Origin of the sequence: Siphonobacter aquaeclarae (assembly GCF_900103285.1) — a bacterium.
GTDB classification, from domain to species: domain Bacteria; phylum Bacteroidota; class Bacteroidia; order Cytophagales; family Spirosomataceae; genus Siphonobacter; species Siphonobacter aquaeclarae.
Genome location: NZ_FNGS01000005.1, coordinates 1 through 57,671, shown reverse-complemented (window position 1 = coordinate 57,671; position 57,671 = coordinate 1). Strand labels below are relative to the sequence as shown.

The 57,671-nt window shown below is 54.7% G+C and carries 44 protein-coding genes (1 of these 44 running past the window's edge); 19 read left to right on the top strand and 25 right to left on the bottom strand.

Annotation, left to right across the window (positions count from 1 at the left end):
• The 8 genes from BLR09_RS13535 to BLR09_RS13500 all read right to left on the bottom strand — a co-directional run.
• On the bottom strand, positions 1-928 hold the 5' portion of the coding sequence (locus BLR09_RS13535) for a glycoside hydrolase family 43 protein (protein ID WP_218126654.1). Its footprint begins 98 nt before the window's first position; 928 of the gene's 1,026 nt are visible here — the first part of the coding sequence; its start codon is at positions 926-928; its stop codon lies beyond the left edge, outside the window.
• A 132-nt stretch (positions 929-1,060) separates the two neighbouring features.
• Positions 1,061-3,475, bottom strand: a complete 2,415-nt coding sequence (locus BLR09_RS13530; RefSeq protein WP_093203057.1) for a glutaminase family protein — start codon at positions 3,473-3,475, stop codon at positions 1,061-1,063.
• A 489-nt stretch (positions 3,476-3,964) separates the two neighbouring features.
• Entirely contained in the window at positions 3,965-4,933 is a 969-nt protein-coding gene (locus BLR09_RS13525; protein WP_093203054.1) for a glycoside hydrolase family 43 protein, read from the bottom strand.
• A 215-nt stretch (positions 4,934-5,148) separates the two neighbouring features.
• Positions 5,149-5,850: a DUF3823 domain-containing protein gene (locus BLR09_RS13520; RefSeq protein ID WP_093204214.1), complete on the bottom strand. Its 702-nt coding sequence runs from the start codon at positions 5,848-5,850 to the stop codon at positions 5,149-5,151.
• Positions 5,850-7,712 carry a RagB/SusD family nutrient uptake outer membrane protein gene (locus BLR09_RS13515; RefSeq protein ID WP_093203051.1) on the bottom strand — a complete coding sequence of 621 codons (1,863 nt, stop codon included), beginning with the start codon at positions 7,710-7,712 and terminating at the stop codon, positions 5,850-5,852. The genes BLR09_RS13520 and BLR09_RS13515 overlap by 1 nt, the downstream gene beginning before the upstream one ends.
• Before the next feature lie 5 nt (positions 7,713-7,717).
• Positions 7,718-11,218 carry a SusC/RagA family TonB-linked outer membrane protein gene (locus BLR09_RS13510; RefSeq protein WP_093203049.1) on the bottom strand — a complete coding sequence of 1,167 codons (3,501 nt, stop codon included), beginning with the start codon at positions 11,216-11,218 and terminating at the stop codon, positions 7,718-7,720.
• A gap of 21 nt (positions 11,219-11,239) precedes the next feature.
• Positions 11,240-12,226, bottom strand: a complete 987-nt coding sequence (locus BLR09_RS13505; protein ID WP_093203045.1) for a FecR family protein — start codon at positions 12,224-12,226, stop codon at positions 11,240-11,242.
• A 30-nt stretch (positions 12,227-12,256) separates the two neighbouring features.
• Positions 12,257-12,907 carry an RNA polymerase sigma-70 factor gene (locus tag BLR09_RS13500; RefSeq protein ID WP_093203042.1) on the bottom strand — a complete coding sequence of 217 codons (651 nt, stop codon included), beginning with the start codon at positions 12,905-12,907 and terminating at the stop codon, positions 12,257-12,259.
• A 271-nt stretch (positions 12,908-13,178) separates the two neighbouring features.
• Here BLR09_RS13500 and BLR09_RS13495 point away from each other — a divergent pair, with 271 nt between their 5' ends.
• Positions 13,179-15,164 carry a beta-L-arabinofuranosidase domain-containing protein gene (locus tag BLR09_RS13495; RefSeq protein ID WP_093203038.1) on the top strand — a complete coding sequence of 662 codons (1,986 nt, stop codon included), beginning with the start codon at positions 13,179-13,181 and terminating at the stop codon, positions 15,162-15,164.
• A 26-nt stretch (positions 15,165-15,190) separates the two neighbouring features.
• Entirely contained in the window at positions 15,191-16,267 is a 1,077-nt protein-coding gene (locus BLR09_RS13490; protein WP_093203034.1) for a cellulase family glycosylhydrolase, read from the top strand.
• A gap of 72 nt (positions 16,268-16,339) precedes the next feature.
• Here BLR09_RS13490 and BLR09_RS13485 read toward each other — a convergent pair whose 3' ends face one another.
• The 5 genes from BLR09_RS13485 to BLR09_RS13465 all read right to left on the bottom strand — a co-directional run bounded on the left by BLR09_RS13485 (position 16,340) and on the right by BLR09_RS13465 (position 20,933).
• The gene (locus BLR09_RS13485) at positions 16,340-16,810 is read right to left on the bottom strand and encodes a GNAT family N-acetyltransferase (protein WP_093203031.1); all 471 of its coding nucleotides are present in this window, start codon (positions 16,808-16,810) and stop codon (positions 16,340-16,342) included.
• 1 nt (position 16,811) lies between these two features.
• Positions 16,812-17,927, bottom strand: coding sequence for a lactonase family protein (locus BLR09_RS13480; protein WP_093203029.1), 1,116 nt, complete (start codon positions 17,925-17,927; stop codon positions 16,812-16,814).
• A gap of 63 nt (positions 17,928-17,990) precedes the next feature.
• Positions 17,991-19,037 carry a DUF4421 domain-containing protein gene (locus BLR09_RS13475; RefSeq protein ID WP_093203026.1) on the bottom strand — a complete coding sequence of 349 codons (1,047 nt, stop codon included), beginning with the start codon at positions 19,035-19,037 and terminating at the stop codon, positions 17,991-17,993.
• Positions 19,038-19,164: 127 nt separating this feature from the next.
• Entirely contained in the window at positions 19,165-19,992 is an 828-nt protein-coding gene (locus tag BLR09_RS13470) for an SDR family NAD(P)-dependent oxidoreductase (RefSeq protein WP_093203023.1), read from the bottom strand.
• Positions 19,993-20,063: 71 nt separating this feature from the next.
• Complete coding sequence (locus tag BLR09_RS13465) at positions 20,064-20,933, bottom strand: phytanoyl-CoA dioxygenase family protein (RefSeq protein ID WP_093203021.1); 870 nt, start codon at positions 20,931-20,933, stop codon at positions 20,064-20,066.
• Positions 20,934-21,254: 321 nt separating this feature from the next.
• Between BLR09_RS13465 and BLR09_RS13460 the strand changes: the two genes are divergently transcribed.
• Positions 21,255-22,553, top strand: coding sequence for a hypothetical protein (locus tag BLR09_RS13460; protein WP_245689928.1), 1,299 nt, complete (start codon positions 21,255-21,257; stop codon positions 22,551-22,553).
• Positions 22,554-22,567: 14 nt separating this feature from the next.
• Positions 22,568-24,148, top strand: coding sequence for a hypothetical protein (locus BLR09_RS13455; protein WP_093203018.1), 1,581 nt, complete (start codon positions 22,568-22,570; stop codon positions 24,146-24,148).
• A gap of 153 nt (positions 24,149-24,301) precedes the next feature.
• On the opposite strand, the gene BLR09_RS13450 is transcribed toward BLR09_RS13455, so the two are convergent.
• From BLR09_RS13450 to hemN, 3 genes are all read right to left on the bottom strand, one after another.
• Positions 24,302-25,534, bottom strand: coding sequence for a hypothetical protein (locus BLR09_RS13450; RefSeq protein ID WP_093203016.1), 1,233 nt, complete (start codon positions 25,532-25,534; stop codon positions 24,302-24,304).
• Positions 25,535-25,553: 19 nt separating this feature from the next.
• Complete coding sequence (locus BLR09_RS13445) at positions 25,554-26,723, bottom strand: hypothetical protein (RefSeq protein WP_093203013.1); 1,170 nt, start codon at positions 26,721-26,723, stop codon at positions 25,554-25,556.
• A gap of 198 nt (positions 26,724-26,921) precedes the next feature.
• Positions 26,922-28,238: an oxygen-independent coproporphyrinogen III oxidase gene (gene hemN / locus BLR09_RS13440; RefSeq protein ID WP_093203011.1), complete on the bottom strand. Its 1,317-nt coding sequence runs from the start codon at positions 28,236-28,238 to the stop codon at positions 26,922-26,924.
• Between the two features lie 119 nt (positions 28,239-28,357).
• Here hemN and BLR09_RS13435 point away from each other — a divergent pair, with 119 nt between their 5' ends.
• The 4 genes from BLR09_RS13435 to BLR09_RS13425 all read left to right on the top strand — a co-directional run bounded on the left by BLR09_RS13435 (position 28,358) and on the right by BLR09_RS13425 (position 33,994).
• Complete coding sequence (locus BLR09_RS13435; protein WP_093203008.1) at positions 28,358-28,915, top strand: CopD family protein; 558 nt, start codon at positions 28,358-28,360, stop codon at positions 28,913-28,915.
• A 65-nt stretch (positions 28,916-28,980) separates the two neighbouring features.
• Complete coding sequence (locus BLR09_RS25525) at positions 28,981-29,148, top strand: hypothetical protein (RefSeq protein WP_176785542.1); 168 nt, start codon at positions 28,981-28,983, stop codon at positions 29,146-29,148.
• Between the two features lie 481 nt (positions 29,149-29,629).
• Positions 29,630-30,091 carry a DUF3592 domain-containing protein gene (locus BLR09_RS13430; RefSeq protein WP_143011086.1) on the top strand — a complete coding sequence of 154 codons (462 nt, stop codon included), beginning with the start codon at positions 29,630-29,632 and terminating at the stop codon, positions 30,089-30,091.
• A gap of 423 nt (positions 30,092-30,514) precedes the next feature.
• Positions 30,515-33,994 (top strand): pyruvate carboxylase, encoded by a 3,480-nt coding sequence (locus BLR09_RS13425; RefSeq protein WP_093203003.1) that lies wholly within the window; start codon positions 30,515-30,517, stop codon positions 33,992-33,994.
• Positions 33,995-34,114: 120 nt separating this feature from the next.
• Here BLR09_RS13425 and BLR09_RS13420 read toward each other — a convergent pair whose 3' ends face one another.
• Entirely contained in the window at positions 34,115-34,846 is a 732-nt protein-coding gene (locus BLR09_RS13420; RefSeq protein WP_093203001.1) for an NUDIX hydrolase, read from the bottom strand.
• A gap of 132 nt (positions 34,847-34,978) precedes the next feature.
• Between BLR09_RS13420 and BLR09_RS13415 the strand changes: the two genes are divergently transcribed.
• The 6 genes from BLR09_RS13415 (at position 34,979) to BLR09_RS13390 (ending at position 44,457) form a co-directional block, all read left to right on the top strand.
• A complete protein-coding gene (locus BLR09_RS13415; RefSeq protein ID WP_093204209.1) occupies positions 34,979-35,587 on the top strand; it encodes a 3-keto-disaccharide hydrolase in 609 nt (202 codons plus the stop codon).
• A 230-nt stretch (positions 35,588-35,817) separates the two neighbouring features.
• A complete protein-coding gene (locus BLR09_RS13410) occupies positions 35,818-39,027 on the top strand; it encodes a S41 family peptidase (RefSeq protein ID WP_093202998.1) in 3,210 nt (1,069 codons plus the stop codon).
• A 239-nt stretch (positions 39,028-39,266) separates the two neighbouring features.
• A complete protein-coding gene (locus BLR09_RS13405) occupies positions 39,267-40,106 on the top strand; it encodes a 3-keto-disaccharide hydrolase (protein ID WP_093202996.1) in 840 nt (279 codons plus the stop codon).
• Positions 40,107-40,187: 81 nt separating this feature from the next.
• The gene (locus BLR09_RS13400; protein ID WP_093202993.1) at positions 40,188-41,951 is read left to right on the top strand and encodes an SGNH/GDSL hydrolase family protein; all 1,764 of its coding nucleotides are present in this window, start codon (positions 40,188-40,190) and stop codon (positions 41,949-41,951) included.
• Between the two features lie 697 nt (positions 41,952-42,648).
• On the top strand, positions 42,649-44,211 hold the full coding sequence (locus BLR09_RS13395; RefSeq protein ID WP_093202991.1) for a collagen-binding domain-containing protein: 1,563 nt from the start codon (positions 42,649-42,651) through the stop codon (positions 44,209-44,211).
• 57 nt (positions 44,212-44,268) lie between these two features.
• The gene (locus BLR09_RS13390; protein WP_093202988.1) at positions 44,269-44,457 is read left to right on the top strand and encodes a hypothetical protein; all 189 of its coding nucleotides are present in this window, start codon (positions 44,269-44,271) and stop codon (positions 44,455-44,457) included.
• Positions 44,458-44,568: 111 nt separating this feature from the next.
• On the opposite strand, the gene BLR09_RS13385 is transcribed toward BLR09_RS13390, so the two are convergent.
• Positions 44,569-45,606 carry an L-dopachrome tautomerase-related protein gene (locus tag BLR09_RS13385; protein WP_093202986.1) on the bottom strand — a complete coding sequence of 346 codons (1,038 nt, stop codon included), beginning with the start codon at positions 45,604-45,606 and terminating at the stop codon, positions 44,569-44,571.
• Between the two features lie 17 nt (positions 45,607-45,623).
• On the opposite strand from BLR09_RS13385, the gene BLR09_RS13380 reads away from it, so the two are divergent.
• From BLR09_RS13380 to BLR09_RS13370, 3 genes are read left to right on the top strand one after another with little or no spacing between them, the layout of a single operon-like run.
• On the top strand, positions 45,624-46,115 hold the full coding sequence (locus BLR09_RS13380) for a YdeI/OmpD-associated family protein (RefSeq protein WP_093202983.1): 492 nt from the start codon (positions 45,624-45,626) through the stop codon (positions 46,113-46,115).
• Between the two features lie 24 nt (positions 46,116-46,139).
• The gene (locus BLR09_RS13375) at positions 46,140-46,646 is read left to right on the top strand and encodes a DinB family protein (protein ID WP_093202981.1); all 507 of its coding nucleotides are present in this window, start codon (positions 46,140-46,142) and stop codon (positions 46,644-46,646) included.
• Between the two features lie 2 nt (positions 46,647-46,648).
• On the top strand, positions 46,649-47,608 hold the full coding sequence (locus tag BLR09_RS13370) for an NAD(P)H-quinone oxidoreductase (protein WP_093202978.1): 960 nt from the start codon (positions 46,649-46,651) through the stop codon (positions 47,606-47,608).
• Here the strand turns inward: BLR09_RS13370 and BLR09_RS13365 are convergent, their stop codons facing one another.
• From BLR09_RS13365 to BLR09_RS13355, 3 genes are all read right to left on the bottom strand, one after another.
• Positions 47,609-47,992: a DoxX family protein gene (locus tag BLR09_RS13365; RefSeq protein ID WP_093202976.1), complete on the bottom strand. Its 384-nt coding sequence runs from the start codon at positions 47,990-47,992 to the stop codon at positions 47,609-47,611. It lies immediately after the preceding gene.
• Between the two features lie 42 nt (positions 47,993-48,034).
• Positions 48,035-48,781, bottom strand: coding sequence for an SDR family oxidoreductase (locus tag BLR09_RS13360; RefSeq protein ID WP_093202974.1), 747 nt, complete (start codon positions 48,779-48,781; stop codon positions 48,035-48,037).
• A gap of 97 nt (positions 48,782-48,878) precedes the next feature.
• Positions 48,879-49,919, bottom strand: a complete 1,041-nt coding sequence (locus tag BLR09_RS13355) for a hypothetical protein (protein ID WP_093202972.1) — start codon at positions 49,917-49,919, stop codon at positions 48,879-48,881.
• 491 nt (positions 49,920-50,410) lie between these two features.
• On the opposite strand from BLR09_RS13355, the gene BLR09_RS13350 reads away from it, so the two are divergent.
• Complete coding sequence (locus BLR09_RS13350) at positions 50,411-51,928, top strand: carbohydrate-binding domain-containing protein (RefSeq protein ID WP_093202969.1); 1,518 nt, start codon at positions 50,411-50,413, stop codon at positions 51,926-51,928.
• A 124-nt stretch (positions 51,929-52,052) separates the two neighbouring features.
• The gene (locus BLR09_RS13345) at positions 52,053-52,835 is read left to right on the top strand and encodes an NIPSNAP family protein (RefSeq protein ID WP_093202966.1); all 783 of its coding nucleotides are present in this window, start codon (positions 52,053-52,055) and stop codon (positions 52,833-52,835) included.
• Positions 52,836-53,042: 207 nt separating this feature from the next.
• On the opposite strand, the gene BLR09_RS13340 is transcribed toward BLR09_RS13345, so the two are convergent.
• From BLR09_RS13340 to BLR09_RS13325, 4 genes are all read right to left on the bottom strand, one after another.
• On the bottom strand, positions 53,043-54,146 hold the full coding sequence (locus BLR09_RS13340) for a T9SS type A sorting domain-containing protein (RefSeq protein WP_093202964.1): 1,104 nt from the start codon (positions 54,144-54,146) through the stop codon (positions 53,043-53,045).
• A 787-nt stretch (positions 54,147-54,933) separates the two neighbouring features.
• The gene (locus BLR09_RS13335; protein WP_093202961.1) at positions 54,934-55,635 is read right to left on the bottom strand and encodes a hypothetical protein; all 702 of its coding nucleotides are present in this window, start codon (positions 55,633-55,635) and stop codon (positions 54,934-54,936) included.
• Positions 55,636-55,789: 154 nt separating this feature from the next.
• Positions 55,790-57,316 (bottom strand): glycosyl hydrolase family 28-related protein, encoded by a 1,527-nt coding sequence (locus BLR09_RS13330; RefSeq protein ID WP_093202959.1) that lies wholly within the window; start codon positions 57,314-57,316, stop codon positions 55,790-55,792.
• Between the two features lie 13 nt (positions 57,317-57,329).
• Positions 57,330-57,671 (bottom strand): T9SS type A sorting domain-containing protein (locus BLR09_RS13325; protein WP_143011085.1); only part of this gene is annotated, 342 nt, incomplete at its 5' end.

Below are 57,671 nucleotides of genomic sequence, written 5' to 3'. Positions count from 1 at the left end.
GTGGTGAGCGGGTACCTCCGCAACCCTGATCCGACGCGGAATTGGCGTGGTACAAAATCCAGTCTTCTTTTCCGTCGGGAGATTTGAAAAAGGAGTTGTGGCCAGTACCGAATACCTGGTTCTCAGCGGATTGCTGAAAAACGGGTTCCTGGCTTTTTGTCCAGGAAGACGCTTTTAAAAGATCCGCGTCGTCTTTGGCCGATAACATACCCAGGGCATAGGTGTTCGTCCAGCACGCGCTGGCGGAATAGACGATGAAGAGCTTCTTTCCATGCGCGAGAAACTGTGGTCCTTCGTTGACGAGGACGGGAATTTTGGGTTTCCATCCGGCGGTATTGCTCCAGTTTCGTTCCCAGGGTAGTTCAGGTCGTGACAGCAGTGTACGTTCCGTTTCGACAGTCCACGGATTCTTCAATCGCGCGATGTAGATATTTTGTGTTTCATCGGTCGAAACTTTCTTCTCCCATCCCGACCAGATCAGGTAGTATTTTCCGCGGTGCTCGAAAACGGACCCGTCGATTGCCCACTGATTGGAGGCGTCGGTCAACTGCCCTTTCATTTCCCAGGAACCCTGAAGCGGATCAGCGGAAGCATTTTCGAGGACCCACAGGCGACGGTTGTCACCTGATTTGCCGTCACCCGCCGTGAAGTATACATACCATTTTCCGTCGATCCGGTGAATCTCCGGCGCCCAGATGTCTTTGGAATGCGGACCGCCGGCCGGCGGCGTCCAGATGACTTTGGTTTCCGCTTTAGGCAGCTCCGTCAGCGACCGGGTTTTCCAGAGCTTGAGGGAATTCCCGGTCGTATGCATGTAATAGTAGTAGCCATCCACATACGTACTCCAGGGATCCGGTCCCGACGGCAGCAGCGGATTGGTAAACGTCTGCGCGAAACTGACACTGCTCAATAGCAGTAGCGACAACATTCGGAACAGCATATTTCAAGGTTTAGAAGTGTATGTTTCTATTTCGAGGGCAGGGGGCATGGAGCAAAGGGCATGGGGTAGGCGACCCTGTGCCCTTAGCTCCATGCCCCATGCCCTCTGCCCCCTGCACACTCAGTTCGTCTTACTATCCAGCACCTTCATAAAGTACCCGCCCACGACGCTGCGCGCCTGGAAACCGACCATCTTGCCGTTGGTGGTTTCGTACCAGTCGCTCATGGGCACGCGCGAAGAAGTTTCGTTTGCATACTTTAGCACGGGCAATATAAGCGCCTTGAAATCAGCAGGCTGGCTGGCCAGCGTTGCCGTCCAGATAATCCAGTCTGACTTGGTATAGGTCTTCCGGCTGTCGAGCGGCAGGCCAAACGGCTGCTGGCGGGTCAGGTAATAGCGGATTTCCTTGTCATACACCGACTGCGGAAAGAGCTTCAGACCCAGGACCTTATCCCACACCAGGTTGTACTTCTGGCTCCAGGAACCCTTCCTGTCAAACGTAAGGGCGTAGTGGTCGCCGTCGTCTGCGAGTTGCATCCACTTTTGCACCATTTCTTCGGTACTCTTGCGGAAACGAACGGCTACGTCCTTCTGACCGAGTTGCTCAGCCATTTGCGCATAGCAGCCCAGCCCGACGATTGCCTTGACGGAAAGGTTCGCATTGCGCGCCAGGTGACCGGCAAAATCGTCCGTACACAACTGGTTAGCCGGGTCGAAACCGTCTTTCAACAGGTATTCCGCCCAGGTAGTCAGGGTTTTCCAATGGGTACGGGCGTAATCCGGCTTTCCTTCGGCCTTGACGATGGCGGCGGTCAGAATCAGCATGTTACCGGATTCTTCCACCGGCATATCTTCTCCGTATACCTGGCCCGTCGCCAGCGGATACGTACCAAGGTCGTGCGCGGCAAAAGGTTTCGTCCATTTACCACTTTCACTGTAATAAAAGATGCCATTCAACATCCCCTTGAGCAGGTCCGGGTTGTAGAGCAGGTACTGAGGCGCCGACGGATAGGTGACATCCACCGTATTGATACAGCCATTGCTGAAGTTTTCTTTCGACAGAAACAGGATATCTCCCTGCGGACTTTTGACCAATTTGTGCGCGGCGATGCTCTGACGGTATGCGAGCTCACACAGGCGGGCATACTCTTCGCCGCCGGCCTTGAGGGCGTCTTCCCGTACCTGGCGGTCGGTCGCGGCGCATTTTTCCAGCACCGACGCATAGTCGGCAGCGGCAGCCGTCAGTGCCTGCTGAATCGTGGTACCATCCAGTTTCCACCAGGCTTTCAGGTGCTGGCCGAAGTAATCGATCGCCTCGATATCGTCGTATGCGAGCATCAGGAACTGCTTTTTCGGCTCGGAACCTACCTTGCCCAGCGGCACCAGCGTATTCAGGGTCAGGTGCTTGCCTTGCTGCAGCATCGACCGAACCGGCTTGAACGCCGGTGCGGCGGTGGTATACTGCATAGCGTTGTCCTTTTTCGGCGCGGCGACGTAGAAATAACCCCAGTCAATACGCAGGTCGTCTCCCTTCTTTTTCAGAATCGGCTGCGCAACGGAACCGGCTTTCAGGACAGTCAGACCGTCGATGGACTCCGGCGTGACCGATACCTCCTGTGCGGCTGTATTCACGGCCACGTCGGTCGACGCCCCCAAATAGAACTGTACATTGTGCGAGCCGCCGTCGTTCGCCGCCACTTCATACGAAACGTAGGATACCGGCCGCGACAGCAACTTCAAATCGCTCATAATCAAGGGAGAAGCAAACGTCAGCGTCAGATCCACTTTCCCGCAGGTAAACGCATACCGCGTTTGGGTAGCAGAAATGCTGACGCTTTTCTGTGTCGCCACCTGGAGCGCCTGGTCCTTCGCCGGCGCTTTTTCGATGGATAGTCCGGCGTCAAGCCCCGCTCCGCCTGCCGTATTGGCGATGTGGATGGCCAGGACGTTCTTCCCGGCTTTCAGGCCGGATTTGACGGGTACGTAGATGAATTTGTGCAACCAACCGATGTGGCTGTAAATCTTCTCCCCGTTGAGGTATACCTCGATGTTATCGTCGTGATTGATTTTGAGGAAGACCGGCTCAGTCGGTATACTGGCCAGGTCAAACGTCCGTCGGGTCCAGAGATCGTGACTCTTCCAGAGGGTGCCGCCGGCAGAGGCGTTGTCGGTAAACGGCGCCTTTCCTGACTTCCAGGAAGCATCGCTGAAGCCAGCAGTATTCCAGCCTGCGGCCGGTTCGGTCTCGGTGTAGCGAACCTGGTGGTCGGTCTCGTCAGACGTCGGCAGGATAGCCTGGTAGCTCTTGCTTTCGTGTCCGAGGAAGCGGTAGCGGGTACCGTCGACCGAAAGCACGCCCAGCAGCGACTGTTCGGCGCCGGTCCAGTGACGGGTGGTGGATTGGTTCAGCTCGTTGGAAGCCGACCAGATACTGAAGTAGGGGTCGTGAGTAACGAGCGGATAGGACGGCGCCCGGAAATCCTGGGCCTGAGCCATCCCGCTGACGGCAGCCAGCAGAAGGAAGCATTTTTTCATAGGTTCTTCGGAATAAGCGATACTTACCTGATATAGTAGGGATAGAGGGGTTTTAACTCAATGTTGGGGGTTTAGAAGTTTTCGGTTTACAGTTTTCGGTCTTCAGTTTTCTGTTTTCTGTTTTCTGTTTACTGTTTTCAGTTGGGCTGCTACCCAACCAGGTTGCCCGCCTTGAGTAGCTTCAACTGAGAAACGAATGTACTATGACCGAACCCGGTAGCCCGCCGTACGTAGCATCCGCTACGTACCTTTTAATTGGTAGGCTGTGCCTGCCGGTTTTCAAACACCCCTCCCGGGCACTATTATCTCAATAACGACCGTCAAAGGTTAATGAATCAGGAGACGAAACAAGCAGGCGCAGCCTACTGATTAAAAAGTGCGTAGCGCATGCTACCGTAGTGGAGCTACGCACGGCGGGCGAAGGGGTTTGGCAACAGCAAACTGAAAACAGAAAACTGAAAACCGTAAACTCTAAACTCCCCCCGCCCCTCACTTCAACGGCCTCGCCTCCACCCCTTCAAACGTAATCTGAACGGGCTTGATCTTGCCATTTTCGTCGAAATACATGCGGTCGATGCAGGTAACGCGGTGGTTCGCGTCGGTTTCGCCAAGCGGGCGGCGGTGATAAATGATGTACCATTCATCTTTCCCCGGGACCTGGATCACCGAATGGTGCCCGGCGCCGGTTGCTACCTTCGCATCCTGCTGGAGAATTTTGCCCACGCGTTCAAACGGCCCAAAAGGCGAATCCGCCACGGCATAAGCCACGGAGTAGTTCGGCCCCGTCCAGCCGCCTTCCGACCACATGAAGTAATATTTTCCGTTCCGGATAAACATAATCGGTCCTTCGACGTAGTTCTGAGGAGTAATCTCTTTGAATGTCGATCCGTCCTCAAACGGGATGAGCGTCGTGAAGTCGTCGCTCAGCCGGGCGATGTTGCAGTGCCGCCAGCCGCCGTAAATCAGGTAGTATTTTCCGTCTTTGTCCTGAAAAACATACTGATCGATGGGCTGCGCGCCGTTCCGGATTTTGTCAACCAGAGGCTTGCCGATAAGGTCTTTGTATGGTCCTTCCGGTTTACCCGCTACCGCCACGCCGATACCGCCCGCCTCGTTGTCATTCTGAATGTCATTCGCCCCGAAAAAGAGGTAATATTTTCCTTTTTTCTCAACGACAGCCGGCGCCCACATCGCCCGTTTCGCCCATTTCACGGCAGAGGTATCAATGATGCGTTCGTGCTTCGTCCAGTTGACCAGGTCAGGCGACGAAAACGCATCCATCCGTATCTGCTGATTATACGGCGCCGAGTACGTCGGAAAAATCCAGTATTTCTTTTGGAAGATAACACCCTCCGGATCGGCATACCAACCGGGGAAAACAGGGTTCCCTGATTTTTTCTGAGCAAGGGAAGTACCGGCCAGTCCGCCACAAAGCAACAGCAACAAAACTTTTTTCATGTGAGTGAAGAGGGATAAAGTGTGCCGTGCAAAGCTACTCCATCCCGATTATATTCGACGCAAACCTGGCGGGTACGCTCCCGGACGACGTCGCCGCGCCCCTGCCGGCTTTCCTTTTTTCCGACGACGGGCTTGCAAATTCATGTATCCGATTAATGAGAAGAAAAACGGCGGAACAGCCGGTCGCCGCTCCGCCGGGCGCAGCATGGATTGGATCAGTAGGTTATTTTCTCAATCGGCGATAAGAGCAGGTCTTCCACACCGGCGACTTTCACGCCGATCCGGGCGAAGACGTAATTCTGCGAAGGCGTCAGAGCCGGTATTGTCACCTGCAACTGCACTGCCGACGGGTCCTTCAGATCTTTTCCCTCGATCGTTTGCGAGGCGACACTCGTTCGGGTATCGACAAAAGCCGTCTTGCTGACGTACAACGATACCCGTTCGATGGCCTTACCCGACGCGTCGGTGATGATCTTTTCCAGGGCGCACGTCGCTCCTACCTTCCCCTCTCCTCCTGAAAATTTCGCATTACGGATCATGTAATAAGGTAGCACTTCCAGATCGAGGGTACGGCTGCCGCGCATGGCCAGTGGAATGGTATCCGATTGGGTTTCTGTATTTTTCAGGGATTTGAACGGTCCCTGATACGGGGGAATAACAAGCTTATAGGTTCCGTCAAATAAAACAGACGAAAAGCTGCCGTCCTGATTCACCGCTACGTTGATGGCGCCGCTCTTCCCCCAACCCGGTTCCCATAGCTCGAAATTCACGTTGTTGTATTCTACCCCGATCGGCTCTCCCTTGTAGACGATGCGACCGCGGAATTCGGACGACGGAGCCGCGTAATTATCGAATTTACAGCCGGATACCAGGGCCGCTAGCCCCAGGAAACAGGCAGATAGATAGGTCTGTTTCATCATTGGTTCGGGTTTTTGACGATTTTGGGGTTATTGTTCCGGATCTCTTCGCTGATGAGGGAGTAGTAATTGCCGAGGCGGAAACGGTGCGGATTGGTGACGTTGGCCGGGATAATCTGCCGGAATACCCATCTGCCATTGGTCGCCGCGCCGGGCGCATACACCTTGTACGGCCACAGGCCAAACATGCGGGTACTTGTTTCGGTGGCTTTTCCCGGCTGCGTAGTCAGCGGAGTCGACGCGCCATTCCAGACCACATGCGCCAGCCGCCAGCGTTTCATATCCCACAACAGATGGCCTTCAAAGGCCAACTCTACCTTCCGCTCATGCACGAGGCGGTCGAACGTGATATCCGCTGCCACCAGGTCCGTCTGAAAACCTGCCCGGCGGCGTACCGGGTTGAGATACCCCGCCGCTTTTGCTTTATCTCCCAGCTCAAAAGCAGCCTCAGCCGCATTCAGCAGTACTTCTGCATACCGATACCGCACCCACCAGACATCACTCTGGGTACCGATCTGACCCGAACCTACTGCCGGGTCCATGAATTTCCGGACATAAAAACCGGTTTGGGCGCTGTATTCGAGGCCGTCGATCGGTCCGTCAAAGCCTACTACCTGATCATCGGTCGTTTTTCCGGGAAGTACTTTCCGGGCGCCGAAATTGTCGCCGGTGATGATACTGCCATCGGCCAGCATATACCCGGCCCAGATGTCAAGCGTTTTGGCTTTAAACTGGCTGCCGGGGAGAATCACGGTACCGCCAAGACGGGCATCGCGGTTGGCAAAGAGGTCAAGGGGATTGTTGAAATAGAGGTAGTTCCCGCCGGCATCTTTCGTAGCGAAAGGTTCGAAGGTATTGTCGAGCTTTTCGAACGACTGCACCAGGTTGAGCGAGGGATTGATACGTCCCCCCTGCTGCTCTTCGGCGCTGCTGCGGGGCTGGTTGTTAAGGGTCCAGCCCTGGATTTTCCCACTTTTCAGCTTGAAATCCTTCACGAAAATAACTTCCGGATTATTCGATTTGTCGGTAAACAGGCTGGCGAAGTTGTCCTGCAAATCCGTCGGTTTCTTCAGGTACAACGCATACTGGCCGCCGGCGATCAGCTCTTCCGCCGCTTTCAGCGCTTTCTGGTAATAACCGGCAGCCAGCGCTGCCGGAATACCAATTTCTCCACCCGGCAGGGATACTTCCGGTGTATTGACGCCATACTTTGCGATAGAGGCCGCGTACAGTGCCGCCCGGGCCTCCGTAGCAAGGGCGAGGCCCTTCGTCGCCCTTGATTTGGTGGAGGCCGCCGCCGGTAAATCCGCCTTGATTGCTTCCATCTCCGCAATCACGAAATCATAGATCTCGGACTCTTTCGCCCGGGCATGCTGCAGGTAGGTCGGGTCGCCGCTGAAGTTATACTCCATCGGCTCCAGAATAAGGGGTACCCCTCCCATTCGCTTCACCAGCTCGAAGTACACCGATGCCCGGAGGTAGCGGGCTTCCGCCAGAAACAGGCTTTTTTCGGTCAGCTTGGAAGCCTCGCACTTCTGAATGAAGAGGTTGAGTTCCCGGAGAAGACCATAATCCCAGTAGTTCCACCAGTCGTACGGATACTCGGAATTACGGCTCCGCCAGTACTCACTGGCCGCAGAGGCGAAGGCTTCGTCGAAATTGGCATACTCGGCCCATTTCTCAACGGATTGCAGGTCGGGGTACCGGTCGTACAGGTCAGCCAGTACCGTCAGTACGAGCGTCGGGCTTTGCCATACCTGTGCGTCATTCAGAATATTGGTTGGCTCCTTGTCGAGGAACTTTTCATCGTTGCACCCCGCCAATACCAGCAGGAAAGAACCCAGTAGGAATATCTTTTTCATTTCGGTTAGAGCGACAGGTTGACACCGACATTGACAAACTTGTTCTGCGGATACGCGAGGCCGTTTCCTTCGGAGATTTCCGGGTCGATGCCCACCTTCCGGAGGTTGTCAATCGAAAACAGGTTATAGGTATTGAAGTAGATCCGTGCGCGTTTCACCTTCACCCGTTCCAGCAGCGCCTTCGGCAGCGAATAGCCGATTTCGAGGGTACGGAGGCGGAGGTACCGCACGTTTGTCAGCCAGAAATCAGAGTCCTTGTTATTGTTGCTGTGGCCGCCGTCGTTGAAGCGCAGCGCCGGGTATTTTCCTGCAATCCAGGGGCTGTTGAGGTTGAAGGGATCTTCGCGGTGCCAGCGGTCGTCGTAAAAATCCCGCAACAGTGCGCCACCGTTCTGGTAGGCCCAGCGCATTTCCCAGTTCCGCATGTAGGAATAGCCCGCGCCACCCGAGAAATCGGCTGTGAAGTCGATCCCTTTCCAGGCCAGCTGGAAATTAAGGCCATAGTTGAGCGTCGGGTTGTTGCCGACGGCGTTTCCGATGGGGCGGACATCCCGGTCGTCGATTACACCGTCCTTGTTTGTGTCCTCGTAGATGAGGTCTCCGGGAAGGAGGGTTTTATTTCCCTGACCGTCGACATTGACGCCATACTCGTTGATTTGCTGCTGGGACTGAAACTGCCCGGTTACGTGGTAGCCCCAGAAGACGTCGTTCCAGCGCTGTTCGCCGGAGTTCCGGTAATGGTCCAGGGAATTGTTCCAGCGCGGTTTGTAGGATGACAGGAACTTCCGCCTGGAAAAAGACAGGTTTCCGCCAATACTATAGGTCACGTCATGGGCTTTTCCGGTGTAGGAAAGCGACCCTTCTCCTCCTATCTGAGAATCGCTGTTGACGTTTTCATCGGGAAGGGAGTACCCGAGCTCGGACGGTACCAGCACATCGTACTTGCGTCCGCGCAGGCCCGACCGCCTGCGGTTGAAGTAGTCGACCGACCCGTTCACCTTTCCATTCAGCAGCGAGAAATCTGCCCCTATATCCAGGATTTTGGAGGTAAACCAGGTAATGTTCGTGATCGGAACGCCGCGATCCCGCGAGCCTTTAATCACCTGGCCATCCATCACAACGGTAGACGAACCATAGCTATACCCCGAAACATAGTCGAAGTCCCCGATACCCACGTCGTCATCGCCCAGCGCGCCGTATGATCCGCGCAGTTTCAGGTTGGTGAGGACGGTACCCGCGCCGAGGATTTCACGCGCAAACGGCTCTTCCGTAATCCGCCAGCCAGCGGATACAGAGGGAAAGAAACCCCAGCGTTTGGAAGGCGCGAATTTGTAGGAAGCGTCCCGGCGACCGGCCAGTTCGAGGAAATACTTGTTGTCATAGTTGTAGTTAAACCGCCCGATATACCCTGCCCGCGCCGTTTGCACGTCAGTGTCGTTGTAGGTATCCATGTCGGCAAACTGCAGCAGCGGCAGTTCGTTGGTTTGCGGAACGCTGTGTACCCAGACGTCGATTTCGCGGCGGGAAATCCGCTCGGCCACGAATGTCGCGCCGATGCCATGCTTGCCGAAGGTATTGTTGTAGTTCAGCTGCCCTTGCAGGACGTTTTCGAGTACCTTCCGCGTGCCGCGCTCCCGCCAGGGGTTGGTACTGCCTCCGGTGCGCTTATATTCCTGAGTATCCGGGTAGTAGGTGAAGGCGTCGTAGGTATACTCGTGGCCGTTCATGAGCCGGTCGGCGATGTAGTAGGAATATACGCCCCGGGCCGTCAGCCCTTTGACCGGGAAGGTATACTCGCCGGTGAAGTTGGCCTGAAGTACGCGCCAGTCTTCCGTCCAGTACCCCGATTTCTTCTTGTTGAGCAATCCCCAGTTGGTATCGTTGTGGCCGATGTCATTGAGGTAATTCGGGTTGTCGTTGGCGAAGGGGCGCTCGGTAGGCCGGTTCCGGAACAGGGCGAAGCGCGGCGCCCAGTAATCGTCTACGCCGGGTACTCCCGGATTGTCGCGGGTTTCGATGCGTCCGTTGATCTGCACGCCGACCTTCAAACTATTGGTAATCTGTGCGTCAACATTACTCTGGATATTCGTCCGCTTGAAGATAAACTCGCGGCCGAGCACCGAATTCTGAAACAAATGCGTGGCGGAAATGTAGTAGTTGATTTTGTCCGAGCCGCCGGTGGCACTCAGGTTGACGTTGTACTGCGGCGAGTTTTTCTTGACGATGAAATCATACCAGTCGAAGCTCCGGTAGCCATATTCGGTCCCCTGCTTCCACTTGGCGAGCTCGGCAGGAGTAATATCCGTCCGTCCATACTGATTCATTTCTGCGTCGGCCTTGCCGAGCATCCATTCATAGGCGTTCGTGGTCCGCGGAAAGCGCGTCCAGTTCTGGAAGCCCGTATAGGCGTCCACGTTGATGGTATTCTGACTGCCGGTACGTCCGCGTTTGGTCTTGACAACGATTACGCCGTTGGCCGCACGCACGCCGTAAATTGCCGCCGATGCGTCCTTCAGCACCGTAATACTCTCAATATCATTGGGTGAAATGTTGTTGAACTGCCCGGCGTCTTTCTGAATGCCGTCGACGACATACAGCGGATTACCCATATTCCGGATCTGGATGTTGGCGCTGGCGCCCGGGCGACCATCCGTCATCCGGAACGACACGCCGGGAATCTTGCCTGCCAGGCCGGAACTGACCGTCGCGCCACCGTGTATCTTGTCCAGGTCTTTGCTGGAAATACTGGAAATAGCACCGGTAATGGACTCCCGTTTCTGTTCGCCATACCCCACCACCACTACTTCATTGAGGGCCTTGTCTATCTGTTTCAGGTTGATTTCCAGGATACTCTGACTGCCGACGAGAATCTCCCGCGTTTCAAACCCGACGGAAGACACAATCAGTACCGCCTCCCGGTCGGGTACGTCGATGCGGAAGGACCCGGTACCGTCGGTCGTCGCGCCGCGGGTCGTTCCCTTCACCTGCAGGTTAGCGCCTGGGAGCGGTTCACCGGTCGCACCGTCTTTCACCGTTCCGCGGATGGGTACATCTTTCGGGCTAAGCTGAATGGTCGTCACCGATGGAGTACCGGCGGGCGCATCTGATGCGATGGAAGGAAGAGTCACCAATGCCGGGCGGGGCAAACCGGCGATCGTGCGGGGATTCTTCGCCTCTCCGACAATGATGTAAGAACGGTCTTTTATCTTCCTGAATGTCAGGCCAAACGGGCGAAGGAGATTTTCGAGCACCACCTCCACCGGGGCCGTCATCCGGATACTGCCGGCGGGAACGGAGAGATGATCAACCGTCCGGTTCTCAAACAGAATATGTACGCCGTACTCGCTTTTCACCTGCTTCAGCACCTCCCGGAGAGACCGGTGCGTCAGCGGAGCATACTCCGAATGCTGGACCGTCCGTTCGGCCCGGGCAAATGTTTGGGCAGGGCCCGCCTGATAGCCGAACGCTAGTCCGGCGGAGACCCAGAGAAGTAATGTGTGTTTCATAGGTAGTAAGGGAGATGAAAACTACTTGCTCTTTTCAGAAAAGGTGACGTGTTTTCCCTGGCGGACGACGCGGATATTCAGCAGTTCTTGAAGGACATTAAGCAGCTCGTCCCCGCTTGCTGCTTCGAATGTGCCGGATACCACCCGCTCACCGAGGCGGCGACTGGCAATGCGGACTTCGTATCCATAGTTTTCCCGGATCAGGTCGGCAATTTCCCGGAGCGGGGTATCATTGAAGATGTACTTGTGGTCGGCCCAGGCCGCCGCATCTTCCGGTTTCTTCCTGGTTTCCAGGGAAGTATACCCTTTTGCATCCAGCGTAAACTGATCGCCCGGCCGCATCATGATTTCGCGGGGCTTGTCGGTTTCCGGGTGATAGGCCAGTTTGACTTTCCCCTTCACCAGTACTACCCGCGTCGCCCGCTGCCGGTTGAAAACCACGAATTCGGTGCCGAGTACTTCCACGTCGACGTTGCGTTCCGTCCGGACGACAAAGCGGCGGTGATCAGCGGTATGCACAACGGAAAACTGCGCCTCGCCGTCAAGCCGTACTTCGCGGTCGCCCGAGCCAAAATCAAACCGCGGAAAACGCAACCGGGAATGCGCATTCAGCGTCACGGCACTACCTTCCGGTAGGACTATACGTTTCATCTGACCGAAGCCCGTTTCGTAGGTACGGTAGAAGAGGTTATGCCTGAAAATCCAGGCCGAAAGCACGAGCGTTACGGCGGCGGCCAGTCCCATTCCCCAGCGGAAAAACCGGGAAGGGCTCCGCGCCAATGCCTCTTCTGCTACCTGGCCGGTCCCTTTTTCGAGAAACAGGCGGTACTTTTCCAGCGCGGCATCGGTGTCGGCGTGGTATTGCAGATGGGTTGCTTCCCATTCAAAAAGCGTTTCATAAAAGACGACTTCGTTGCCCGGCTCCTGAAGCCATTCTTCAACGAGGCGCGTCTGCAGGGGCTTGAGCCTTCCTGCGTGATAGTCCATCAATATTTCTTTCGTTACCATGGTCTTGAGAGCTATTCGGGAAGAAGGCCGTCAGAGGCTGGCGATGAGCAGCAGGCACCAGAACCACTCCTCTTGGAGGGCCGCCCGCAGCGTAGCCAGTGCCTTGCTGATATGGGTTTCGACGGTCTTGACGTTCAGGTTAAGTTCATCCGCGATTTCCTGGTAGCGCTTGTTTTCGAAGCGGCTCATCAGGAACACGCGCTTGCATTGCGGGGTAAGTTGCTCAATCGTTTGCTCAATTTTCCGGTGAAGCTCGTCGAACTGCACGATTTCCGTCGGCGACGGCTGGTAATCGACCACCAGACCGAGGGAAGCGTCGGTACTTTGCCGCGACCGCGCCAGCTCCCACCGGACGTAATTATAGGAGCGGTTCCGCACCGCGCGGAAGAGATAGGCCGCGAAGGACGTCGTGACGGTGAGGTACACTTTGTCGCTCCAGAACTGAAAAAACACTTCCGACACAATGTCTTCCGCTACTTCCCGCGAGTACACAAAGCGCACGGCATGGCTGCACAGCGCTCCGTAAAAACGGCGGAAGAGCTCCTCGCATCCCCGCCGGGGATCGCTTTCAAAGAGCGCGCGAAGGTATTCGTCGGGGTCCCTGGGGGCCGTAACACCGGGGTTCAGTTCCAGTGTCCTGGCCTCCTGTCCGGAACGAAAGCGTGTAATAGGTCTCTGCATAGCAATTGGGGCGCAGTCGTCTGAGCGACAGCGGTGGACAGACAAGTATCTCCGTTCCGACCCTGAGTCCGTTTTTCATTTTTCTGATATTTTTTTCACGGAACTCCTCTCTCTTTAAGTTACAGCCGAATCGGGCCGGACCAAACCCAACTATTCCTTCGAAAAACCCAAAAAAGAAATCAGCCCGACTCAGGGTCGGGCGCAGCATACTTGTCAGGAGGAAAGCTTGTAAAATCGAATAGTTTTGTAGGACGATCCTGCTTAGCCTCGGATGAAAAAACACCTCCTGCCTGTTTTATTGCTGGCCGCCGGCATGGCCACCGCACAAACGCCCGTCAAATACCGGGAGCTGCCGCTGGGAGCCGTCAAGCCCCGGGGCTGGCTCAACGACCAGCTCCAGACGATGCGGAAAGGCGCTACCGGGCGTCTGGATGAGTATTACGACAAAGTCCGGAAAGACAACGGCTGGCTCGGCGGCCAGGGAGACGCCTGGGAAGAAACGCCCTACTGGCTCGACGGCGCACTGCCCCTCGCCTACCTCCTCGATGACGCCACGCTCCAGGCCAAGGTGAAGCGGTATGTCGACTGGAGCCTGAGTACCCAGCGCCCGAACGGCTTCTTCGGCCCGTATACCAAAGCCGAGCGTACCAAAGGAAAAATGGAAACCTGCCAGGACGGAGAAGACTGGTGGCCGCGTATGGTGATGCTGAAGGTGCTTCAGCAATACTATACCGCGACGAACGACAAGCGCGTCACCGACCTGATGACACGCTACTTCCATTACCAGCTCAAGAATCTCAAAGAATGTCCACTCGCTAAGTGGACGGAATGGGCGCAGTCGCGCGGGGGCGACAACATGCTCACCGCGCTCTGGCTTTACGATCAGACCAAAGATCCGAAGCTTCTCGAACTCACTGAATTACTCTACCGGCAGACCACGCCGTGGACCCGCATGTTTGGCGAGCGTAACTGGGTTATGCAGGCCGCGGCCAACCAGACCAGCGAAAAATGGATGGACCGGCATGCCGTCAACGTCGCGATGGGTCTGAAAACGCCCGCGGTATACTTCCTGAAAAGCCGCGATGCGAAAGACCTGGCGGCCCTGAAGACCGGCTTCCGCGACCTGATGACCCTTCACGGACTGCCGCACGGTATGTTTTCGGGAGACGAAGACCTTCACGGCAACGAACCCACTCAGGGTGTGGAGCTCTGCGCGATTGTTGAAGCCATGTTTTCCCTGGAACAGATGGTCGGTATCACCGGCGATACCGATTACATGAATGCGCTCGAACGCATGACGTTCAATGCGCTGCCGGCGCAGACGACTGACGACTACATGTCCCGGCAGTATTTCGGTATTGCCAACCAGGTTCAGGTATCAAAAGGTGTTTATGATTTTTCACTGCCTTTTCACCGGGGGATGAACAATGTCTACGGTCACTACGCCGGGTATACCTGCTGCACGGCCAACATGCACCAGGGCTGGACAAAGTATGCGTCGCACCTGTGGTATGGCACACCCGACAAGGGCTTCGCCGCGCTCGTATACGGACCGAATGTACTCCGCACCCGGGCAGCCGACGGGACTGACCTGACCATCGAAGAAGAAACAGCTTACCCGTTTGAAGACCGCATCCGGTTCACGATCTCGGCGTCGAAAACGGTTACGCTCCCGTTGGAATTCCGCATTCCGAATTGGTGCAGGGAAGCGACCGTCTCCCTCAACGGCCAGGTACTCCGGACCGAAAAAGGCGGAAAGACCGTCCGGCTCCAGCGCACCTGGAAATCAGGCGACAAGCTGGAACTGTATTTTCCGATGGAAGTCCGGACCAGCAACTGGGCGAGGAATTCGCGGACCGTGGAACGAGGTCCGCTCGTTTATGCGCTCAAAATCAGCGAGCAGTTTACGAAACTGAACCACCCGCAGGAAGGAGAATACTATGAAATTCAACCGCAGAGCGACTGGAATTTTGGTCTTCCGAAAAAGACCATCGAAAAACCGGCGGAATCGCTGGAAGTAGTAACGCGGACAATGACCTATCCTTTCGTCTGGAATGCCGACCACGCCCCGGTTGAAATCCGGGCGACCGGCAGGAAAATACCGGCCTGGAAACTGGTCGAAGGCGTAGCCCGGCAACCGGTCACTACCCGGGAAGAAGTGTACCAGGGCGAGGTTGACGCCGCGTCCGAACCGATTACGCTTATACCCTATGGCTGTACCAAACTCCGGGTTGTAGCCTTTCCCGTCGTACCTTAGAACACAACCTCTTATATTTTTTTCGCATGAAACGTATCCTCCTGACACTGGCCGCAGCCGGACTCTTTTTCCTCCAGGCTTCGGCCCAAAAAACGACCGGTGAAGCGGTCAAGGTACTTCCCGGACGGTGGTCCGCCGAAAAGGCCAATGCCTGGTACGCCAAACAACCGTGGTTTGTCGGCGCCAATTTTATCCCCAGTACTGCTATTAATGAACTGGAAATGTGGCAGGCAGACAGCTTCGACCCGACGACGATCGACCGTGAGCTCGGCTGGGCTGCGGGTATCGGTATGAATTCCATGCGCGTCTTCCTGCACAACCTGCCGTGGGAAAACGACGCGGAAGGGTTTAAAAAACGCATTGACCAGTTTCTGACCATCGCGGCAAAACACAAAATCAAGATTCTGTTCGTACTCTTTGATTCTTGCTGGAACGACGACCCGAAAACCGGAACCCAGCCCAAGCCGAAGCCCGGCGTCCACAATTCCGGCTGGCTCCGTGCGCCGGGCACCAAGCGCCTGTTCGATTCGCGTACCTGGGGCGGCCTCGAAGCCTATACAAAAGGCGTATTGACGGCGTTCGGGAAAGACGACCGCGTCCTCGGCTGGGATTTGTTTAACGAGCCCAGCAACAGCGGCTACAATGACGCCGTGATGCCCCTGCTGATGAAGACGTTTGAATGGGCCCGCGCCGCCAACCCGAGCCAGCCGATTACGGCCGGCTGGTGGACCGATCACCCGCTCTCGAACGAATTCATGTTTGCCAATTCGGACATCATTACGTTCCATAACTACCGCCCGTCGGACGATCTCGAAAAGCAGATCAAAGACCTTCAGAAATTCGGCCGGCCCATCATCTGCACCGAGTACATGGCGCGCAAGCACAAGAGCCTGTTCGAAACCTGCCTGCCGATTTTCAAGAAGTACAAGGTAGGCGCCATCAACTGGGGGCTCGTTCAGGGAAAAACCAATACGATCTATGCGTGGGACGAACCGATTCCGAGCGGCGACGAGCCTAAGCTCTGGTTCCACGACATCTTCCGCACCGATGGCACAGTGTATAAGGCTGAGGAAGTGAAGGTTATCCGTGACCTGACGAAGTAAGAGCAGCAAAGGGCAGGGGGCATAGGGCAGCGGGAGTATTTCCCCATGCCCTATGCCCCCTGCCCTTTGCTATTAAAGTTCCAGCACCATCCAGATCGTACAGCTATAATGCCCAGAGTTACCCAGCGGCGCATCGATCACCCGGAATCCCATTTTCTCATACATCCCCACTGCGGCAGACATCTCGCCGAAGGTTTCAAGGTACAGGTGGGTATATCCCATCTCCCGGGCGGATTCAAGGCTGCGTTGCATGAGGGCTTTTCCCAGACCTTTGCCGCGGGCAGCAGCAGTCAGGAAAAAACGTACCAGTTCCGCATATCCTTCCGGCAGGCCCTGCGTTGGGAAGATGCCACAGCCACCGAGCAGTATTCCCTCCTGCTCCTCTACCCAATAAATGGATCCGGGGGTCCGGAAGAGCTGGTAGAGGTTGTCGGTCGTCGGATCAGTATGAGCCGTTCCCTCAATCGGGACGCCGAATTCTTCAATGGAGTTACGGATAATGGCCGCGAGGGCGGCATTGTCAGCGGGTTCAATCAAACGCATATCAGAAAGGAATGGTCGTCAGGCAAACGGGCATGGAAACCTCGATATGCCTGCCGGTGGGGGTAATTTTACCGGTTTGGGCGTCGCGGCGGAAAATCACCACGTTGTCAGTATCGCGGTTGGCGACGAGGACAAACGCTCCGGTAGGATCGATCATGAAATTCCGGGGGTGCTTCCCGCCGGAGGGAGTAATATCAACGAGCGTCAGCTTGCCGGTCTTTGCATCGATGGCATAAATCGCGATGCTGTCGTGCCCGCGGTTGGAGCCATAGAGGAATTTGCCATCGGGTGAGATATGGATGTCGGCGCAGATACTCTCGCCTTTATATGATTCAGGCAGGGTACTGATGGACTGAAACTCCGTCAGCGTGCCGTTGGCACCATACCGGAATCCGGTTACAGTACCGTTCAGTTCATTGATGACATAGGCAAACTTTCCGTTCGGGTGGAAGGTAAAGTGCCGCGGCCCGGCGCCGGGCGCCACCTTTGCCGGAGCCTGTTCGGTGAGCTTTCCGGTTTGGGTATTCAGTTGGTAATGCGTGACTTCGTCGATACCCAGGTCCGGAACATAAATGTCCTTATTATTCGGCGCGAAGTTGATGGAATGCACGTGGGCCTTTTCCTGGCGCTTCGCATTCGGGCCTTTTCCGGTATGCTGGATGGTTTCGAGGGGCGCTCCCAGTGAACCGTCGGCCTGAACGGGCAGGATCGTCAGGCTGCCGGCGCCGTAGTTTCCGACAATGACCCATTTGCCGGTTTTGTCGACGGCGACGTGGCAGGGGCCGTTTCCGCCCGCCGACTGCGAGTTGAGCAATTTCAGGCTTCCGGATTTCCTGTCGAACGCGAGGGCATATACAGCGCCGCCGCCTGCGACTTCACCAACCGAGTAGACAAACTTTTTATTTGGGGAAATGGCCTGAAACGACGGGTTCTTGAGGCCGGTCGCAATACTTACAGGAGCGAAATCGCCTGTCGCCGTATTGAATTTGTAGAGGTAGATACCCTGGCTCGTCGCGGCGGTGTAGGTTCCGACCAGCAGGTAATACTCTTTGGATTGGGCGACCGAAGTGAGCGCCAGCCCGCAGACAGCGAGCAATCCGAGGACGATTGATTTCATCGAAAAGGGTTTAGAGGATCACGGTTTCAAAGGTAACGCCGGCGGGCGAGGTTTGAAAGCGCGTCAGGAAAGCGGTTTCCGGGCTGCCAGTCGCCGCAAATGGCGCCCCGGCGGAAATCGCCGGGCAAACGTCAGCCGGTAATTGCCCGTCCGGATGAGGTATTCATTGCGGGAATCGCCGCTGAGGGCAACGTCGGAATTCACCATCGATAGACTGACATTCCACAGCGGACTATTGTACCCGATCACCGCACGGTAATTGAGGTTGGGCCGGACGTGGAAGCGGGTATCACGCCCGTTGTCCGAAAATTCCCGGCTGAATGTCAGGTTCAGGTTTCCGGTAAGCGAAAACGTCGCAAAAAAATGCCGGTTCAGTACCCACGAGTATGCATAGCCGCCTCCCGGACCGAACTTATAGAACTGTACTTTTCGTACCGGATTTTCGGGGGAATAGGCGCCGGGAACGACTGTACTGTCTCCGCCGAAGGTGCCGGCATATAATTCCGCTCCGGCAAGCCAGCTGCCGGAACTTCGCTTCTGCCATTCATTCTGTACAAAAGCGGCACGGTAGGAAAAGCGATGCCCGTTGAACAAGTGGTATACCGACGTACCTACCATCCGCAGATACAGGTCGGGGCGCTGGTAATAGGCATCTTTATCAGCCGAGGCCATCCCTTTTTCCTTCAGGTAATATCCTTTATAGAACTGGCCGTAAACGTCTGTTACCCAGTTCCGTCCGTATAGGTGGGATTGCAGGTCGAGGTACCGCGTATCGCCCTTGCCGTTGTGCGGATTCAGGAACGGAAAGCCGTAAGCAAGGTTCAGGGATACCGAGCGGTAGGTCACCCCTACTCCCAGGTTGAGGGAGGTATTCGGCAGGTACGGCAGACGCGGTTTGGTCGTGATCAGGTGAAGACGGCTGTATTTCTGAGACATATAGACACGGCCCGTCAGCTTCGAAGGATAGGTCGAAACAAAAGAAGTATCCACCCATTTGCGACCTTTCGGGAGTTCTTCCGATTCTTCCGGCTCGGATTCGGCAGCGGTAATCTGCCCGTAGGAAGCACCGGTGATCAGCGACAAAAACAACAAAACAAATCGATTCGGCATCGTGGCAAAGATAGCAGGGGCAAACGGCGATAACACCCTGCTTCTTCCAACGAAAAAATCAGACCATCCGATCTGATTTCCTTTCCGGGTTTAGCCGGAATACCCTAAAAATCTGCGATTCAGGTGATTATGTCGACGCAAGAGCCTTCTTTTCTGCCGTTGGTCCCTGACCAGACACCCTGGGTTCATAAATCCTCCCCGCAACATGCTCAATCCATTTCATCGGAATAATCCGGGGTAAAAAAGCGCCGAACTGATTCAGAAAACCGGGGATTACCTCCGCTTTTCCCTTGAAAAGGCTTTTGACAGCGGTTTGGGCAACCTCCTCTGCTGTCATATTGACGCGGGCGGCGGTCCGTTTGATGGAATCTCCCATGCGGGCCCGGTTCACAAAGTCGGTATCGGTACTGCCGGGGCTGAGCATCGTCACCCGCACGTTGGAATGCCGCAGCTCATGGCGCAATCCGCGCGTAAACGAACGGACAAAGGCTTTCGAGGCGGCATACATCGTCACATACGGAACGGTCTGGTACGCCGTGGTACTGCAAACGTTCAGCAGATACCCGACCGGCCGGCGGGCCAGAACGGGCACGAAAACGTAGGACAGCTCCACGAGCGCCTTGACGTTCACATTCAGGATATCCATTTGCTCCTGTATCGGTATTTCGAGGAAAGGTCCGTTGAGACCGAAGCCGGCGTTGTTGACGACGACTTCCAGTTCCGGGCCTTTCTCCCGCTGCCAGGCCGTAATCGTCCGGACCACGCCCGGCAGGGACAGGTCTACAATCAGCGTATGCACCGCCACGCCGTATTGCGTCCGGATCTGATGCGCGTTGCGTTCCAGCTCCGTTTCGGCAATATCGATGAGCAGCAGGTGGTAGTTCCGGGCGGCAAGCTCCCGGGCGATGGAACGCCCGATTCCCTTTGCGGCGCCGGTGACGAGGGCATAAGCCATGTTGTTCGTGGTAAGGTGTAGCGTAAAAAGACAGCCGGGCTATCTCCCGAAAGAAGCCCGGCTGTGCTGCATTATCCCAATAGTTTACTGAGGCTCAGTTGGCCCCACCGCTGCGCGACAGGCCGGAGTGCCGGCACTTTCGGCAGTTGCAGGTTGCCCAGGCGGTGATAGAACGGGGTTGGACTGTCAGCCGTTTTGGGTTGGTAGGCGCCGGTGATGATCGGAATGTACATCACCCGGCGACGGCTCCGCGCGCCGTAGAACGGAGATTGCTGTACGCGGTGCCACAGCCTTCCGTCGTGAATGGTGAGGTCGCCGGCTTCGATTTCAAAGCCGACTTCCCGCTTATCCGGTTTATGGTCGATGAAATATTTTTTGCGGAAAAACAGGCCTGCCAGGCTCTGCCGGTGTGTCCCGGGAAGTACCCGGAGCCCACCGTTTTCGGTCGGGCAGTCGTCCAGGTGCAGGCCCACGTTGAGCATGGGCTGAATCCGGGAGCCGAGGAAGAGGTCGCGGGGGCTGTCGGTATGCCAGCCAAGCTGCTTGAACTGGCTGTCCGGCGTGTTGACGTAGTGATTGACCACGAGGCCGTCTTTTTCATTTTCGCCGATGCGGCCGTCGAATGGCCCGAGGAGTTCGAGCAGGGCCTGCAGGCGGGGATCTTTCAGGAAATCCCGCAGGCGATCGCTGTAATGCGAGGTGAAGGCCAGGCGCTGGATGATCTTGCCGCCGTCGGCGTCGCTGCCAAATTTCAGCGGAATACCGTTGACCTTGCGGGTATCGGATTTGAGAAAATAGGACTCAACCCGCTGTACTTCCCGGATGAACTCGCGGACGGTGTCGCGGTCGACAAATCCCTTGAAATGAAGAATACCGTGTTGGTGGAAATAACGACGCTGTTCGTCGGTAAGCTGTTGCTGAAACTGGAATGTCTGACTCATGGATGCGAATTCGTTTAGGCAAAATCTCCCCTGTCTCGATCGGTGCCGAAGGAGTGATACACGTTGAAAAAAAGTGGATGCAGCAGGTCCGTCAACAGAGTGACGAGCGCAAGTGAAGATTGATGAGGACGAGTTCGTATCGCTGGCGCATGGGGCTTGTGCTGATTTCGATTCAAAACAAGCAGGAACATTTCGCAATGTCAATACTCTACTTAATCTATTTTTTTAGTAGAGTAAAAGAATTTCTATTATCCCCTGATTTTCAATTTATTAACAAATAAACTTTTTTTGTTGAAGAGATGAGGGGATGATCCTGATCAGGTGTCTTTCGCTCATGAGGCCGATCGCAGGGGTCTTTTCCGGGTATTCTCCGGTATTACCGCGAAGGGCTCCGGCCGCCTTTACATCTATAGCCTGTTGTTCACTATGTCGCTTTCTCCTTCGGTACCCCGCAGCTGGGACCGTCCCGGTAGTCTCAGCCTCGGGATTCCGCTGTATGTGTACGCCTGTGTGGCGTCTTCGCTTTGCATTGTCGTCGGGCTTTTGTGGGATATTTCCTGGCACATCACCATCGGTCGCGACGGACTTTTCTCCGCCCCGCACAACCTGATTTACGCCGGTGCGGCATTTGCCGGGCTTTTTGCCGGATACCGCTGCCTGATGGCCTCCTTCGGCCCACACAAGGCGGAGCGCCCGCACCTTGTTCATTTCTGGGGGATTTTCTACAGTTCGCTCGGCGGATTATTCTGCATCTGGGGGAGTATCGCCGCGCTGACTTCGGCGCCGTTTGACGACTGGTGGCACAGTACCTACGGCCTCGACGTGGAGATTTTCACGCCTCCGCATACTGTCCTGATCCTCGGACTCATGACTATTCAGCTCGGCGCCATGTTTCTCGTCATGGCCCTGCTCAACCGGGAGGATGACGCGGTATTTCCGGAGCGGACTGCCCGGCTCCGGCTACTATTTACGCTGACGGCCGGGTTCCTGCTGGCGATGCTCTACCTGTTTGTGTCGGAATTTGTGGACCGTGTCAATTCCCACAACGCCATTTATTACCAGGTTTCCGGATTGGTATTTCCGCTCTTCCTCTTCTCAACGGCGCGCGCGTCGGGACATCGCTGGGGCGCGACGCGCATCAGTCTGGTATACATGCTCGTGTTGCTGCTGACCAATTGGGTATTGCAGCAGTTTCCGGCTGAGCCGTTGCTTGGACCTATTCTCAATCCCGTCACGCACTTTCAGTTTTTCGGGTTTCCGGTACTGCTCATACTGCCCGCCGCTTGTATCGACTGGCTGCAGCAGCGCGTTATTTTCCGGAACAACTGGACCCGGGCATTCGCTATGGCGCTGGTATTCGCGCTTGTCTATGGATTGATACAATGGTTTTTCGGGGAATTTCTGGTGTCCTCTCCCCTCGCCCGTAACAAGTTCTTCGGAAGTTATACCTGGTACTTCGGCAACGATCCCAATTGGGAATATCGCTACCAGTATTATCCCTGGGCACGGGAAGCTGCCGGAGACCTGGCCACCGGCCTGGGCATCGCGTTCCTGATTACGCTTCTGTCGACCCGCGTCGGTCTCGCCTGGGGCAACTGGATGAAAAAAGTAGTTCGGTAACCTTCTCCTTTCCCATGAAATACCTTGTTTTTCTTCTCCTGTTTTTTCCCGGGATTGTTTCCGGGCATGTCGGCAGTCCGGGTGTTGTGTTTGAAGGCAACGCCGGCCCCTATGCCGTCCAGGTTTTTGTCCAGCCTCCGGACGTGATTCCGGGTACCGCGAAAGTGACGGTTCTCGTTGGCGCGCCCGGCGTTCATACCCTATCCCTGAAACCTGTCTATTTTTTTGCCGGGGATGAAGGATCTCCCAAAGCCGATCCGGCCCCGCCCGTACCCGGAGAAGCCGGCCGGTATGAAGGCACGATCTGGTTCATGGAAGATGGTTCGGCAAGTGTCAGCGTCAGCATCGACGGCCCGCAGGGCAAGGGCTCGGTAATAGTACCGGTTGCCGCCATATCCACTGCGACGCGGACGATGCCCTACGTGACGGGATGGGTACTGGCCGGCCTCGGCGTACTGCTGATCGGTCTGATGACAACACTCTTTGGCGCCAGTATCTCTGACAGCCTCCTGAAACCCGGTGAACGCGATACGCCGGGTACCCGCCGGAAACGGATAGCCGGGTCGGCTGTCGGCGCGACGCTGTGCATCGGCCTGGTCGCGATCGGTCACAACTGGTGGGGTTCCTGGGCCAATGAGTACCGTCGCCATCTCTACAAACCCTATCAGGCGACGACGCAGGCAGCAATCCGGGACAACGTTCCTTACCTGCAACTGACGATAGATTCTGCCTCTGCCAAAGGACGTTCGCTCAGCTACCTCGTACCTGATCACGGCAAGCTGATGCACCTGTTTCTGCTCCGGCAGGGATCGATGGACGCATTCGCGCACCTGCACCCGACCCGCAGGGATTCCCTGCATTTTGAGGCGGCATTGCCGAAGCTTCCTCCGGGACGCTACCTGGTCTATGCAGATATGCTTCGTCTACAGGGACTTGCGTACACCGTCACGGATACGCTTGATATACCGCCGCTGCCGTCGGGAAATGCTTCGGCCGGAGACCCGGAAGATACCTATGCCGTCACATCTGCCATCAACCGCAACCAGACCCTGGTAAAGGATCAGGCGATTACCGTTTGTGGCAAACCGGGGGTAAAAATTGCATTGCAGGATGGCTCATCCATCGTTTGGGAAGCTACCGGTCCGTTGCAGGCCGGAAAGCCCTACTCCCTGAATTTTACGGTCACTGCGCCTGACGGGAAGCCCGCCGTTCTCCAGCCTTATCTCGGTATGACGGGCCATGCGGCGGTTTTCAAGGACGACGGGAGCGTTTACATCCACCTTCACCCGACCGGTACTTTCTCCGCCGCGTCGCAGCAGATCATGGAAAGCCGTATTGCCGAGAAATCGACTTTTCCGGCGAAGCTGCCGTCGCCGGACGTTTTTCGGGACAGCATAGACCGTGTCATGGCCAGGCTGCATACCCTTCCGGAAGCGCAGCGCGACAGTCTTCTGATGCCCGGAATGGCGCATTCCCACAAAAATCACCTCGCAATTCCCTATGCCTTCCCGACGCCGGGCAGCTACCGCCTCTGGCTTCAGGTGAAACGGAACGGTAAGGTGTTGACGGGGGTGTTTGATGCGAGGGTGTTGTAAAGCACGGGGCAGAGGGTATGGAGCATGGGGTGGACGGCTGGAGGGAACAGTTCCTGCGTGTCAACAATAAGTGCGTAGCGGATATTGCGCACGGCGGGTATTAGGTAATACGGCTGCGGCAGGCTGTGCCTACCGCAGCCGTATTATTCCTTCTCAGGCTTTTCTGCCCGCGCGGCCTACCCAGTAAAATGTCAGCACCACGATGGAAAGCTGGAGGGTATAGTCAAGCATACGAAGGCTTGAGGCAAAGATATCTCCCGGCGTGAGGTACTCCGGATTGCCCATGCGCCACCAGAAGGACGGGTGTACCACACAGAGAATATTGAACAGCAGAAAAAGAACGATATCCCGCGTACTGTCCCAATTGACAATGGCAAACAGCAGCGGCGGAAGAAAGAGAAACAGGTAATTGCTATAGGCACTTTGCTGTACCACCATCATCAGGCCATATACCCCTACCCACATCCGCGAAAAGGCCTGTTCAAACGGCAGGTCCCAGACACGCAACGCAATCCACGAACCCCCGCCCACCGTAGCCGCCAGCCCGATCCAGTTCCAGGTACCCGTTCCCCGGCCGATGCTGTTCATTACCCAGGGATTCACAACCGACAGCAGGTTCGGCGCTCTCAGCGTCTCGGCTTCCCGAATCGGCTGCATAAACTCCAGACCCACCAGGCCATACAATGTGCCGAGCAACACGACTCCGATCCCTGCCAGCCAGGCCGTCAGTTGAAACGGTTTCGGTACGAGGAAGAGGAACGGAAGGAGGTAAAGCACATCCACAGCCTTTGTTGCCAGCAACCCGAGCGCGATACCCAGCGCCAGCACAACGGTCTTCCCCGTCTGCCGGTACAGCAGGCATGCGCCGACGGCAAACAACCACAGCCAGATGTCTTCCTGACCTGCTATGACGGTGAAAATCAGCCCGGCGGGCGTCATCAGGTAAAGGACTGCCAGCAGGAGCCGCCGGCTATGCGGGATATTCCGGAAGAAGCGGAAAGTAAGTACCAGCGCCACCAGTTCCATCACCACCATCAGCAGCGCTATGGCCTTCATGTTATACCACATCCCGAGCGAAACGGCGATCAGGTACGGGTACAGCGGCGAATAGGTACATTCAAAGTCCCGGTAAATCAGCTTGCCTTCCAGCGCGCTGCTTCCCCACCGGATCAGGTATCCCTGGATATCCGAAACCGGCTGATACCCCAGAATCAGGTAAATACCAACAAAAGGAAGAAGGCGCAGCACAAACCAGGTAACGCCGATGACGGTCGCAGCCGGGCGCGTCTCCAGCCAGGCTTCGGCCTGACGCCGGCGGATCAGCACCAGGCCGATGAGGCCGCTGCAGCCGAGAGCCAGCAGGAGTTTTATCAGAATAACACTCATGTAATCGTCCCTGAATAAATTACCGGATCAGGCCGTATACCAGCTTCACCGGGGCAGGTACCTGCCAGTAATAAAATCCTTGAAATTTATACGTTGGAATGGCCACGCAGAGGAGCAGCGCCAGTACCAGCACCGCCCGTACCTGGGCCGTCGGCAGGTATTTTCCCATGAAATACAGTGCCGTCAGCACAACCGGGAAGGCATAGCAGCCGCTGCGGGTAAAATCCCAAACGCAACCCGAAACCACCCATACCGCCGCAAGCATACCCGCCGTCAGCAATACTTCCAGCCAGGCTTTCTGCTTCACGAAAAAGAAGAGCAGCCACAGGATAAGAAAGCTGATTCCCTCAAATACCAGAAACGTTGCCAGCGGAAGCGACGTAAAATTGGCCAGGAGCAGTTTCAGCCCGGCATCCGCACCGCTGCCGATGGGCACAAACAAACCGGCATATTTTTCCAGCGCAATCCGTATCCCGAGGTACGCAGCGGCCGAAAGTCCATACGGCACATACCATTTCCACTGCGCGAGCAGCGTCGGTATCGTAAAAGGGAACACCCGCGTATGGAGTTGAAAAAGCAGCACCAGCGGCGACGCGATAATCGCCCGCTCGTCGGTCCAGAAAGCCAGAAACAACGCCGCCACAAACCCGGCAGGCGTCCGCGCAGCCATCGCCAGCAACAGGAAAAAGTAGGCGTACCCGTCAAACAACCCGTACAGTTCGTAGAAAAAAGCCCGGGTCAGGTATATCAGGGAGAATGCCAGTGCGGTCAGAACGGCAGTGAGACGATCGCCCGTCAGCCGGTATACCAGCGAAATCAACACATACAAAAAGCCGACTCCGAGGAGATGCTGCACCAAAAACATCAGGTACAAACCACCCACGGGCGACAACCAGGCCACCAGCGCGCCCGTCAGCGGAGGTACCAGACGGAAGGCCGTTTTGGCTTCGTGGCTGATCGGGTCCAGGCCCGGCTGAAGCGTAAACGGATGTGCCGCCTGCCGAGACAAATGCAGCCAGAAATGCAGGTAGTCGTTCGTACTGTCGTTAAAAAAACGGTCGTAGCTGGGCAGGGCGAAGAAGAATATCACGCCAAGGCACAGAAGTACTGATTTAATTTTCCAGTTGCCGGGAGCCGTAAAGCGGGAAAGCGAATCCAGTAATCGGGTATAGAGTTGAAAAGGCTCCATGCAGTCGTGGCGTCTTCCAAAACGAGAGACAAGTTGAATAAACCGACCGGCAAGATAGCCACAAAAAGGCAAGATCGGCCCCGTTCACGAAATCCCTTGCGGAAAGATCAGCGTTCGCGACGCTGAAATTGCACTCAAAACGCTTCGTCTTAACTGCTGTTTTTCAAATCAATATCTGCCTGATACTCTATTCTTACTTCAGATTGTTGCAGAATATAACTTCTGCCCGGTATCCGCAAGCCGGCGGTCGATGGCCATGCAGACATTGCGGACAAAGGGACGGCCCCGGTCCGTCACCCGGACGGTGCGATCGTCACAGACTACCAGCCCGTCCTCTTCCAGCGGGCGCAACTTCGCCAGGGATTCTTCGTCCTCCAGCTCCGTCCCGAACCGGCACATCAGGTCCAGTATGCGGCGGCGGAAACGAAGGTCTTCGTCCGACAAAAAATGCCCTTTCAGTACCGGTAACTCTCCCTGTCCGACGGCGGCGAGGTATGCCTCTACTTCTTTTTCGTTCTGGGAATAGGCCGTCCAGCTATCCGAAATAGCCGACGCGCCCAGCCCGATCAGCGTCGGAGACGGCGCCGTCGTATACCCCATGAAATTCCGGTGGAGCGTCCCCTCTTCCATCGCCCGGAACAGCGGATCGCCGGGAAGGGCGAAGTGATCCATACCTACTTCCCGATATCCGGCTGCTTCGAGCAATTCCCGGCCGGCTTCATACAGCTCCCGTTTCGCCTCTCCGGTCGGAATGTCTTCGTCCCGGAAGCCGCGCTGGCCGTTTCCTTTGATCCAGGGTACGTGGGCATACGAATAAAAGGCGATGCGGTCGGGGCGCAGGCTGATCGTCTTCCGCATGGTATCGAGTACCCCGCCGCGCTGCTGAAATGGCAACCCGAAGACGAGGTCATGGCTGACGGAGGTATACCCTGCCGCCCGGGCTGCTTCCGTCACCGCGCGGACCTGCTCAAAGGGCTGGATGCGGTGAATGGCCTTCTGCACGCGCTCGTCATAGTCCTGCACGCCGAAACTCACCCTTCGGAAGCCATGGTCATACAAGGTATGGAGGTGCTCCGCCGTCGTATTTCCCGGGTGGCCTTCGAAACTGAATTCCGAACCGGGTGACCGGGAAGTATGCCGAAGCAATCCTTCCATTAATCTGTTCAGGTTTTCGGGAGAAAAAAAGCTGGGCGTTCCACCTCCGAGGTGCAGATCGGACAGTGCCGGGGCGTCCGGGAGCAGGCTGCGGTACATCGTCCATTCGTTTAAAAGGGCATCGATATACGGCGTTTCCACCTGGTGATTCCGCGTGATGCGCTTGTGGCAGCCGCAAAAGGTACAGAGGCTTTCGCAGTACGGCAGATGCAGGTAGAGGCTGACGGGGCCGTGGCATTGCGTCACGGCTAGTCGCCACTTTTCCGGGGAATACGTGGCCGGTTCCCACGCCGGAACCGTCGGATAGCTGGTGTACCGGGGACCGGCAACGTTGTATTTTCGGATGAGATCGATGTCCATGGCTGTCTGGATTTCACCGGCAAAATTCCGCCCGGACGTCAGTCCCGGCAATGACTTTTCTCACCTGCCGGGCAGGCATATCTTCGGTTTGGCCGTATTTTTGGCAAAAGAAACGAGCTATGCCTTTTCCGTACGAGTACCTCAAATCGCTGCACATCATCTTCGTGGTAAGCTGGTTTGCCGGTTTGTTTTACCTGCCCCGCCTGTTCATCTATCATACCGAAGCCAACGACAAACCCGAGCCCGCGCGGGAAATTCTGCTGGCAGAATACCGCCGGAATGAAAAGCTGCTGTTCAATGCCATCATGATTCCGGCGATGTGGCTGACGCTGCTGTCTGCCACCTGGATGCTGTACCTGTTTCCCTATTGGCTTCAGCAGTCGTGGATGCACCTGAAGCTGTTGTTTGTAGCCGGGGTAATCGGTTACCATTTTTACTGCCGGAAATTGCTTCTGGAATTGCGTGAAAACCGTTTCCGGCATAGCTCTCCGCAGTTGCGGCTCTGGAACGAAGTCGCGACGATTCTCCTCTTCGCGATTGTTTTTCTGGTAGTACTCAAGAATGCGCTCGACTGGATCTACGGCGTCGCGGGTATCATCGCCTTTGCGGTGCTGCTGATGACTGCGGTGCGGATGGTGAAGCGCCTTCGCGAACGAAAAAAGGAAAACGGGCGCTGACGCTTGGCATTTCCGGTTTGCAGCCCTACTTTTGCCCTATTCCGTTTCACAAACGTTTTCTTAGCATGTCATCTCCGAGCAATTCTACCATTTCCTCTAAGGCTCCGCAGTTGGGCGGCTTTCTGTTGCTGGCCCTGATTCTCTGGATTTTCGGAGACCTGCTCACTTCGATCGTCGGTACCCTGCTGATCGGAGCGGCTTTTGCAGCCTACAACTCGCCGCGTCACTACTGAGATTAACCGCATAAAAAGCGCCGGAACGGGTCCTGAGGCCTGTTTCGGCGCTTTTTTCGTTTCCGGATAGAAAAATTTTTTTACCCGGAATCATGCCGTGTTACTCATGGTTTTGCCAAATAGAATTTGGTTGTACCCGCCATTCTCCTACTCTCCCACTCCCAAAGGCCCGGATCGCGGTATTTTCACATGAAATAGTACAATTCCTTCAGGAAAAATTTTTAACATTTTTTCAAAACGGGATACCTGCGTTTTTGAAACCTGTTTTTCAGCAAAAACCACAAAATATTATTAGCTGACTAAAAATTGAAACCTCCTTTTCCGGGAAGCGCCATTTTTCGTTGTGCTTTTCCCTTGAAATTGCACTTGCACACCTTCAGCTGGCCAATGCTAACTGTTTGATAATCTGAGAGATTAGATAGAATTTTGACCCATCAAATCACGCGGACAACGCTCCGTGTTCTCTATCGATCTCTGAGTCATGCTGATACAGTCCATTCTTTCCATGTCATTACCCCGGACGGCCGATGTCATCCAGCCGGGTTCTGAATTCATGTTTCCCTTTGTCGGAATCGCGCTGGCGTGCCTCGCCATTGGTTTTTACTATTCGAATCGCCGTACGCAGTGGCTGCAACATTCGGCTGTTGCCGACGGCGTTGTAGTAGACGTTTTCAAGAAGTACAACCGGGATGATAAGATGGGTAACTATCCCCTTCACTTTCCCCGCGTACAGTTCAGCGTAGGCAACCACCATTTCGAAGCGCAGGGAGAAGCGGCCGTGGACGCTCCGGTGCAAATCGGTGAGCACATGAAAGTGCGCTATAACGTCGAAAACCCGGAAGAAGCGACGCTCGGCGTTAATAAAATCCCCGGCACCAATCCGAAGGTATTTTTCATCCTGGGAGCGGTGTTTACGGTAGTAGGCGTGCTCTTCGCCCTGTAGTAGCCATTCTGTTTCTGAATAAAAACCCCCGGTGCCTGGCGCCGGGGGTTTTTGTTTTCCCGAAATACGCGTTGAAGAGCGTTTTATTCCCCAAAAAAGGTCATTTTGTATCTAACCATGTATTATTTTAAATTTTTCAAGACTTTCCAAATTATATTAAGATTTGAGTAAGAATTGCCGCATTTTTTTTGGCGAGTTTGCATCTTTGTAGCTGGCTATTTTTGTCAGAAAAAGAGTAGCCGCTGGCATGCTTCCTTCGGTGGCGTTCTTTTCAGGGAGCAGACATGCGTCAGGCGCCCGCCTGATTTTTCCTCTGAATCGCTCCGCAGCAGCGGATACCTGAAGTCCCTGCGAGCGGGCAATAAGGGTACCGAGGTGAAGATGCCGACTTTTCAATGATTACCTATTTAACCTTTTTGCTGCATGACTCCTGAATACGTCCGCAAAATCAAGCGATTGTTGGTTGCCAACCGGGGCGAAATTGCCATCCGCATCATGCGGGCGGCGACCGAACTGGGTGTCCAGACCATTGCCGTCTACACGTACGAAGACCGCTACTCCCTTCACCGGTACAAGGCTGACGAGGCCTACCAGATCGGACGTGACGACGACCCGCTGAAACCTTACCTGGACGTAGAAGGCCTCATCGCCCTGGCGAAGAGCCGTCAGATCGATGCGATCCACCCCGGCTATGGTTTCCTGAGTGAAAATACCACCCTCGCCCGCCGTTGCCGGGAAGAAGGCATCATCTTCGTGGGTCCTTCGCCGGAAGCCATGGAAGCGCTGGGCGACAAGGTAATTGCCAAGGATACTGCCATCAAGGCCGGGCTGCCCGTTATTCAGGACGCCAAAATCAAAGGCGAACCCATCGAAGCGGTCATCGCAGCTGCGGAGCGCATCGGTTTCCCGGTGATGCTCAAGGCGGCGGCAGGCGGCGGCGGACGCGGTATGCGGGTGGTCCGCGATACCGAATCCCTCGAGCGCTCCTACAACGAAGCCCGTAACGAAGCGCGCAATGCCTTCGGCGACGATACGGTTTTCATTGAGAAATTCATCGAAAACCCGAAACACATTGAAGTACAGCTTCTTGGCGACCAGCACGGGAATCTGGTACACCTGTTCGAGCGGGACTGCTCGGTACAACGACGCTTCCAGAAGGTAGTCGAAATCGCGCCGTCGGTTAACCTCAAACAGGAAACCCGCGAAAAGCTCTACGCCTATGCCGTAGCCATCGGAAAGGCCGTGGATTACTCCTGCGCCGGTACGGTGGAGTTTCTGGTCGACAAAGACGAAAATATCTTTTTCATCGAAGTCAACCCGCGTATCCAGGTTGAGCATACGATTACCGAGGAAATCACGGGTATCGACCTCGTGCGCAGCCAGCTCCTCGTCGCGATGAACTACAAGCTGTCCGACAACGGCATCTACCTCCACGGACAGGAAGACATCGAAATGAGCGGCTACGCCATTCAGTGCCGGATTACGACGGAAGACCCTGCCAACGGCTTCAAACCCGATTTCGGTACGATCATTGCCTACCGCAACGCGGCCGGTTTCGGAATCCGCCTCGACGAAGGATCGAGCTACCCGGGGATGAAAATCTCCCCCTACTTCGATTCCATGCTGGTGAAGGTATCTTCTTCCGGACGGACGTTTAAGGGCGCGATCCAGCGTTTGCAACGCGCGCTGGTAGAATTCCGGATCCGCGGGGTGAAGACGAATATTCCGTTCCTCCAGAACGTTCTGGCCCACCCTGCCTTCCAGTCAGGCGCCTGCACGGTTCAGTTTATCGACAATTCTCCGGAGCTGTTCAACTTCCGGAAGCCGCAGGACCGGTCGACCAAACTGCTCCGCTACCTCGGCGAAGTGATCGTCAACGGCAACCCGGACGTGAAAGTGAAGAACGAAAAGTCCTTCCGCACGCCGATCGTTCCGAATACCGATCCCTTCAGCTCGTTCCCGCTCGGCAACAAGGACCGCCTGACGCGCCTCGGCCCCGAGAAGTTTGCCCAATGGGTTCGGGAGCACAATACGATTCTGTATACCGACACGACGTTCCGGGACGGGCACCAGTCCCTCCTCGCGACGCGCGTCCGGACCGATGATATGCTGGAAGTAGCTTCCGGCTTTGCCAAGGCGTTTCCGCAGTTGTTTTCGATGGAAGTATGGGGCGGCGCGACGTTCGACGTAGCCATGCGCTTCCTCTACGAAAACCCCTGGACGCGCCTCAAGCAGTTCCGCGAGGCCATGCCCAACATGCTGCTGCAGATGCTCTTCCGCGGCAGCAACGCCGTCGGCTATTCGGCTTATCCGGATAACCTGATTGAGACGTTCGTTGAAAAGTCCTGGGAATCAGGCGTAGACGTCTTCCGGATCTTCGATTCACTCAACTGGATCGAATCCATGAAGGTATCCATCAAGGCCGTCCGCGAGCGTACCGGCGGTATCGCCGAAGCAGCGATCTGCTACACCGGCGATTTCCTCCAGCACAAAAACAATCCGGATTACAAGTATTCCCTGCAGTACTACCTCGACATGGCGCGCCAGCTCGAAGACCTCGGCTCGCACATGCTGTGTATCAAGGATATGGCTGGTTTGCTGAAGCCCCAGCAGGCAGCGATACTCGTCAGCGAGCTGAAAAAAGCGGTGAGTATTCCGGTGCACCTGCATACGCATGATACGGCGTCCATTCAGCCCGCTACGTACCTGAAGGCCATTGAAGCCGGGGTAGATATCGTTGACTGCTCAATTGCTGCTATGTCAGGCCTGACGGCCCAGCCGAACTTCAACTCAGTCGTCGCGATGATGCAGGGGCACGAGCGCGAGCATCCGATTGATCTTCAGCTGCTGAACAAGTACTCGACCTACTGGGAAGACGTCCGCGAATACTACTATCCGTTTGAAAGCGGAATGAAGTCCGGATCAGCCGAGGTGTATGACAACGAAGTACCGGGAGGTCAGTTCTCCAACCTGCGCCAGCAGGCGATTGCCCTCGGCGTAGGCGATCAGTTCGAAACGCTGAAGAAAAACTACATCGCGGCCAACCAGTTGTTCGGGGATATTGTGAAGGTAACGCCTTCGTCGAAAGTAGTAGGCGACATGGCGATCTTCATGACGGCCAATAGCCTGTCGACCGACGAAATATTCCTCCGCGGCGATGCCATTTCGTTTCCGGAATCGGTGAAAGGCTTCTTCAAGGGAGAGCTGGGTCAGCCCGTCGGCGGTTTCCCCGAAAAGCTTCAGAAACTGGTCTTGAAAGACGATCAGCCGATCAGCGGTCGCCCGAACGATAACCTGGCTCCGCTCGACGTCGAACAGGATTTCGCTGCCTTCAAGCAGAAATTCCCGAACGCCGAATTCTACCTTGGTAATGACGGCGCCTTCCTCGATTACCTCAGCTACAAGATGTATCCGAAGGTATACGAAGAGTTTTATGTGGCGTCGGATCGCTACGGAGACGTATCGAAGCTGCCGACGCCGGCATTCTTCTACGGACTGAAGCAGGACGAAGAAGTTCTCGTCACTATCGAAGAAGGCAAGACGATCATGATACGCCTGCAGTATGTGTCGGAACCGGATGAAACCGGCCACCGTACCGTGACGTTCGACCTCAATGGTCAGGCCCGCCGGATTACGGTAAAAGATACCGGATTCCAGGCCACCAAGCCGATGAACGAGAAGGTATCGAAAGCCGGACAAATCGGTGCGCCGCTGCAGGGCCGTCTGGTAAAAATCATCGTCAAGGAAGGCGAGGAGGTGAAGAAAAACCAGCCGCTGTTTGTCATCGAAGCGATGAAAATGGAAAGTATCGTCGCCGCTCCGGCAGCCGGAAAAGTAACGGCGGTAGCGTTGAAGGAAGGTACGGTAGTCGAACAGGATGACTGGATCGTTTCCGTTGAATAGAAAAAGCGGAGGCTGTCCCGGTGGGACAGCCTCTTTTTGTATTTGCCTTTTCTGTGAAGTCTGTGTTGTCTGTGAGAAATTAAACTCAGCTCACAGACAACACAGACTTCACAGACATTTTCAGACGTCGGAGCGGAGGCGGTAGAGGTAGGGTGCTTTGTGTGCGCCGCCCGTCCATTTTTTGTCGATGCGTTCGAGGATATCCATCGACAGTATCTTTCGCTGGAAGTTTGTCCGGAGCAGTTTCCGGTTCTGAATGGTTTCGTACAGGGTCTGCAGTTCCGACATGGTAAAGGTTTCGGGAAGCAGGGTAAACGCCGACAGCGAGTAATCCAGGCGGAGACGCAGGGTCTTCAGTGCTTTCTGCACAATTTCGGCGTGGTCCATGATCAGCGGAGGAAGGTCCGAAATCTCGAACCACTGGCACCATTCCGACAGGGAGTCGACCCGGAGGGTCACTTTCGAAAAATCGACCAGGGCATAGTACCCGATGGAGATAAACCGCTGGAGGAGCCAGTGGTTGTCGTCTGCTTCTATACCATTTTCTTCCAAAAACCGGCGGTGGGAATCCGTATTCTTCCGGTCTGCCTGTCCGAAAACATAAAACTGCTCGAGGTAGATTTCCTTCAGGCCGGTACGTTCTTCCAGAATCCGGCGGGCTGCCTGCTCCACTCCTTCTTCCAGGTAAACAAATCCGCCCGGAAGGGCATTGAATTCTGTTTTCTTGAAGCGGACGGACAATACCTTCAACTGGTGGTCGTGAAAACCGAAGATGACGCAGTCGATGGAAATATTCGGCAGGAGCAAATGCCCCGAATTCATGAACTGTTTAATTTCCTCGTTATTCTCCATGCAGAATCGATTCGAGCATCGAATATGGGACATCCCGGGCGGAAAGCCGAGCGTCTTTCGAACTTTTCCGGTTCGCCCCAGCTTGACTCCCGGCTGCCGGCGCTTTACTTTGCCGGTCTAAACCATGCACACATGAAACAACTGACACGAATCCTCTTCGTATTGCTCGTCGCCCTTCAGCCTGTACTTGCCGGTCCTCCGTCCAAATGGAAATCCATCTTCAACGGAAAAGACCTTTCGGGCTGGAAAGTTTACGGTACGGAAAAATGGTATGTCGAAAAGGGGGAACTGATCTGCGAAAGCGGTCCGGACAAGGAGTACGGCTACCTGGGTACCGACGAGCAGTACAAGGATTTTGAAGTAGAAGTATCCTTCAAACAGGAAGCAGATGGCAATAGTGGCGTCTTTTTCCACTCCTCCATCGAAGGCACGAAGGTATCCGGCTGGCAGGTGGAAGTCGCACCTCCCGGCAAATCCACCGGCGGAATCTATGAATCCTACGGCCGCGGGTGGCTGATCAAGCCCGAGGCAGAGAAAGACAAGGCGCTCAAAATGGGCGAATGGAATACCATGAAAATCCGTGTACAGGGAAACACCGTTACTTCCTGGCTCAACGGGCAGGAAATGGTCACGATGACGGACGACGCCTTCGGCTCCCGCGCGGGCAGTATCGCCCTGCAAATCCACAGTGGCGGTGGCATCAAGGTTCGCTGGAAGAATCTGAAGGTACGGACATTGTAAGAATCTTTCACCGGCTGGTGACGAAAAGGCTGCTCCGGCAGCCTTTTTTGTTGGCCCCCTTCCTAAAAATGCTACTCAGCCGTTACCCCAGATAAGCGGTTTCATCCGTCATCGATACTAACCCAATCCGGGTGGTTTATCCCGGATACGCGCCGCTTTGCCCTTTTTCAGCTTGTCTCAGCGGCGGTCTTTAGTATCTTGTGACAAAACACTTCATTTTTCCCCCTGCTATGCGCCCATTTCTCCTTTTGGCCTTTCTGGCGACTGCCGGTCAGGCTTCTGCGCAGGAGGCGTACTTTGCCTCTTTTCCAACCATCAGTCCCGACGCCAAAACAGTCGTCTTTACCTATGAGAATGATCTCTGGAAGACCGACCTGGCCAGCGGGCAGAGCTCGCGGATTACCGCCATGCAAGGCACCGAAAGCCGGGCCCGCTTTTCACCCGACGGCAAATGGATCGCGTTCTCCGGTTCGCAGTACGGCAACTCCGACGTGTATGTCATGCCGGCCGAAGGCGGTGAAATCCGCCAGCTGACCTTCCACGACAGCTATGACCTCGTCGAAGGCTGGAGCTGGGACTCTAAAACGCTGTACATCGAATCCGGCGCCCAGAACCACGGAACGGTCTATACCCTGCCCGTTACCGGCGGGACGCCGAAGCGGGTATTCGGGCATTTCTTCAACCGGGTTCACAATACGGCTGAGCACCCGACTACCGGCGAGCTTTTCTTCAACGATACCTGGGAAAGCGACAATCAGGCGCAACGGAAGGGGTACAAGGGTGAATTCAACCCGGATATCCAATCCTATAACCTGAAAACGAAGGCGTACAAAAAGTACACCGACTACAACGGCAAGGATATGTGGGCGACGCTCGACAAGTCCGGTAACCTGTATTTTGTTTCAGACGAAGGCAACGGCGAATACAACCTCTATACCCTCGCCAACGGAAAGAAAACGGCCCTGACGCAGTTCAAGGAGTCGGTCAAACGCCCGCAGGTCAGCGCCAACGGCCAGAAGATCGTTTTCGAAAAAGACTATCAGCTCTGGACGTATGACGTTGCAACAAAAAAGTCGGAGAAAGTACCCGTCCTGATTTCCCGCAACTTTACACTCCCGAAAACCCAGGACTTCCTGGCGCAGGGAAATATCAATTTCTTTGACGTTTCTCCGGATTCCAAGAAGCTGGTTTTCTCCTCCCGCGGGAAGCTCTTTGTCTCAGATATCGAAGGAAAGTACGTCCGCCAGCTCACTACCAGTCCCGAAGGCCGGGTACTGGAAGTAAAATGGCTGCCTGACAACCGCACGATTGTCTTCCAGCAAACAGCGAAAGGCTATCAGAATTATTACAGCATTCCGGCAGACGGCTCGGGCAGCGAAAAAGCCCTGACTACCGACGCCCGCAGCAACCGGAACATCGCCTTCAACAAGTCCCGGACGAAGGCCGTCTACCTCAGCGGCCGGGACGAGGTACGCGTCATGGACCTGAAGACGTTTGTCTCCAAAACCCTGGTGAAGGAAGAAATCTGGGCGTTTCAGAACTCGGAGCCGAAGTTTTCACCGAACGACGAGTATGTGCTGTTTACGTCGCACCGGAATTTTGAGCAGGATATTTTCATCCACCACCTCGAATCCGGCAAGACGCACAACCTGACCAATACCGGGGTAACGGAAGATTCGCCGTACTGGTCGCCCGATGGCAAGTACATCTACTTCGCCAGCAACCGGATGAAGCCCTCCTACCCCTTCGGCTCGCAGGACGCGCGGATCTACCGCATGCCGCTGAGCAAGATCGAGCAGCCCTTCCGCTCCGACAAATTCGATGAGCTGTTCAAGAAGGAAGAGAAGAAGGAAACCAAGGCTGATTCGGCGAAGAAAGCAGATCCGAAAAAGGCTGACACCAAAAAAGCGGACGAGAAAAAGCCCGAAGAGAAGAAAGCCGACGATAAAAAGGAGGAAAAGAAAGAAGACAAGAAGCCTATTGTCATTGATTTCGACGGTTTGATGGACCGCCTGGAGCAAATCAGCCCGAACTTCGGTTCCGCGGGTGAGCCGATTGTCGTTCAGAAAGACCCCAAGACCTTCGTTCTTTTCCAGTCGAATCATGATCAGGGGAAGTACTCCTGGTGGAAGACGACGCTGGAACCGTTCGTTCCGTCCAAAACCGAGAAAATTGAGGGTTCTGAGTTTGCGTCTGATTTTGCGGAAGTCGACGGCAAGTACTATATGATCGTCGGCGGAAATATCCACAAGCTCAACCTCGACGCGAACAAGGTCGAGAAGATTGACCTGAAGCATACCTTCCGGAAGAGCTTCGAGGAAGAATTCCGCCAGATGTTTGACGAGACCTGGGCCAACGTCGAGGAAAACTTCTACAACGAAACCTTTCACGGAACCGACTGGAAAGCGGTACGTGCGAAGTACGAGCCGTTTGTCACCCGTGCCAACAACCGCAGCGACTTCCGGGTACTGCTCAACGACATGCTCGGCGAGCTCAATTCTTCCCACACCGGCTTCGGCACCTATGGTCCGGAAGAAAACGGCTTCTATAACACGCGCAGCCTGAACCCGGGTCTGCTGTTTGACGAGAATCAGCCGTATAAAGTACTGTCTGTCGTGAAAAACGGCCCGCTCGACAAAGACGGCAAGGACGTCAAAGCCGGCGATGTACTGGTTAAGGTAAACGGGCAGGCAGTAGATCCGAAAATCAACCGGGACTTCTACTTCCAGCAGCCGTCGCTCGACCAGGAAATGGAGCTGACCTTTGATCGTGCCGGAAAACAAACGACCGTCAAGCTGCACCCGCAGGCATCCTATATGCTCGTTGAACAACTGTATGATACCTGGATTGATCAGAATCAGCAGTATGTAGACACGAAGAGCAAGAACCGCATCGCGTACGTACACATGAAAAACATGGGCTTGTACGAATACAACAAGTTTGTGGTAGACATGACACGGGACTGGAATCAGAAAGACGCGCTTATTCTCGACCTGCGCTACAATACCGGCGGAAACGTCCATGACCTGGTACTGAACTTCCTCAGCCAGCGGCCGTACCTCCAGTGGAAGTACCGGGAAGGGAAGCTGTCGCCGCAGCCGAACTTCAGCCCTGCCGGAAAGCCCATCGTCCTGCTGATCAATGAACAATCGCTCAGCGACGCGGAAATGACCTCTGCCGGTTTCAAGGCGCTCAAACTCGGGCAGATCATCGGGACCGAAACCTACCGCTGGATCATCTTTACGTCCGGGAAAGGACTGGTGGACGGTTCGTTCTACCGCCTGCCTTCCTGGGGATGCTACACGCTGGACGGTAAAAACCTCGAACGCGAAGGGGTTCAGCCGGATATCACGGTGAAGCAGACCTTTACGGACCGTCTCGACGGCAAGGAGCCGCAGCTCGACAAAGCCATTGAGGAAATCCTCAAGCAGCTGAAATAATAAAACGGCCGCCCGGAAAATCGGGTGGCCGTTTTTGTTTCTCCTAAAAAACGTGGGTGAATATAGCCCTGTTCTCTCCTAAACAACCCGGAAGGCATTTCATGGCTCTCCTGGTACTGGCTGGACCCCGATGAAAAACAAAAGGTTGGAACGGGCTGAAAAAAAATTTCAGAACGGACAGTATCGCGACCGGTGCGTTATCCTAATTACTTTTGAAATCATACATAACTCTGAACCGAATGCGTCGCCCGCTTCTCCTGCTGTCGTGCCTGTTTCTGGCCGGCTCCACTTTCGCTCAAAAAGCGCCCAAAGGCTGGATCAACCTGTTTAACGGCAAAGACCTGAAGGACTGGTCCATCAAGATTACCAACCACCCGCTCCACGAAAACTACAACGAGACGTTTCGGGTGGAAGATGGGAAGATGATCGTTCGTTACGATAAGTATCAAAAGTTTGACGAGCAATACGGTCACATTTTTTACAACAAGAAATTTTCTGCTTACCTGCTCGTCGTAGAATACCGCTTTGTAGGCGATCAGGTAGCGGGCGGGCCGGGCTGGGCCATCCGCAACAGCGGCGCCATGCTGCATTCGCAGGACCCGACGACGATGGGCCTGAAACAGGACTTCCCGATTTCGCTGGAAATGCAGTTACTCGGTGGCGACGGCAAGCACGACCGTACCACGGCCAACCTGTGTACGCCCGGGACCAACGTCGTCATGAACGGCAAGCTCTTCACTCCGCACTGCATCGATTCCAAATCAAAAACCTACCACGGCGACCAGTGGGTACGGGCGGAAGCGCTGGTACTCGGCGATTCGATCGTCCACCATATTGTGGAGGGAGATACTGTCCTGACCTACGAAAAACCGCAGATCGGCGGAGGCAGCGTCAGCAATTACGACAAGGCTGTGAAAAAAGACGGGCAATTGTTGAAGGAAGGCTGGATTGCCCTGCAAAGCGAAAGTCACCCCGTCGAATTCCGGAAAGTTCAGTTGTTTGACCTCAGCAAATACGTCGGCAACCGCAAGAAGCTCGATAAAGTACTGAAAGAGCTGAGCCAGCGGAAACTCAACTAATATTTCCGTCTTAACTTTTCTACGTACCGATAGTCATATCGGTACGTTTTTTCGTATTAACTGGTCAGGTATTCTGTTTTTATGAAATTTCGCCTCCTTTCGCTCCTGCTGATCTTTTCGGGCCTGACGGCCTCTGCTCAAACGCTTACCTGGTGGAATCCCGCCAGAAGTCTCGTCAACGTTCTGGAAGGCAAAGGCTGGCCGGAAGAGGCTGCCTCATTATATGACCGTTTTCCGGCGCGGGCTGAAAAAGCGGTCCGCCCTCCGGTCTGGAACCTGTCTCGGAACTCAGCCGGGATGATGATCCGGTTTCGGTCCAACGCCGATCAGATCGTCGTCCGTTATGCAGTAGGCGGCGCGCATGCCATGCCGCACATGCCCGCTACGGGCGTTAGCGGAGTGGATCTCTATGCCGTCAACAGCGACGGCGGATTACTCTGGTGCTCGGGAAAGTATGCGTTTAAGGATACCGTTTCGTATACGTTTGCCGGGCTGATTCCCAGTGATCCCTATCACCCCAAAGGGCGCGAGTACCGGCTGTATCTGCCGCTTTATAATTCAGTCAAGTGGCTGGAAATAGGCGTTCCGGAAGGCGCGGTATTCTCGCCGCTGCCTGCCCGGCTGGAAAAACCCATTGTCGTTTACGGTACTTCCATCGCCCAGGGAGCCTGCGCTTCACGACCGGGTATGGCCTGGCCGGCGATTATCGGCCGGCAGCTCGACCGACCCGTTATCAACCTTGGCTTTTCCGGGAACGGGCGGATGGAAAAAGAAACCGTCGACCTGGTAGCCGAACTCGACGCGAAGGTATTCCTAATCGATTGCCTGCCGAATCTCATTGCTACTGTCAATATTCCGGAGGAAGAGATCCGCAAGCGGTACCTGGAGGGCGTACGGGCCCTGCGTGCAAAACATCCGACAACGCCGATTGTACTCGCCGAACACGCCGGATACACCGAAGCGGGAACCAATCTGACGCGGAAAAAATACTTCGAAGACGTAAACCGCTGGATTCGGGAAGTATTCGAACAACTGAAAAGCGAAGGAATTACCGGCCTGAGCCTGATTCCGCAGGCGCAGTTCGGGCAGGATGTGGAAACGATGGTCGACGGTACCCACCCCTCCGACCTGGGAATGATGCGCTATGCAGAAGGCTATATCAAAGCCCTGCGCGGGATTTTGAACGAGCCGGAAGGAACCATTGCGACCACCCGGCCGGTTACCCAGAACAGAGACGCCGCGATATACGACTGGCAACTGCGCCACCGCGAAGTACTAAGCCTGACAAAGACCCGGAAGCCGAAGCTGGTATTTATGGGCAATTCGATTACACATTACTGGAGCGGTGTTCCGCAGGCGCCGATCGAACGCGGGAAAGATGCCTGGATGAGCGTGCTGGAGCCGCGCGGAGCGATGAATTTCGGCTTTGGCTGGGACCGGATCGAAAACGTACTCTGGCGGGTTTATCACGATGAGCTGGACGGTTTCGACGCCAAACAGGTCGTCCTCCTTATCGGAACGAACAACCTCCAGTTCAATACCGACGCGGAGATTACCGACGGATTGAAATTCCTCATCGGGGCCATCCGGAAACGCCAGCCGGGCGCTTCGGTTCTGGTCCTGGGAATCCTCCCCCGACGCGGACAGGAAGTTCGCCTGAAAGGTTTGAACGAGCAATTGAAAATCATGACATCCGGAGCAGGAGCCGCATTTTCCGATCCCGGAAAGTCGTTATTGAAGAGCGATCAGACGATTGATGAGTCGCTGTTTACCGACGGGTTGCATCCCAACGGTAAAGGATACAGCCGGATTGCAAAAGAGCTGGATGCTGTTTTACTCCGGTAAGTTTTGTCAACCGGCTGAGTAGTTTAACCGGCGCTGTAAACGGATTTTATATCCGTACGTGAAAGGTATTGTCTGACGTATAGAAATAGTCGGTTATCGGCCGGATAATCCCGGGAAAAATAGCCGATTATTTCCCCTGTTTCGGCAAAGCATTCCGGCCTTAACAAAACGCAAATTTGAGCCTCCCGGATTGATTATCAGGATAAAATATAATCAAAAGCCGCTAAAAAAGCCACGAAAACAATTGCGAAACAAAATTCTTTTGTACCTTTGCGCCGGTATTCTGAAACATATAAACAAGTACATTTCCGTTCCGCCAACGGATCGGGTTAATTTGGATGAGAAATTGCCGCCTTTGGGCTGCGTAACTCAGATAACTCGGGAAAGTTTTCCGCCTTCTTTCTGTGAGTTAACACAGCCCTTCCCCTTCTTCGGGTTGTGATCTGGTATCCGCCTCTCGTCTTCACACACCGCCTTTGACGGCGAAGCGCCGCTTCGTCCGATGCATTGTTTCCGCTGTTTTTACGCGGAAACACGGTTTGGTATTTTGATGTTCGTTTGTTGGCAAGTTTCCGACAACCGCCGATAATTCTATCGTTGGGAGCTTAAAACGACCCTTTTCCTACTTGTTAAATGCTGTCTGTTAATCGGACAGCAACAGGAGAATTATTGGAATTCGAAAACCCCAACTTTAACCATGAACAGGTTCACTATTCTTTCAACTGTCAGCATTATTGGCCTTCTGACTTCCCATTCGTCAATCGCCCAAAATCCCCTCAACGACGCAAAGGGGTTCAATGTATTTGTCAAAGGAAGCGCGTCGCTTTCCAGCAATGAAACAGAAGGTCCTGTTGCTATGGGCGGCGACATGAATCTCGTCGGCAACTACCAGATCAATGTCCACAATGTCGGGACGTATAAATCGCTGAAAGGCAATCTGGTTGGCCTGTATATCGGCGGGAAAGTCAATTACCAGAGCGGTAATGAAACGAAAGTACTCAACAACCGGTACCTTAAAATAGGCAACCTCACCGGCAGTACGCTTACCATTGCAGGCGGTTCAACGAAGGTTCACCAGCAGGGTTCGAGTCCCGACAGCAATCCGAAAATCTTCGTTGGTTTTCAGCAGCCCGCAACCGATCCTGTATTACTCGCCGACGAGGAAAAGATCGACTTCGAAGAGGCCTTCGCCACGATGAAAGCGACCGCGCTGAATATTGCAAACTGCGAAAACAACGTCCAGTTAAAAAACGCCAACGGCCAGCCGATTTCCTTTGTTCCCGACAACGGCCAGGTCAAGATTACCCTCACAGCCGGCAAACCCAATATCCTGGCTATCTCCGGATCAGAGCTCAATAAAATCGTTTCGATTACGATGGACGGCCCTGCGCCAAGCCTGAGCACGCCGCTGGTCATCAACGTCAATTCCGTCGGCACCTTCAACTGGGATCCGTTCGTCATCAACGGCATGCAAAACAGCGACGCCCAGTATGTACTCTATAATTTCTCGGCGGCAACGACGGTCAATATCAAGAGCCGCGATCAGAATATCCGCGGAACGGTCTTTGCTCCTTTCGCCGATATTTACAAAACCATTAATTCGAATATCGACGGGCAGATTGTCGGAAATTCCTACAGCCAGTCGAGCGCCGAAAACCACTATCAACCCTTCCTTTCCGACGTGCCGGGCTGCCCTTCCAGGCTGCCCCTTCCGGTAGAACTGACCTACTTCAAAGGCCAGGCAACGGCCGAACAAACGGCAGTACTGCAATGGCAAACAGCAGGCGAGCGCAATAGCTCCCACTTCCTCGTCCAGCGCAGCAGGGATGCCCGCTCGTTTGAGACGCTGGCAACGGTAAAAGCAGCAGGAACGACGTCGGAACGTCACGACTATTCCTATACCGATCAGAAGCCCGGATACGGCGTCAATTATTACCGGTTGATTCAGGTGGATACAGACGGTACGGCCACTCCGCAAAAGACGGTTTCCGTGATCGTGGATTCGCCCGAAAACCGCTTGTTTTCCGTCTTCCCCAACCCGGGCAACGGCAGCGGATTTTCGGTTCGGGTACAGGACAAAGCCGCGAGCCAGCTGAGCCTGATGTCGCTGCAGGGAACCATTATTCCGGTTGAAACCGGTTCGGATTCGGACGCAACTGTCATTCGCGTTGTGCCGAAAACACCCCTGACGGCAGGGCTTTATGTCCTGACCGTACGCGATACCACCGGTACCTATGCGCGGAAAGTGATGGTGCGGTAAGAAGGATTGGTACAGCTTTTTTTGGAATGAAAGGGACATCCATCTTCTTTCAATCCGATGAAAAATACCTCATCCGTTTATATCCTGCCGCTGCTCGTTTTGCTGGCAGGCACCCTCTCGGGCTGCGAAGTAGTCGAAGGCATTTTCAAAGCCGGAATGTGGAGCGGCATTCTGCTTGTGGTTCTGGCGATTGCCGTGGTTATCTGGCTGGCTTCGAAGCTTTTTGGAGGAAAAAACTCTGGATAAAATATCAGGAAAATCAGCTAATTTTACTGCTAGAACTTAAAGACATAACCACATCTTTAAGTAATCCTAAACAACTAGTCGCGTAAAACCCCGGAGGTTTCTTCCGGGGTTTTATTTTTTGTTCAGGGGAAGTTTCACGCGGTAGAGACGGAAGGGATAATCGGTGCGGTCTTCGCCGCCATTATACCGCGGGGCACGCTGCAACTGGGCGGCGGTTACATAGAGGTATCCGTCAGGACTGATGGCAAAGCTATCCGGCCATAATATCCGCTCATCCTGAACGAGTACTTCCGTTTGACCGGCCGACGCAACCCATCGGTACAGGGTCTTTTTTTCCGAATCACCCATGTAAATATTCCCGTCGGCGTCGGCAAACATGCCGTGCGAGATACCTACCTCTCCTACTACTTCAACGGCGGCGGCAATTTCCGCATCCGTACCTTTCACCAGTACTTCAACCGGCACGCGAAACAGGCGGGTTTGGGTAATGGGCCGGAAGTAAAAATACTCCTTTGTCAGAGCAATGCCGTTGGCATTACTGCTGAAGGGTTTGCCGTTGGTTTCCCGTACTTCCCGGCCGTCAATTTTCAGTACATAAGCAGGATTCGCAGTTGTGGACGGATGTCCTTTCAGCACTGTCCGGCTTTTCCCGGTTTTAAGATCGAGTACTACCAATGCAGCACGCCGTGGATCGGAGAAAAATGCGACATTCCGGGCTGCATCTACATTGACATCGTTCAGGCCTATTTCCGACGCCGGAATATCTTCGAAGGCGTAAACCCGCTCAACGGTATTCGTCCGGATATTGATACGCAGGAGCTTCACGCCTCCGACGCCGGTATCCAGAGCCCAGAGGGTATTGGACGCGTCGATATACAAGGCTTGAAGGCCCACAAAATGCGTTTTCGGATCGCCTGCGCGGCTCCATTCTTCGTTGGGATAGGGCTGTTGCGTCCCGTCGGGCAGCAGTTCGATGAGCCCGTACCGGTAGTCGGACGTCCAGTGCGGAAAAGAAACGAAGGTGCGCCCTTCGTGCGAAATAGCGAGTCCTACCGGCTGGTAGCGTCCAAAGCGCGCTACTTCTTCGAGGATTTGCTGCTGGGCCGTTACCTTTGCCGCAACGAGAAACAAAACGAGGAGCTTCTTCATCCGATGTCTGTTTAGCTATGGCTACTGATTTTATTACGACTGTCGAATCTCTCGAACACCTGGGCGGACATTATTTTCGGATCCCGGCGGCGATCGTCGAAGCCGTCGGCGGCTGGAATACCCGCCTGCAATGTACGGTCAACGACCGTCTGACCTGGCCCTGCGGACTGACAGCTCTGGGCGAAGGCGACGGATACATCACCCTCAACAAAACCCGGATGACGCAGCTGAAGGTCCGGGCGGGCGACGAAGTACGGCTGTCCCTGACACCAGACAACAGCGAGTATGGCCTGGAAGTCCCCGAAGAGCTGCGCGAAGTACTCTCCCTGGACCCGGAAGGGCAGCGCCGCTTTGACAGGCTCGTAGGCGGAAAGCAGCGCTTCATCATCCGGACCGTCGTAGAAGTAAAAAACAGCCAGTTGCGGATCGACCGCGCGCTTCGCCTAATCGATAACCTCAAGCGACTGCCCGAAGGCAGGGAATCGTTTGCCGGACTCGGCGCAAAGTAACCCACCCTTTTCAACCAAAACAACATGTCAGATCCCCGAGAAGTATGGTTGCGCGGTCCTCTGCCCGATATGCCCGCCCTTTTGCAGCCCGTTGCACATGCTCTGCTGCAGGCCGGTGAAGAGCTGGATGCCCTTCTGGCCGACTTTCCCCAATCCAAACTGTGGGAGCGTCCGGCGGGCCTGGCCTCGCCGGGTTTCCACCTGCAGCACCTGCGGGGCGTACTCGACCGGCTCTTTACCTATGCCCGCGGCGAAATGCTCTCGGAGCCGCAACTGGAGGCACTTGCGGCGGAAGGCAAACCCGCTGACTCGCTCACGGTATCGTCTCTTGTTCAGGCTTTTCATACCCAAAAAGAAGCCTGCCTGACCCAGTTGCGCGGTGAAGAAGCCTCCGGGCTGACGCGGTTGCGGTACGTGGGGCGGGCGAAAATTCCCTCTACTTCCAACGGTCTCTACGTACATGCGGCCGAACATACCATGCGCCACCTCGGGCAACTGCTCGTAACGGTGCGCGTGCTAACCCGATCCTGACGATGAAAATCAGTTTGGTCACTACTTCAGGCGGTCCGGAAGTACTCCGGATCGCGGAGCGGCCGGTACCTTCCCTCAAACCGGGACAGGTACTGATCCGTGTTCACGCGGCAGGAGTCAACCGCGCCGATGTGATGATGCGGGCGGGGCAATATGGGCCGTCGGCTACAGGTGTCGAAATACTTGGTCTGGAAGTGGCCGGTACCATTGAAGATCCGGGCGATTCCACCCGCTGGAAAAAAGGCGACCGGGCATGCGCCCTCCTCCCCCGTGGCGGATATGCCGAATATGCCGCCGCCGATGGCCGGCATTGCCTGCCGGTACCGGAGAATGTCTCGCTGGAAGAAGCGGCCGGCCTGCCGGAAACGGTACTGACGGTCTGGAGTAACGTCTTTCAGCGCATGCACGTCAGGCGCGGGGAAACCCTGCTGATCCAGGGCGGGACAAGCGGCATCGGGCTGACGGCCCTGCAGCTCGCCCGGGAGCGGGGTGTACGCGCGTTTGCGACTGCCGGTTCAGACGAGAAATGCCGCTTCGCGGAGGCCTGGGGTGCGGAGCGTTGTGTGAACTATAAGACGGAAGATTTTGAGGAAGTACTGCCGCCCGTAGACGCTATCCTCGACTACATCGGCGGAGACTATACCGCCAAACACCTCCGGATGCTGAATCCGGACGGGCGGATTTGCTGGCTGGCGGGATTGGGCGGTATCAAATCGACCATCAACATCATGGAAATCATGCGGAAACGCCTGGTACTGACGGGGAGTATGCTCTCTCCGAGAGACGATGATTTCAAAGCGGCGCTCACAGCCGAGGTGGAAGAACAGGTATGGCCGCTCGTGTCTCAGGGGCGTCTCCGCGCGCACATCTACCGTACTTTTCGGCTGGAAGACGCTGCAGAAGCGCACCGGCTGATGGAGTCGGGCGGGCATATCGGGAAGATTATTCTCACGATAAAGTAGTCATCGTTCACGATCCCCCGCCATTACCACCACCAACGCCACGATCAAAATAAAACTATACTCCACCCCGCCCGTACCGTGCTCCCCGACAAACCAGCCGAGGGACAGGTGGATGAGGATGATTCCAACGACGAGAATCAGGATAAACCCGGCCGACAGCCACTTCACGCAATAGCCCAACGCAAGCAATACACTGCCAATCAACTCGTAACCGGATAGTACCCAGACCGTTACATTGGGAAATGGCCAGTGTTTTCCGGCCATAAACTGCGTGAATTCCGGCACAGTATTGTGAACGACGCGGACAGCGGCATGCAGGAAGAATACCAACGCTACACTGATGCGCAGCAGAACGACCGATCGCTGAAGGGAGAGGTATTTCATGGCTTTTGATTTCCGGCAAGATACGGTATTCTGAAGAAAGGCCTAGCGCCCGCCGGTGACGTCGAGCAGGGCGCCGTTGACAAACGAGGCTTCGTCCGACAACAACCAGAGAATGGCATTCGCTACTTCCGGTGCCGTGCCGGGACGCTTGAGCGGAATGGTATCACGGACGCGCTCCGGTCTGCCGGGCTCCCCCGCCTTCGCATGAATATCCGTGAGGATAATACCGGGCCGCACGGCATTAACCCGGATACCTTCCGGGCCAACTTCCTTTGATAACCCCAGCGTCATGGTATCCAACGCCGCTTTGGTGGCGGCGTAGTCGATGTACTCGAACGGCGAGCCGTGTTTGGCTGCCATCGATGAGACGTTGACAATCGCACCGCCGGCCCCTCCCCGCGCGGTAGACATCCGCTTCACGGCTTCTCTCGCACACAAAAAAGCTCCGATGGTATTGACCGCGAACATGTTCGTGAGCCGCTCCGCGCTCATATCCACCAGGCGGCTCTGGGATTCGATGATACCAGCGTTGTTGACCAGAGCCGAAAGTGGGCCAACCTCCTCGTCGATCTGCCGGAAGAGCCGAAATACCTGAGCCTCGTCTGCCACATCGGCTTGAAAGACATATGCCTGACCGCCAGCCTTTTGTATATCAGCGACGACGGTCTCTGCGCCTGCCTGGTTGCTTCGGTAATTCACACAAACCGTATACCCGCGCAACGCGGCGAGCCGGGCGGCCTCCGCGCCGATACCTTCGGAGGAGCCGGTGATGAGGAGAATGTTGGGCATAGAGGGGAAATTTGAGAGGGGGAAGATAGAAATCCTGATCGGTAGTTCAGCGGGCTAGGTACACACCTTTACTCTCTGAAATTTTCTCCAATGCCTGCTACTGTACTACAATCTCCTTCACCAACCTCGCTCCCTTCCGGCTTCGGAAGAGAATCCGATATTTCCCGGCAGGTAATGCCAGCGCTTTCTGATCGGTTTTCGAGGAAAGTACCATACGGTCGAGCGGAACACCCGTTTTGACAGAAACATCTTTCCGGTATGCGGATACCATGACAGGATACGTCAGCGCAACGGACGGAATGAGCCATTTGCGGTCACGGGGATCACTCCAAAGCCAGATTGGCCGACCCGATTCGTCGGTCGTATGCGGATGAATCAGGACCATATCCACCCGATGGCCATTCGGCCGGATAAATCCGAGCGGCTCGCCGGAATCCGTCAGGAAGACAGAGGGAACCACCACGCTGATTTCCTGCAGCATCGGATGGGGGCTCGTATCTGTTTCCGACAACTCTGATTGGTTGATGGTCAGCGGATCGATGCCTGTGTACGGCTGAACGTAGGCAGCCATACGCCTCTGGTCGGACGTCCCTTCCAGAATATGATCGTAGCCGCAATACGCGAGAATACGGGCCGACGGATCCCTGTCCAGTATCTTCCTGAGGTAGTTTGCCTGTCCGGCTTCGCGGGCGTCGCGGGATTTTTGGAGGTCTTCCCAGTCGGCCTCATGTCCGATTACTTCAAAACCCAGTCGGAGTGCCTCGTCGACGAGTTTGGCGAAAGCGGGCTCGTTGGTATATATTCCACTATTAGTAGCAAGAGGACGCATTTTATCGACGCGAACGCCGCCCGGCAGCGCTTCCAGCGACAGGTACCGAAAGCCTTTCCGGTATAATTCAGGAAGCAGCGAGGCGACAAACAGGCGGTGGGCCGGCTGGTGGTGTGCTTCGTTAATCAGGATAATTTGATGGTAATCAGCCTTTTCCAGAATAGAGACTTTTGCCGGATCCGTTCGAAGCGTCCGGATCATGGCGAGGCTATCGACGGAAATTATCTGTTCTTCTTTGTCTTCTCTCTTTTCGAAGGTCGACAGGCTTTCGCGGTAGGCACCGATGAAGGAATATTCCGTCGCCGCCATTTCGAGTCCTATTCACCGGATGTCTTTCCGGATCTGGTCGGGGAAGCGTTCATAATAGTTTCGAGGGAGCTGAGCATGGGTATTGCGGGCGAGCAAGCTGAATAGTGCGAGGGTCAGTATGCGGGGCATGGATTGGAGGTGAAGTGAGGGGGCAATATAACTAAGTTTTTAGGAGACGCAAATCCCATGAGACGTGGCTGCCGGTGGTTGAGCTACGTCGAAACTGGCGTGGAGAGCATGTTTGGAATGAAAAGGACGGCTGCCGGTGGTTTCGACGGGGCTCAACCACCAAGGGGAGGTATTCGCCTTTGCTACTGCTCTATGCCCTTTGCCCCATGCTCCCATCTCCAAATCCCTCCTCCCCATCCCGCAAACTACCCCGTACATAGACGAAAGCCATACCTCCGCAACATGACCCGCCGGCGGGGCGTATGGAATAGGGACGACGCCTCTCCCACGGCGGCCGTCTCTAAACACGCAACACCGAGAGTATGAACACATTCCACCGAAGCTTCCTGGCCGGGGCCTTTCTCGCATTAGGCCTGCTGGCCTGCTCCAAAAACGATGACGACCCGTCGGGCACCGACACCGGAAGCGGCATTTCCATTGACAGCGTCTCGACGGCTTCCTCCGCTCCGGAAGGAAACACCGGCACTGCGGCCGACGACGAAGACCTCCTCGCTAATTCCACCTTTACTTCGACCGTCACGATCACCTATGGTAGTAGTAGTATCACGGTCGACAATCCGCTCGCCGGCAACGGCGTCACCGTCACGGAAACCAACGGTGACGTCGTCGTGACTACAACAGTCGCCGGAGTGGCGTATGTCCTTTCCGGAACGTCAGCCAACGGGTCGTTCAAACTCTACAGCGACAAAAAGTTCAAACTCACCCTCAACGGCGTAAACCTGACCAATGCGGACGGACCGGCGATTAATGTTCAGTCTAGCAAACGGGCATTCGTTGTACTCGCCGACGGCACCACCAATTCCCTGACCGACGGCGCCTCCTACGCAACCAGCACAGAAGATCAAAAAGCCACTTTCTTCAGCGAAGGACAGCTGATTTTCAGCGGAACGGGTAGTCTGGCTCTGAAAGGTAACTACAAACACGCCCTCTGTTCGGATGACTATGTCCGGATTATCAGCGGAGTGATTACCGTTTCGGGCGCCGTTTCAGATGGTATTCATACGAATGAAGCGTTCATCGCGGACGGCGGTACGGTAACGATCGCCGCTTCCGGCGACGGTATCCAGGCTGAGGAAGGATATATCGTCATCAACGACGGGACATTTACGCTCAACGTAGCCGACAAAGGAATTACGGCGAGCTGGGATACCGATACGACGATCGATCCCTATGTCACCATCAACGGAGGCGTCATCAACGTCAATTCGACGGCCGGAGAAGGCATCGAAAGCAAGAGCATTCTGACCGTCAATAACGGAACGCTCACCATCAAAACATATGACGATGCGCTCAACGCCGGATCGTTTATCTACCTCAACGGCGGTACAATTTATGCCTATAGCTCCAACAACGACGGCATTGATTCCAACGGGCCGATGACCATCACCGGCGGCCGGATTGTATCCGTCGGCGCAGGTTCACCGGAAGAAGGGTTCGACTGCGACAGAAATACCTTTAAAATCACCGGCGGTATCGCGGTGGGTATCGGCGGGGCGACAAGTATGCCAACGGCGAGCGTAACGACGCAGGCTGTTGCCATACTTGGCGGTGCTTCGGCTAACCAGCTGGTGCATATCCAGTCGACCGACGGCGCCGAAGCCCTGACCTTTGAAGTTCCCCGTACCTACACTACCATGCTTTTCTCCAGTCCGAAACTAAAGACGGGCACCTCCTATAAAGTATATACCGGCGGCAGTGTAACGGGCGGAACGTCGGTAAACGGCCTCTTTACAAGCGGCACATATGTCCCTGGTTCACAAGCATCTACGTTTACCCAAAGCAGTGTCGTGACGAAAGTCGGCGGCACACAGGGTCCTTAGTCATACCCTGCCTGTTTCCAACCAATCCGGGAGGGGCGGCGCTTCGCGCCGCCCCTTATTTTTATACCTGCATGTCAGGGTCGTTCCGTAAAAAACCTTCTTTTCTTTGAACATCAACTGCACTATGCTGACCTCTAAATCCCTTCTGACACTGGCCATTGGCCTGTTTTGTTCCTTTTGTGCGCTGGCAAAGCCCCCCAAAAGGGAGTTTTACGAACTGAAAATTTACCGTATCCAGGGTAAAGAGCAGGAAAACCGGCTGGATACCTACCTCCGCGATGCGTATCTCCCTGCCGCGCACCGGCAGGGTATCGCGGCAGTCGGCGTATTCAAGCCCGTTCCGACGGATACGGCTGCCGGCAAACTCGTCTACGTCCTCACGCCGCTGTCTTCGCTGGACGCGCTGCTATCCCTTCCGGCGAAGCTCGGAAAAGACACCCGGTACCAGGCTGACGGAAAGGACTACCTCGACGCACCTTATACCAATCCGCCGTATGTACGCCTCGAAACCATTGTTTTACAGGCATTTGCAGGCCGTCCTGTACTGCGTAAACCCGACCTCACCTCACCGAAAAGCGAACGCGTCTACGAACTGCGGAGCTATGAAAGCTTCACCGAAAAACTCTTCCATAATAAAGTGGATATGTTCGACAAAGCCGGAGAAGAAGCCGTTTTCGACCGGCTGGGTTTCAATCCTGTATTTTACGGCGAGGTAGTCGCGGGCCGGAGCATGCCCAACCTCATGTACCTGACGACGTTTGCCGATAAAGCTTCCCGCGATGCGCACTGGAAAGCGTTCAGTGCAGATGCGGAATGGGGGCGAATCAAAACGATGCCGGAATACCAGCATAATGTGTCGAAGAATACGTCTTACTTTTTGTATCCGGCAGCGTACTCCGACCTCTGAAAAAGTTCGAGTACTTTTCTGTGCATTCTGTGAGAAAAACGCAGAATGCACAGATCCCCTTCCAACATTCCTATTCCGCTTCAGCGACCTTTATGCCCTGGACATCTTCCGGGTACTCCTGTCCATAAAAAAAGCGGGCACAATATGTCCGCTTTTTAACACTATCCTTTCAACAATAAATTCCCTGAAGAACCAGCCGGTTGTTCGTTATTCTTTGACGAAACGTCTCGCAACCACCGCTCCATTCTGCATCCGTACCCGGAGAATATAGACGCCCCGGCCAAGCTGGCTGACGGGAATGGATTTTAATGCAGGAATACCCGCGATGACAACACGTCCGTCTGTTTGCACAATAGCCAGGTCTGCGACGCCGGCAGGTTCTGATTCGAATGCAATGCTGTTGCCGACCGGATTAGTAAAGCGGAGCAGCGCGCTCAGATCACCTTCCGTATCGAGGGAGCGGATCGGACTCAGCGTATATTTCCCATCAACATCCACTTGTTTCAGGCGGTAGTAAGTCGTGCCGGCGGCAAGCGCCGCGTCCGTAAATCCGTATTCCTGCCGGCTATTGCTGTTGGTTACGGAAGAAGAAACATAGCCGATCTTCTCCCAGGATGCCAGGTCCCTGCTCTTGAGAATCTCAAATCCGAGGTTATTCTTTTCGCTTGCAGTAGCCCATGCCAGTTCGGCGGAAGATCCCCTTTTTACAGCCTGAAAACCAGTCAGCGAAACGGGCAGCGGAGGGCTGCAAATGCCGGTGGCTTCGATGGAATATACCCGAAGCATCCTCGATCCGTTGTAGAAATAATTAGCAGGTACATTCAGGGTGAAGGTCACCCGGGTTGCTGCCTGGGTCAGCTGGAAACCAAGCGGATCAGACGGAGACGCGTCTCCGATGTAAGCAGGCGCGACGCCCGGCAGATTGCTCACCGGTTGCGTTGGTATGATCGTTTCTGCATCTGTTGTAATGCTGTACGTGAAAGTCGGCGAAAGGTCAGATGTTCCGACTCTGAAACGGATAAACGATCCCGCCGGCAATGTAGATCCAAAGATGACCCCCATACTGATCGAGTAGGCCGGTTTCGGCGGAAAGAATGGGGGTGTCGGAGCGATATGGATATAGCCGAATGTCGAAGTGTCTGCATCGTACGCATTAATCGGGGAAGTCATGGCATATCCGCCGCCGCCGGTACCGCCGAATCCCGTTGTCCCGGGCAGGGTATTCGGCGAAATGACACAAAAATCCGCCTCTGTTTGGGCATAGCTAATTTGAAACAGAAGCAACAGAATAAAGGAGTAGATAATTTTCATAGGGATACGATAAAGTTTAGGTCATGCGGAATGCTTGTCCTGTCTGCTGGCGAACCCCCCGGAAATGACTCCTGATGTCGCTACGCCAGGCGGAGAACCTGCGGTAACGTACCCGTTCGCTTAGGCATATGAGAAAATGGCAGATTCACTGGAGGCCGTCGTGACAAGACACGGAGATCTCCTGAAGAATACACCCGATCAGAACAAGCTATTCGCCTGATTAGTAGTTGATTTCGGTCGTAGAAGAATGCTTTTGAATATCCGCCGACATACAGGCTGTTTCAGACACAGGGAGTAATGGGTGACTCATAGTAGTAATCGCAAAGAGTTACAGTTGAAAGATCGAATTCTATTTTTACTGAGTACTCCGGCGGGATTTTAACTGGCGGGAAAAGAATCAATCAACGCTGCAGACAGATGATTGACGAAAGAGAAGCTTATGTAGCGGATACTTAACAGATCGGCTTCCTTCAGATTATGGCACATCTGGCAAGCGTTTCTGAATATTAGTAGGTCAAAAATAGAAATTCCTGTTGAGATATTAGTAGCGAATACGTGTTTTGTAGGAAAATAATGACGTATTCTTTAGTAGTGAGTACCCGCTTTCGCTGTCATAAATAGCCGGATCACCTGGTGGATTTAGCCGGAAAGATCGTTTTCGGGAAGAAAAAAGGGAAGCATGTCGCGGGCATACGCCGGTACATGCTTCCCTTTTTTGTGTACCGGATAACCCGGCGGTTTTGTCCTTTTCCTGCTCGGTCAACGCCGTGCTGTTCTCGGCCTCCGGTCAGAACGTTTCCAACACGTTCGAAATCAGTTTCATCTGCCCGAAGACACCCTTGTCGTAAAATAACCGGTGCGCTTTGACCGCGACCGGAAACCGCTGTCCCGGATCGGAGGTCATCTTCAGGGTTGTCTTTTTCGTCAGGTCGAAGGAAGCGGTACCTTTTGCCGCTTCGGTCAGTTCAGCAACGACCTCTGCGCTGATTTCCTTGTCGGTATTGATCTCGGCGATGAGGTTTTCCGCCTCGATCAATCCCGAAACAAATAGAATGAAGTTCTTATTGGCGTTCCGAAGCAGCGAGGGGCTGGGCCGGACGAAATCCGCTTCCTGAAAGAAATGCTCCATGTTACCGAGCGCATATTCTTTCGACAGCGTGTGGTCGAACTTAATGGAGACCGACTTTCCGGTCGACAGTTTGGTCGACAAACCCAGTTGCGACATGCCGATGGAGGTCAGGGTTTCTTCCAGCACCGTCATACCGATGTTGAATTTGAAGGTGTTTTGCTGGTTGAAATCGACGTTGAGAGCCGGATTGAGGATCTCTTCCAATGCGACATCGCTGGAAAAAGCATCCGTCACCCGTTCAAAATACAGTTCCGGTTCATTGAAATTTTTCCGCAGCCAGAGCTGTCCGAGCTTGTGGTTGCGGACGAGGCTGTCGATGTAGTCATAGCCTTCGTTGCGGAGGGATTGGGTGAGGTTCATAGCGGATGATGCCGATAGCCCGGGCGGTTGTCGAACGAATCTACATTACTTATTGGAAACGCCAATTAGGAGAAAGATCGATTTTGCCGGGTGACCAAAAAGAAACAGCTCCCCCCTTTTCGGACGGGAGCTGTTTTCACCGGTAGTGGAACTATCAGTTTGAAAACGAAACGTTTCGCGCAATCTCCCAGTTGCCCGGATCAGCAATATTGGACGTGCTTATATTCGCGTTATTGTCCGTAATAGAGCCGAAACTCTTAGGAAGTATCGCTTGTAATTTAATCGTTCCCGATTGCAGTATATTGCCGGAAACTACCGCATGACGACAGTATATCAAGTTTATCGCGTTGTTAGTACAAAGACTGTCAGACATTACATTATCCCGGATAATAACACCCCTCGTCCGATCAGCCTGGATGCCGTAATTCCACGCTCCCTGCGGGCCGGTAAAACTGTTTCCGTAAATATGACCGCCCCAACTAAACCGGTTTAATCCTGCTCCGTTATCCCCCAGTTCAATCGCATTACTGGTAGAATGAAGCACGTTATAGGCGTTGATCTGGTTATTCTGGATGAACAGATCACCCGGAGTAAATCCACTCGGGATCAGTTTAATAGCCACTGCCTTCTCGCTGGTAGTCGCCGTTGACATCCAGGAATTCAGAATCCGGCAGGATTCGTATTTCAACAAGAAGCCGTATTGTTTGTAATAGTCAATGTCCAGTTTATCAAATACGGCGTAGAGGCCAAACCGGTATTCAACGCCGATATCGTATTGTACAAACGAGCAGGCAATCAGTTTAGTTGATTCAGGTCCCATCAGTTTGCCTTCGGCATAGTTGGTACGATAATCCATTAATACGCCGGTATTGGGCAGCGTAGTACTTTTCACCCCTCCGTCAAAATAGCAGGTAACGTTGGTAAAGGTTGATTGAATCACGCTTCCGATCAGGGAAACCGGATTGTTGACCCATGTCATTCCAACATGACTTACATCTATTTTAGAGCAATCAGACAGGTAGATTCCCCCTCCAATCGGCCCTTTACCAAAAATCTCAACATCGGAAATCGATATTCCGGAGTTGTATCCGGCGGCTAAACCTGCAGGTGTCGGAGCGAAATAAAATGCATAATAGTCGCGCGCTGCTGTGGTGTCAGACGAAATAATAGAAAAGCCCGAAAACCGCTTCGCTTCCCTCGACCCATATGCATTATTGGGAATATAGATGGCGTGCCCATTTCCGATTTTATCCAAATAAGTAGCTGCCGGCCCGTCGCCGACGAGCGAGTTATTTTTCATGACGAGGCTGGAGGAAGTCTTGTAGGTACCCCGAGGCAGGTATACGTTTTCACCGGTGTTAATCGCCTTTTGGATCAAAGCTGTGTCATCCACGCCGTCATTCACTTTCGCTCCAAACCAACGTACATTGATCAAACCCGAATACTGCCGAGCATAATAATATCCCGTCGGACCGGTTTGTATGGTCCCGCCATTCGATTTCCGGGAACCGGCAGTCCGTACCCAGACAGACCCATCGTATACGACGGTTGGATAAGAGGCCGCCAACGATCTGAAGTCGCTGGAATCTGCCACTTCATATATCGCGTTCGTGAGCGTTTGACCAAAAGACGAAACTACAGCCATCAACAAAAGGCCAAACAGCAGTAATTGCTTTTTCATTGGGTTGATACAGTTAGATTTTAACAATTTTATAAGAAACTCCCGCTACCTGAACCAGGTAAGTTTGGCCCGACGGCCAGGATGCAGTATTCAGTACAATCCGGTCCGGCAGCAGCTTGATGTCACGCGTCCGGATATCTTTTCCCTGCAGGTCTGTTACCCTCACGGCCTCAGCTGTGGCTGCTTTCTGAAAGATCGTCAGCGTTCCGCCCGAAACCGGGTTGGGATAGGCCAGTGCCTTCTCTCCGGAAGAAATACCCGTTTTTTCGGTATTGAACACCGACTGCATGAAGTTGGGCAAGCCAAACACCGGCGCCCGGTTTCTGCCCGGAAGCGTCAGCCAGGCAGGCGAGGG

What these genes read in the sequence shown, in the direction of transcription:
- BLR09_RS13530 (WP_093203057.1), bottom strand. Translation starts at nt 3,475, where the DNA reads ATGAAAAAATGCTTCCTTCTGCTGGCTGCCGTCAGCGGGATGGCTCAG.
- BLR09_RS13525 (WP_093203054.1), bottom strand. Translation starts at nt 4,933, where the DNA reads ATGAAAAAAGTTTTGTTGCTGTTGCTTTGTGGCGGACTGGCCGGTACT.
- BLR09_RS13520 (WP_093204214.1), bottom strand. Translation starts at nt 5,850, where the DNA reads ATGAAACAGACCTATCTATCTGCCTGTTTCCTGGGGCTAGCGGCCCTG.
- BLR09_RS13515 (WP_093203051.1), bottom strand. Translation starts at nt 7,712, where the DNA reads ATGAAAAAGATATTCCTACTGGGTTCTTTCCTGCTGGTATTGGCGGGG.
- BLR09_RS13510 (WP_093203049.1), bottom strand. Translation starts at nt 11,218, where the DNA reads ATGAAACACACATTACTTCTCTGGGTCTCCGCCGGACTAGCGTTCGGC.
- BLR09_RS13505 (WP_093203045.1), bottom strand. Translation starts at nt 12,226, where the DNA reads ATGGTAACGAAAGAAATATTGATGGACTATCACGCAGGAAGGCTCAAG.
- BLR09_RS13500 (WP_093203042.1), bottom strand. Translation starts at nt 12,907, where the DNA reads ATGCAGAGACCTATTACACGCTTTCGTTCCGGACAGGAGGCCAGGACA.
- BLR09_RS13495 (WP_093203038.1), top strand. Translation starts at nt 13,179, where the DNA reads ATGAAAAAACACCTCCTGCCTGTTTTATTGCTGGCCGCCGGCATGGCC.
- BLR09_RS13490 (WP_093203034.1), top strand. Translation starts at nt 15,191, where the DNA reads ATGAAACGTATCCTCCTGACACTGGCCGCAGCCGGACTCTTTTTCCTC.
- BLR09_RS13485 (WP_093203031.1), bottom strand. Translation starts at nt 16,810, where the DNA reads ATGCGTTTGATTGAACCCGCTGACAATGCCGCCCTCGCGGCCATTATC.
- BLR09_RS13480 (WP_093203029.1), bottom strand. Translation starts at nt 17,927, where the DNA reads ATGAAATCAATCGTCCTCGGATTGCTCGCTGTCTGCGGGCTGGCGCTC.
- BLR09_RS13475 (WP_093203026.1), bottom strand. Translation starts at nt 19,037, where the DNA reads ATGCCGAATCGATTTGTTTTGTTGTTTTTGTCGCTGATCACCGGTGCT.
- BLR09_RS13470 (WP_093203023.1), bottom strand. Translation starts at nt 19,992, where the DNA reads ATGGCTTATGCCCTCGTCACCGGCGCCGCAAAGGGAATCGGGCGTTCC.
- BLR09_RS13465 (WP_093203021.1), bottom strand. Translation starts at nt 20,933, where the DNA reads ATGAGTCAGACATTCCAGTTTCAGCAACAGCTTACCGACGAACAGCGT.
- BLR09_RS13455 (WP_093203018.1), top strand. Translation starts at nt 22,568, where the DNA reads ATGAAATACCTTGTTTTTCTTCTCCTGTTTTTTCCCGGGATTGTTTCC.
- BLR09_RS13450 (WP_093203016.1), bottom strand. Translation starts at nt 25,534, where the DNA reads ATGAGTGTTATTCTGATAAAACTCCTGCTGGCTCTCGGCTGCAGCGGC.
- BLR09_RS13445 (WP_093203013.1), bottom strand. Translation starts at nt 26,723, where the DNA reads ATGGAGCCTTTTCAACTCTATACCCGATTACTGGATTCGCTTTCCCGC.
- hemN (WP_093203011.1), bottom strand. Translation starts at nt 28,238, where the DNA reads ATGGACATCGATCTCATCCGAAAATACAACGTTGCCGGTCCCCGGTAC.
- BLR09_RS13435 (WP_093203008.1), top strand. Translation starts at nt 28,358, where the DNA reads ATGCCTTTTCCGTACGAGTACCTCAAATCGCTGCACATCATCTTCGTG.
- BLR09_RS25525 (WP_176785542.1), top strand. Translation starts at nt 28,981, where the DNA reads ATGTCATCTCCGAGCAATTCTACCATTTCCTCTAAGGCTCCGCAGTTG.
- BLR09_RS13430 (WP_143011086.1), top strand. Translation starts at nt 29,630, where the DNA reads ATGCTGATACAGTCCATTCTTTCCATGTCATTACCCCGGACGGCCGAT.
- BLR09_RS13425 (WP_093203003.1), top strand. Translation starts at nt 30,515, where the DNA reads ATGACTCCTGAATACGTCCGCAAAATCAAGCGATTGTTGGTTGCCAAC.
- BLR09_RS13420 (WP_093203001.1), bottom strand. Translation starts at nt 34,846, where the DNA reads ATGGAGAATAACGAGGAAATTAAACAGTTCATGAATTCGGGGCATTTG.
- BLR09_RS13415 (WP_093204209.1), top strand. Translation starts at nt 34,979, where the DNA reads ATGAAACAACTGACACGAATCCTCTTCGTATTGCTCGTCGCCCTTCAG.
- BLR09_RS13410 (WP_093202998.1), top strand. Translation starts at nt 35,818, where the DNA reads ATGCGCCCATTTCTCCTTTTGGCCTTTCTGGCGACTGCCGGTCAGGCT.
- BLR09_RS13405 (WP_093202996.1), top strand. Translation starts at nt 39,267, where the DNA reads ATGCGTCGCCCGCTTCTCCTGCTGTCGTGCCTGTTTCTGGCCGGCTCC.
- BLR09_RS13400 (WP_093202993.1), top strand. Translation starts at nt 40,188, where the DNA reads ATGAAATTTCGCCTCCTTTCGCTCCTGCTGATCTTTTCGGGCCTGACG.
- BLR09_RS13395 (WP_093202991.1), top strand. Translation starts at nt 42,649, where the DNA reads ATGAACAGGTTCACTATTCTTTCAACTGTCAGCATTATTGGCCTTCTG.
- BLR09_RS13390 (WP_093202988.1), top strand. Translation starts at nt 44,269, where the DNA reads ATGAAAAATACCTCATCCGTTTATATCCTGCCGCTGCTCGTTTTGCTG.
- BLR09_RS13385 (WP_093202986.1), bottom strand. Translation starts at nt 45,606, where the DNA reads ATGAAGAAGCTCCTCGTTTTGTTTCTCGTTGCGGCAAAGGTAACGGCC.
- BLR09_RS13380 (WP_093202983.1), top strand. Translation starts at nt 45,624, where the DNA reads ATGGCTACTGATTTTATTACGACTGTCGAATCTCTCGAACACCTGGGC.
- BLR09_RS13375 (WP_093202981.1), top strand. Translation starts at nt 46,140, where the DNA reads ATGTCAGATCCCCGAGAAGTATGGTTGCGCGGTCCTCTGCCCGATATG.
- BLR09_RS13370 (WP_093202978.1), top strand. Translation starts at nt 46,649, where the DNA reads ATGAAAATCAGTTTGGTCACTACTTCAGGCGGTCCGGAAGTACTCCGG.
- BLR09_RS13365 (WP_093202976.1), bottom strand. Translation starts at nt 47,992, where the DNA reads ATGAAATACCTCTCCCTTCAGCGATCGGTCGTTCTGCTGCGCATCAGT.
- BLR09_RS13360 (WP_093202974.1), bottom strand. Translation starts at nt 48,781, where the DNA reads ATGCCCAACATTCTCCTCATCACCGGCTCCTCCGAAGGTATCGGCGCG.
- BLR09_RS13355 (WP_093202972.1), bottom strand. Translation starts at nt 49,919, where the DNA reads ATGGCGGCGACGGAATATTCCTTCATCGGTGCCTACCGCGAAAGCCTG.
- BLR09_RS13350 (WP_093202969.1), top strand. Translation starts at nt 50,411, where the DNA reads ATGAACACATTCCACCGAAGCTTCCTGGCCGGGGCCTTTCTCGCATTA.
- BLR09_RS13345 (WP_093202966.1), top strand. Translation starts at nt 52,053, where the DNA reads ATGCTGACCTCTAAATCCCTTCTGACACTGGCCATTGGCCTGTTTTGT.
- BLR09_RS13340 (WP_093202964.1), bottom strand. Translation starts at nt 54,146, where the DNA reads ATGAAAATTATCTACTCCTTTATTCTGTTGCTTCTGTTTCAAATTAGC.
- BLR09_RS13335 (WP_093202961.1), bottom strand. Translation starts at nt 55,635, where the DNA reads ATGAACCTCACCCAATCCCTCCGCAACGAAGGCTATGACTACATCGAC.
- BLR09_RS13330 (WP_093202959.1), bottom strand. Translation starts at nt 57,316, where the DNA reads ATGAAAAAGCAATTACTGCTGTTTGGCCTTTTGTTGATGGCTGTAGTT.